The 57,671-nt window shown below is 51.3% G+C and carries 56 protein-coding genes (2 of these 56 only partly in view); 22 read left to right on the top strand and 34 right to left on the bottom strand.

Annotated elements, in window-relative coordinates; genetic code table 11:
* A protein-coding gene (slyA, locus tag LA337_12260; protein UBI13985.1) for a transcriptional regulator SlyA crosses the window boundary here: on the top strand, window positions 1–157 show its final stretch. It extends 284 nt beyond the left edge of the window; only the last 157 of its 441 coding nucleotides appear in the window; its start codon lies off the left edge, out of view; its stop codon occupies window positions 155–157.
* Between the two features lie 47 nt (window positions 158–204).
* Here slyA and slyB read toward each other — a convergent pair whose 3' ends face one another.
* On the bottom strand, window positions 205–672 hold the full coding sequence (slyB, locus tag LA337_12255; GenBank protein ID UBI13984.1) for an outer membrane lipoprotein SlyB: 468 nt from the start codon (window positions 670–672) through the stop codon (window positions 205–207).
* A gap of 274 nt (window positions 673–946) precedes the next feature.
* Here slyB and anmK point away from each other — a divergent pair, with 274 nt between their 5' ends.
* From anmK to pdxY, 5 genes are all read left to right on the top strand, one after another.
* Complete coding sequence (anmK, locus tag LA337_12250) at window positions 947–2,068, top strand: anhydro-N-acetylmuramic acid kinase (GenBank protein ID UBI13983.1); 1,122 nt, start codon at window positions 947–949, stop codon at window positions 2,066–2,068.
* A gap of 87 nt (window positions 2,069–2,155) precedes the next feature.
* The gene (gene mliC, locus LA337_12245; protein UBI13982.1) at window positions 2,156–2,485 is read left to right on the top strand and encodes a C-type lysozyme inhibitor; all 330 of its coding nucleotides are present in this window, start codon (window positions 2,156–2,158) and stop codon (window positions 2,483–2,485) included.
* Window positions 2,486–2,543: 58 nt separating this feature from the next.
* Entirely contained in the window at window positions 2,544–3,200 is a 657-nt protein-coding gene (gene pdxH / locus LA337_12240; protein UBI13981.1) for a pyridoxamine 5'-phosphate oxidase, read from the top strand.
* 126 nt (window positions 3,201–3,326) lie between these two features.
* Window positions 3,327–4,601 carry a tyrosine--tRNA ligase gene (gene tyrS, locus LA337_12235; protein ID UBI13980.1) on the top strand — a complete coding sequence of 425 codons (1,275 nt, stop codon included), beginning with the start codon at window positions 3,327–3,329 and terminating at the stop codon, window positions 4,599–4,601.
* A 64-nt stretch (window positions 4,602–4,665) separates the two neighbouring features.
* On the top strand, window positions 4,666–5,526 hold the full coding sequence (gene pdxY, locus LA337_12230) for a pyridoxal kinase PdxY (GenBank protein UBI13979.1): 861 nt from the start codon (window positions 4,666–4,668) through the stop codon (window positions 5,524–5,526).
* Window positions 5,527–5,633: 107 nt separating this feature from the next.
* On the opposite strand, the gene gstA is transcribed toward pdxY, so the two are convergent.
* The 12 genes from gstA to blr form a co-directional block, all read right to left on the bottom strand.
* Window positions 5,634–6,239, bottom strand: coding sequence for a glutathione transferase GstA (gstA, locus tag LA337_12225; GenBank protein UBI13978.1), 606 nt, complete (start codon window positions 6,237–6,239; stop codon window positions 5,634–5,636).
* A gap of 104 nt (window positions 6,240–6,343) precedes the next feature.
* Window positions 6,344–7,849, bottom strand: coding sequence for a dipeptide/tripeptide permease DtpA (gene dtpA, locus LA337_12220; GenBank protein ID UBI13977.1), 1,506 nt, complete (start codon window positions 7,847–7,849; stop codon window positions 6,344–6,346).
* 613 nt (window positions 7,850–8,462) lie between these two features.
* Window positions 8,463–9,098, bottom strand: a complete 636-nt coding sequence (gene nth, locus LA337_12215) for an endonuclease III (GenBank protein UBI13976.1) — start codon at window positions 9,096–9,098, stop codon at window positions 8,463–8,465.
* Window positions 9,098–9,790 carry an electron transport complex subunit E gene (locus tag LA337_12210; protein ID UBI13975.1) on the bottom strand — a complete coding sequence of 231 codons (693 nt, stop codon included), beginning with the start codon at window positions 9,788–9,790 and terminating at the stop codon, window positions 9,098–9,100. The genes nth and LA337_12210 overlap by 1 nt, the downstream gene beginning before the upstream one ends.
* 3 nt (window positions 9,791–9,793) lie before the next feature.
* Window positions 9,794–10,414 (bottom strand): electron transport complex subunit RsxG, encoded by a 621-nt coding sequence (gene rsxG / locus LA337_12205; GenBank protein UBI13974.1) that lies wholly within the window; start codon window positions 10,412–10,414, stop codon window positions 9,794–9,796.
* Window positions 10,415–10,423: 9 nt separating this feature from the next.
* Window positions 10,424–11,476, bottom strand: a complete 1,053-nt coding sequence (rsxD, locus tag LA337_12200) for an electron transport complex subunit RsxD (GenBank protein UBI13973.1) — start codon at window positions 11,474–11,476, stop codon at window positions 10,424–10,426.
* Window positions 11,477–13,594, bottom strand: a complete 2,118-nt coding sequence (rsxC, locus tag LA337_12195; GenBank protein UBI13972.1) for an electron transport complex subunit RsxC — start codon at window positions 13,592–13,594, stop codon at window positions 11,477–11,479. It lies immediately after the preceding gene.
* A complete protein-coding gene (rsxB, locus tag LA337_12190; protein ID UBI13971.1) occupies window positions 13,587–14,165 on the bottom strand; it encodes an electron transport complex subunit RsxB in 579 nt (192 codons plus the stop codon). The genes rsxC and rsxB overlap by 8 nt, the downstream gene beginning before the upstream one ends.
* A complete protein-coding gene (gene rsxA / locus LA337_12185; GenBank protein UBI13970.1) occupies window positions 14,165–14,746 on the bottom strand; it encodes an electron transport complex subunit RsxA in 582 nt (193 codons plus the stop codon). The genes rsxB and rsxA overlap by 1 nt, the downstream gene beginning before the upstream one ends.
* Before the next feature lie 76 nt (window positions 14,747–14,822).
* On the bottom strand, window positions 14,823–15,263 hold the full coding sequence (locus LA337_12180; protein ID UBI13969.1) for a DUF2569 domain-containing protein: 441 nt from the start codon (window positions 15,261–15,263) through the stop codon (window positions 14,823–14,825).
* 91 nt (window positions 15,264–15,354) lie between these two features.
* Window positions 15,355–15,570: a transcription modulator YdgT gene (gene ydgT, locus LA337_12175; GenBank protein ID UBI13968.1), complete on the bottom strand. Its 216-nt coding sequence runs from the start codon at window positions 15,568–15,570 to the stop codon at window positions 15,355–15,357.
* A gap of 291 nt (window positions 15,571–15,861) precedes the next feature.
* The gene (gene blr / locus LA337_12170; GenBank protein UBI18452.1) at window positions 15,862–15,987 is read right to left on the bottom strand and encodes a division septum protein Blr; all 126 of its coding nucleotides are present in this window, start codon (window positions 15,985–15,987) and stop codon (window positions 15,862–15,864) included.
* 241 nt (window positions 15,988–16,228) lie between these two features.
* Here blr and LA337_12165 point away from each other — a divergent pair, with 241 nt between their 5' ends.
* A complete protein-coding gene (locus tag LA337_12165; GenBank protein ID UBI13967.1) occupies window positions 16,229–17,269 on the top strand; it encodes an oxidoreductase in 1,041 nt (346 codons plus the stop codon).
* A gap of 45 nt (window positions 17,270–17,314) precedes the next feature.
* Here LA337_12165 and add read toward each other — a convergent pair whose 3' ends face one another.
* On the bottom strand, window positions 17,315–18,316 hold the full coding sequence (gene add / locus LA337_12160) for an adenosine deaminase (protein ID UBI13966.1): 1,002 nt from the start codon (window positions 18,314–18,316) through the stop codon (window positions 17,315–17,317).
* 95 nt (window positions 18,317–18,411) lie between these two features.
* Here add and LA337_12155 point away from each other — a divergent pair, with 95 nt between their 5' ends.
* Window positions 18,412–19,167 (top strand): hypothetical protein, encoded by a 756-nt coding sequence (locus LA337_12155; GenBank protein ID UBI13965.1) that lies wholly within the window; start codon window positions 18,412–18,414, stop codon window positions 19,165–19,167.
* 45 nt (window positions 19,168–19,212) lie between these two features.
* On the opposite strand, the gene LA337_12150 is transcribed toward LA337_12155, so the two are convergent.
* Window positions 19,213–20,385, bottom strand: coding sequence for a pyridoxal phosphate-dependent aminotransferase (locus LA337_12150; protein UBI13964.1), 1,173 nt, complete (start codon window positions 20,383–20,385; stop codon window positions 19,213–19,215).
* Window positions 20,386–20,395: 10 nt separating this feature from the next.
* Window positions 20,396–21,988, bottom strand: a complete 1,593-nt coding sequence (gene malX, locus LA337_12145) for a maltose/glucose-specific PTS transporter subunit IIBC (GenBank protein UBI13963.1) — start codon at window positions 21,986–21,988, stop codon at window positions 20,396–20,398.
* Between the two features lie 169 nt (window positions 21,989–22,157).
* Here malX and LA337_12140 point away from each other — a divergent pair, with 169 nt between their 5' ends.
* Complete coding sequence (locus LA337_12140; protein UBI13962.1) at window positions 22,158–23,186, top strand: Mal regulon transcriptional regulator MalI; 1,029 nt, start codon at window positions 22,158–22,160, stop codon at window positions 23,184–23,186.
* 47 nt (window positions 23,187–23,233) lie between these two features.
* Here the strand turns inward: LA337_12140 and LA337_12135 are convergent, their stop codons facing one another.
* Both LA337_12135 and manA read right to left on the bottom strand, forming a co-directional pair.
* Entirely contained in the window at window positions 23,234–24,742 is a 1,509-nt protein-coding gene (locus LA337_12135; protein UBI13961.1) for a YdgA family protein, read from the bottom strand.
* 106 nt (window positions 24,743–24,848) lie between these two features.
* Window positions 24,849–26,024, bottom strand: a complete 1,176-nt coding sequence (gene manA, locus LA337_12130) for a mannose-6-phosphate isomerase (GenBank protein ID UBI13960.1) — start codon at window positions 26,022–26,024, stop codon at window positions 24,849–24,851.
* Between the two features lie 262 nt (window positions 26,025–26,286).
* Between manA and fumB the strand changes: the two genes are divergently transcribed.
* Window positions 26,287–27,933 (top strand): class I fumarate hydratase, encoded by a 1,647-nt coding sequence (gene fumB / locus LA337_12125; GenBank protein UBI13959.1) that lies wholly within the window; start codon window positions 26,287–26,289, stop codon window positions 27,931–27,933.
* A gap of 141 nt (window positions 27,934–28,074) precedes the next feature.
* On the top strand, window positions 28,075–29,478 hold the full coding sequence (gene fumC / locus LA337_12120; GenBank protein ID UBI13958.1) for a class II fumarate hydratase: 1,404 nt from the start codon (window positions 28,075–28,077) through the stop codon (window positions 29,476–29,478).
* Here fumC and tus read toward each other — a convergent pair.
* Complete coding sequence (tus, locus tag LA337_12115; protein ID UBI13957.1) at window positions 29,475–30,404, bottom strand: DNA replication terminus site-binding protein; 930 nt, start codon at window positions 30,402–30,404, stop codon at window positions 29,475–29,477. The two genes, fumC and tus, sit on opposite strands and share 4 nt — an antisense overlap.
* A 73-nt stretch (window positions 30,405–30,477) precedes the next feature.
* Window positions 30,478–31,779: a two-component system sensor histidine kinase RstB gene (gene rstB / locus LA337_12110; GenBank protein ID UBI13956.1), complete on the bottom strand. Its 1,302-nt coding sequence runs from the start codon at window positions 31,777–31,779 to the stop codon at window positions 30,478–30,480.
* A 65-nt stretch (window positions 31,780–31,844) separates the two neighbouring features.
* Here rstB and LA337_12105 point away from each other — a divergent pair, with 65 nt between their 5' ends.
* Complete coding sequence (locus LA337_12105; protein ID UBI13955.1) at window positions 31,845–32,186, top strand: DUF1294 domain-containing protein; 342 nt, start codon at window positions 31,845–31,847, stop codon at window positions 32,184–32,186.
* Between the two features lie 29 nt (window positions 32,187–32,215).
* Here the strand turns inward: LA337_12105 and LA337_12100 are convergent, their stop codons facing one another.
* Window positions 32,216–33,007: an MBL fold metallo-hydrolase gene (locus tag LA337_12100; GenBank protein ID UBI13954.1), complete on the bottom strand. Its 792-nt coding sequence runs from the start codon at window positions 33,005–33,007 to the stop codon at window positions 32,216–32,218.
* 191 nt (window positions 33,008–33,198) lie between these two features.
* Between LA337_12100 and LA337_12095 the strand changes: the two genes are divergently transcribed.
* Both LA337_12095 and LA337_12090 read left to right on the top strand, forming a co-directional pair.
* Window positions 33,199–34,041 carry an APH(6) family putative aminoglycoside O-phosphotransferase gene (locus LA337_12095; GenBank protein UBI13953.1) on the top strand — a complete coding sequence of 281 codons (843 nt, stop codon included), beginning with the start codon at window positions 33,199–33,201 and terminating at the stop codon, window positions 34,039–34,041.
* Window positions 34,042–34,161: 120 nt separating this feature from the next.
* Window positions 34,162–35,190, top strand: coding sequence for a HoxN/HupN/NixA family nickel/cobalt transporter (locus LA337_12090; GenBank protein UBI13952.1), 1,029 nt, complete (start codon window positions 34,162–34,164; stop codon window positions 35,188–35,190).
* 54 nt (window positions 35,191–35,244) lie between these two features.
* Here LA337_12090 and LA337_12085 read toward each other — a convergent pair whose 3' ends face one another.
* The gene (locus tag LA337_12085) at window positions 35,245–36,585 is read right to left on the bottom strand and encodes an L-cystine transporter (protein UBI13951.1); all 1,341 of its coding nucleotides are present in this window, start codon (window positions 36,583–36,585) and stop codon (window positions 35,245–35,247) included.
* A gap of 246 nt (window positions 36,586–36,831) precedes the next feature.
* Window positions 36,832–37,575 (bottom strand): two-component system response regulator RstA, encoded by a 744-nt coding sequence (gene rstA / locus LA337_12080; protein ID UBI13950.1) that lies wholly within the window; start codon window positions 37,573–37,575, stop codon window positions 36,832–36,834.
* Window positions 37,576–37,692: 117 nt separating this feature from the next.
* Here rstA and LA337_12075 point away from each other — a divergent pair, with 117 nt between their 5' ends.
* Window positions 37,693–38,028, top strand: a complete 336-nt coding sequence (locus LA337_12075) for a GlpM family protein (protein ID UBI13949.1) — start codon at window positions 37,693–37,695, stop codon at window positions 38,026–38,028.
* Here the strand turns inward: LA337_12075 and folM are convergent.
* The 3 genes from folM to ydgH form a co-directional block, all read right to left on the bottom strand.
* The gene (folM, locus tag LA337_12070; protein ID UBI13948.1) at window positions 38,025–38,747 is read right to left on the bottom strand and encodes a dihydromonapterin reductase; all 723 of its coding nucleotides are present in this window, start codon (window positions 38,745–38,747) and stop codon (window positions 38,025–38,027) included. The two genes, LA337_12075 and folM, sit on opposite strands and share 4 nt — an antisense overlap.
* Window positions 38,748–38,783: 36 nt before the next feature.
* Window positions 38,784–40,166: an amino acid permease gene (locus LA337_12065; GenBank protein ID UBI13947.1), complete on the bottom strand. Its 1,383-nt coding sequence runs from the start codon at window positions 40,164–40,166 to the stop codon at window positions 38,784–38,786.
* Window positions 40,167–40,410: 244 nt separating this feature from the next.
* Window positions 40,411–41,355 (bottom strand): DUF1471 family protein YdgH, encoded by a 945-nt coding sequence (gene ydgH, locus LA337_12060; GenBank protein ID UBI13946.1) that lies wholly within the window; start codon window positions 41,353–41,355, stop codon window positions 40,411–40,413.
* 525 nt (window positions 41,356–41,880) lie between these two features.
* Here ydgH and pntA point away from each other — a divergent pair.
* The 3 genes from pntA (at window position 41,881) to LA337_12045 (ending at window position 46,166) form a co-directional block, all read left to right on the top strand.
* Window positions 41,881–43,410, top strand: a complete 1,530-nt coding sequence (gene pntA / locus LA337_12055; GenBank protein ID UBI13945.1) for a Re/Si-specific NAD(P)(+) transhydrogenase subunit alpha — start codon at window positions 41,881–41,883, stop codon at window positions 43,408–43,410.
* 10 nt (window positions 43,411–43,420) lie between these two features.
* Entirely contained in the window at window positions 43,421–44,809 is a 1,389-nt protein-coding gene (gene pntB, locus LA337_12050) for a Re/Si-specific NAD(P)(+) transhydrogenase subunit beta (protein UBI13944.1), read from the top strand.
* Between the two features lie 160 nt (window positions 44,810–44,969).
* Entirely contained in the window at window positions 44,970–46,166 is a 1,197-nt protein-coding gene (locus tag LA337_12045) for a multidrug effflux MFS transporter (GenBank protein ID UBI13943.1), read from the top strand.
* 30 nt (window positions 46,167–46,196) lie between these two features.
* On the opposite strand, the gene LA337_12040 is transcribed toward LA337_12045, so the two are convergent.
* A complete protein-coding gene (locus tag LA337_12040) occupies window positions 46,197–47,231 on the bottom strand; it encodes an AI-2E family transporter (GenBank protein UBI13942.1) in 1,035 nt (344 codons plus the stop codon).
* Between the two features lie 417 nt (window positions 47,232–47,648).
* Here LA337_12040 and mdtJ point away from each other — a divergent pair, with 417 nt between their 5' ends.
* Together mdtJ and mdtI are read left to right on the top strand one after the other, a co-directional pair.
* Window positions 47,649–48,014 (top strand): multidrug/spermidine efflux SMR transporter subunit MdtJ, encoded by a 366-nt coding sequence (gene mdtJ / locus LA337_12035; GenBank protein ID UBI18451.1) that lies wholly within the window; start codon window positions 47,649–47,651, stop codon window positions 48,012–48,014.
* The gene (gene mdtI, locus LA337_12030) at window positions 48,001–48,330 is read left to right on the top strand and encodes a multidrug/spermidine efflux SMR transporter subunit MdtI (GenBank protein UBI13941.1); all 330 of its coding nucleotides are present in this window, start codon (window positions 48,001–48,003) and stop codon (window positions 48,328–48,330) included. The genes mdtJ and mdtI overlap by 14 nt, the downstream gene beginning before the upstream one ends.
* 34 nt (window positions 48,331–48,364) lie before the next feature.
* Here the strand turns inward: mdtI and LA337_12025 are convergent, their stop codons facing one another.
* The 7 genes from LA337_12025 to msrP form a co-directional block, all read right to left on the bottom strand.
* Window positions 48,365–49,186: a serine protease gene (locus LA337_12025; GenBank protein UBI18361.1), complete on the bottom strand. Its 822-nt coding sequence runs from the start codon at window positions 49,184–49,186 to the stop codon at window positions 48,365–48,367.
* A gap of 270 nt (window positions 49,187–49,456) precedes the next feature.
* Entirely contained in the window at window positions 49,457–49,852 is a 396-nt protein-coding gene (asr, locus tag LA337_12020) for an acid resistance repetitive basic protein Asr (protein UBI18450.1), read from the bottom strand.
* Window positions 49,853–49,989: 137 nt separating this feature from the next.
* Complete coding sequence (locus tag LA337_12015) at window positions 49,990–51,477, bottom strand: carboxypeptidase M32 (protein ID UBI18360.1); 1,488 nt, start codon at window positions 51,475–51,477, stop codon at window positions 49,990–49,992.
* Between the two features lie 159 nt (window positions 51,478–51,636).
* Window positions 51,637–52,512 carry a formylglycine-generating enzyme family protein gene (locus LA337_12010; protein ID UBI18359.1) on the bottom strand — a complete coding sequence of 292 codons (876 nt, stop codon included), beginning with the start codon at window positions 52,510–52,512 and terminating at the stop codon, window positions 51,637–51,639.
* Window positions 52,505–53,536, bottom strand: a complete 1,032-nt coding sequence (locus LA337_12005; GenBank protein ID UBI18358.1) for a formylglycine-generating enzyme family protein — start codon at window positions 53,534–53,536, stop codon at window positions 52,505–52,507. Before LA337_12005 ends, LA337_12010 begins: the two co-directional genes overlap by 8 nt.
* A gap of 216 nt (window positions 53,537–53,752) precedes the next feature.
* Entirely contained in the window at window positions 53,753–54,379 is a 627-nt protein-coding gene (gene msrQ / locus LA337_12000) for a protein-methionine-sulfoxide reductase heme-binding subunit MsrQ (GenBank protein ID UBI18357.1), read from the bottom strand.
* The gene (gene msrP, locus LA337_11995) at window positions 54,380–55,384 is read right to left on the bottom strand and encodes a protein-methionine-sulfoxide reductase catalytic subunit MsrP (protein ID UBI18356.1); all 1,005 of its coding nucleotides are present in this window, start codon (window positions 55,382–55,384) and stop codon (window positions 54,380–54,382) included.
* A 189-nt stretch (window positions 55,385–55,573) separates the two neighbouring features.
* Here msrP and LA337_11990 point away from each other — a divergent pair, with 189 nt between their 5' ends.
* Together LA337_11990 and LA337_11985 are read left to right on the top strand one after the other, a co-directional pair.
* Window positions 55,574–56,296, top strand: coding sequence for a response regulator transcription factor (locus tag LA337_11990; protein UBI18355.1), 723 nt, complete (start codon window positions 55,574–55,576; stop codon window positions 56,294–56,296).
* Window positions 56,293–57,671, top strand: the 5' portion of a protein-coding gene (locus LA337_11985; GenBank protein UBI18354.1) for a two-component sensor histidine kinase. 112 nt of this gene lie beyond the right edge of the window; 1,379 of the gene's 1,491 nt are visible here — the first part of the coding sequence; the start codon lies at window positions 56,293–56,295; its stop codon lies off the right edge, out of view. Before LA337_11990 ends, LA337_11985 begins: the two co-directional genes overlap by 4 nt.

Genomic DNA, 57,671 nt, shown 5'->3' with positions numbered 1-57,671 from the left:
AGAAAAAGCAGAGCCGCTGATCGCTGATATGGAAGCGGTTATCAACAAGACGCGTGGAGAAATTTTGGAAGGGATTTCAGCTGAGGAAATTGATCTGCTGATTAAACTGGTCGCCAGACTGGAACACAATATTATTGAGCTGCAGTCACAGAGCTGAGGCGCAAAGATGACGTGTGGCCAGGGTCTGACCACACGTGAATTTGATTAGCGTGGAGACACGGTAACCTGGCTGCCGTTGTTAGCCATAACAACGCGCTGGCCGGCGGAGAACTTGGTCGCACCCTGTTTCTGAACCACCATGATGGTATTACCGTCGTCCTTACGGATTTCCAGTTCCACACCCTGGGTTTTATTCATTGCACCTTGTACACCTTGACCCGCTACGCCACCGGCAACTGCGCCAGCAGCCGTGGCTAATGAACGACCGGTACCGCCGCCGACGGTGTTACCAAGGAACCCGCCGAGTACCGCACCACCGATTGCGCCAATCACGTTTGCGTCATCGCCACCCTGGATTTGCACCGGACGAACATGAACAATCGTACCGTAGGTAACGTTCTGAACTTGTTTCGCTTCGGATGCAGTATATACGTCGCCTGAGAGGCTATCATTGTTAACGCAGCCCGCTAAAGATACGCCCATTAATGAAACAATCAGCACACGTTTAATCATTTACAAATCTCCTTTGTCACCACGAAACGCTAATTAAGCACTCTTCATGGCTAAATTATATGGCATTTGTGAGCCTAAGGTCACATGTTCTACTGGAACAATATGAAAATCTTAACCGAAATCGGATATACCGAGTATAAACGAATCATTCATATAATTGATGTAATAAAGCGTCCAGTGTAATGATTAGGCATTAAAAATCATTAAGGAAGCATGGCATTAGTCGGCACTTTATGGTTGAGTGTCAAGGCTAATTTGCTTAAAAGGATGACATATGAAATCGGGCCGTTTTATCGGTGTAATGTCTGGAACCAGCCTTGATGGCGTCGATGTTGTGCTGGCGACGATAGATGAAACGATGGTTGCGCAGCAGGCGAGTCTGACCTGGCCTATCCCCCTCCATGTAAAGCAGGCGATTCTGGATATCTGCCAGGGCCAGCAGCTTACGCTATCGCAGTTTGGCCAATTGGATGCGCAGCTCGGTTATCTGTTTGCCGAGGCGGTGAATGCGCTGCTGGCACAGGAAAAATTGAAGCCGCAGGAGATCGTCGCGATTGGCTGTCATGGGCAAACCGTGTGGCATGAACCCACGGGACGCGCACCGCACACGCTGCAAATTGGCGACAACAATCAGATCGTCGCGCGAACCGGCATCACCGTGGTTGGCGATTTTCGCCGTCGCGATATCGCCCTCGGCGGGCAGGGCGCGCCGCTGGTTCCCGCTTTTCATCAGGCGCTGTTGGCGCATCCAACGGAACGACGGATGGTGCTGAACATTGGCGGAATTGCCAATCTGTCTCTGCTTATTCCGCAGCAGCCCGTTCGCGGCTACGACACCGGGCCGGGTAATATGCTGATGGATGCCTGGATCTGGCGGCAATGCGGTCAACCCTACGACAAAGATGCGCAGTGGGCCAATTCGGGAACGGTGATCCTGCCTTTATTGCAAAATATGCTGAACGATCCGTATTTTTCTGCGCCTGCGCCGAAAAGCACGGGCCGCGAGTATTTTAATTATGGTTGGATAGAACGTCATCTGGCGCATTTCCCGGGAATAAGTCCGCGCGATGTGCAGGCGACGCTTGCCGAACTGACGGCGGTCACCATTTCCGAGCAAGTCCTGTTGAGCGGCGGTTGTGAACGGCTAATGGTATGCGGTGGTGGAAGCCGTAATCCGCTGCTGATGATGCGTCTGGCGGCATTATTGCCGGGTACAGAGGTCACCTCAACCGATGAGGCCGGGATTAGCGGTGATGATATGGAAGCGTTAGCCTTTGCCTGGCTGGCGTGGCGCACGCTGGCGGGATTACCGGGAAATTTACCTTCCGTGACCGGTGCATCAGAACCGAGCGTATTAGGGGCAATTTATCCTGCTAACCCGCGAACTCAGAGTTAACTGAAATTATTCAGCGCCATATGCCGGTAAACTCGGGATATTAGGGAGGGTGCCATTACCCTCCTGGACCAGGAAAGTCTTCAGGATATGGCTATGAAAAAACTGTTATTAGTGTGTCTGCCGGTACTGCTTAGCGGATGTAGCGTGTACAACCAATTTGTCGAGCGTATGCAAACGGATACGCTGGAATACCGCTGTGACGAAAAACCGCTTACCGTCAAGCTGAACAATACCCGCCAGGAGGCGAGTTTTGTTTATGATAATCAGCTATTGAACCTCAAACAGGGCGTGTCAGCATCAGGCGCGCGCTATACCGATGGTATTTACGTCTTCTGGTCTAAAGGCGACGAGGCAACGGTCTATAAACGAGACAGAATTGTGCTAAATAACTGTCAGTTACAGAACCCGAAGCGTTGAGATTTTCACCTGGGCGGCGCACAATAGCGTCACCCACTGACAATCCGTAGCCAACATCATGTCTGATAACGACGAATTGCAGCAAATCGCGCATCTGCGCCGTGAATACACGAAAGGCGGCCTTCGCCGCCGCGATCTTCCCGCCGAACCCCTTGCGCTGTTTGAGCGCTGGCTCGGGCAAGCCTGTGACGCCAAACTGGCCGATCCTACCGCAATGGTCGTTGCGACCGTTGATGAAAATGGCCAGCCTTATCAGCGTATCGTGTTGCTCAAACATTATGATGATAAAGGTCTGGTGTTCTATACCAATCTCGGCAGCCGCAAGGCGCACCAGATCGAGAAAAATCCCCGTATCAGCCTCTTATTCCCATGGCACATGCTGGAACGGCAGGTGATGGTTATCGGCAAGGCTGAGCGTCTTTCCACACTCGAAGTGGTGAAATACTTCCACAGTCGCCCACGCGACAGCCAGATTGGCGCCTGGGTATCTAAGCAATCCAGCCGAATCTCCGCTCGCGGTATTCTCGAAAGCAAATTCCTCGAACTGAAGCAGAAGTTCCAGCAAGGGGAAGTACCACTGCCCAGTTTCTGGGGCGGCTTTCGCGTGAGTATTGAGCAAATGGAATTCTGGCAGGGTGGTGAAAACCGTCTGCACGATCGTTTTTTATACCAACGCGAAGATAACGCGTGGAAAATTGATCGCCTTGCCCCCTAAAGATGCAAATTTCTTGTTTTAAGCGCTGGTGCTGAACAATCCGGCGCTTTATTCTATGTTTCTTTCGCATCAGGCGAAAAGTCGTGTACCGGCTAAGGTGCAGTCGTTTTATACATGGAGATTTTGATGGCAAGCAGTAACTTGATTAAACAATTGCAAGAGCGGGGGCTGGTGGCCCAGGTGACGGACGAGGAAGCGTTAGCAGAGCGACTGGCGCAAGGCCCGATCGCGCTCTATTGCGGCTTCGATCCTACCGCTGACAGCTTGCATTTGGGGCATCTGGTTCCATTGTTATGCCTGAAACGCTTCCAGCAGGCAGGCCATAAGCCTGTCGCACTGGTAGGTGGCGCAACGGGTTTGATTGGTGACCCGAGCTTTAAAGCCGCCGAGCGTAAACTGAATACCGAAGACACCGTGCAGGAGTGGGTGGATAAAATCCGCAAACAGGTTGCGCCGTTCCTCGATTTCGACTGTGGCGACAACTCGGCGATTGCTGCGAATAACTACGACTGGTTTGGCGGTATGAACGTACTGACTTTCCTGCGTGATATCGGCAAACACTTCTCCGTTAACCAGATGATCAACAAAGAAGCGGTTAAGCAGCGTCTGAACCGTGACGATCAGGGGATCTCCTTTACCGAGTTTTCTTACAACCTGCTGCAGGGTTATGACTTTGCCTGCCTGAATAAATTGCACGGCGTGGCGCTGCAGATTGGCGGTTCTGACCAATGGGGCAACATTACTTCCGGTATCGATTTGACCCGTCGTCTGCATCAGAACCAGGTGTTTGGTCTGACCGTTCCGCTGATTACTAAAGCTGACGGCACCAAATTCGGTAAGACTGAAGGCGGCGCTGTGTGGCTGGATCCGAAGAAAACCAGTCCGTATAAATTCTACCAGTTCTGGATCAACACCGCCGATGCGGACGTTTATCGCTTCCTGAAATTCTTTACTTTCATGGACATTGAAGAGATCAATGCGCTGGAAGAAGAAGATAAAAACAGCGGTAAAGCACCGCGCGCCCAGTATGTACTGGCCGAGCAGGTAACGCGTCTGGTTCACGGTGAAGAAGGTCTGGTAGCGGCAAAACGCATTACCGAAAGCTTGTTCAACGGCAATCTGAGCGATTTGAGCGAAGCGGATTTCGAACAGCTGGCGCAGGATGGCGTGCCGATGATCGAGATGGACAAAGGTGCCGATCTGATGCAAGCGCTGGTGGACTCCGAGTTGCAGCCTTCTCGCGGTCAGGCACGTAAGACTATTGCGTCAAACGCGGTAACCATCAACGGTGAGAAGCAATCCGATCCGGAATATTTCTTCCAGGAGAGTGATATCCTGTTTGGGCGCTACACCTTACTGCGCCGTGGCAAGAAGAACTATTGTCTGATTTGCTGGAAGTAAGATTTAGTTAGCAGGGGCGTGGGAAACTACGCCCCTTTATTTTTTCAGGGTTGTGGTAAGTAAAATGAAGAATATCCTCGCCATCCAGTCCCACGTTGTTTTTGGTCATGCGGGTAATAGTGCTGCAGAGTTTCCAATGCGTCGTCTTGGCGCAAATGTCTGGCCGCTGAATACCGTTCAGTTTTCTAACCACACACAGTACGGCAAATGGACCGGTTGCGTGATGCCGCCGAGCCATCTGACCGAAATCGTCCAGGGTATTGCCGATATCGATAAACTTCAGACCTGTGACGCCGTATTGAGTGGCTATCTTGGCTCGGCTGAACAGGGCGAGCATATTCTGGGCATTGTTCGCCAGGTTAAAGCGGCCAACCCGCGGGCGAAATACTTTTGCGATCCGGTGATGGGCCATCCGGAAAAAGGGTGTATTGTCGCGCCGGGCGTGGCGGAGTTTCATGTACGCCACGCGCTTCCGGCCAGCGATATTATCGCCCCAAACCTGGTTGAGCTCGAAATTCTGTGCGAGCATGCGGTGAGTAATGTCAATGAGGCAGTGGCGGCAGCGCGTGAGCTTATCGCTCAGGGACCAGAAATTGTGCTGGTGAAGCATCTGGCCCGCGCGGGTATCAGCACCGATCGTTTCGAGATGCTGCTGGTCACGGCTGAACGGGCGTGGCACATCAGCCGACCGTTAGTTGATTTTGGCGCTCGCCAGCCGGTTGGCGTGGGTGATGTTACCAGTGGCTTATTACTGGTGAAACTGCTGCAGGGCGCGTCTTTACAGCAGGCGCTTGAGCATGTGACGGCGGCGGTATACGAAGTGATGATTACCACCAAAGAAATGCACGAGTATGAGCTGCAGGTCGTGGCCGCACAGGATCGTATCGCGAAGCCTGAGCACTACTTCAGCGCGACGCAGCTGTAATCAATGCCCGATAGCGTTCACGCTTATCGGGCCTACGTTTGGCCGTCGGTCGGACAAGTAAGTAGGCCGGATAAGGCGCCTGGCGCCGCCATCCGGCACATTAGTGATTAGCTCAATCCTTCTGCTTTGAGCGCTGCGGCAACCGCCGGGCGTTCAGCCATACGGGCCATATACGCGTCGATATGGCTTAATCCTGCCATATTCAGCTTAACCGCATAAGCCCAACGCAGCACGGTGAACAGATAGGCATCGGCGATGCTAAAGCGCGGGCCGCAGATCCATTGATCGTCTTTCAGCGACTCGTTTACGTACTGCATTTTTTTCTCCAGCTGCGCGCGAACGGTTGGCTTGAAGTCTTCCGGCGTATCGGGACGGAACAGAGGCGTAAAGCCTTTATGCAGTTCTGTCGCAATGTAGTTAAGCCATTCGATGGTTTTGTAACGGGAGAGGCTGCTGGTTGGGGCAAGGAGCTGACGGTCTGGTACGGTGTCCGCCAGATATTGCATGATGGCGACGCCTTCGGTCAATAGCGTACCGTCATCCAGCAGCAGCGCGGGAACTTGACCTTTTGGGTTTACCGCGAAAAAATCATCGCCGTTTTCCAGACGTTTCTTCATCAGATCAACACCATCCAGCGTGAAATCTTTACCACTCTCCCGAAGGGTGATGTGGGAAGCGAGAGAACAAGCGCCCGGTTTGTAGAACAGTTTCATCGGTAACTCCTTTTGGCTGAGGTATATCGTATGGTAGTGCTAGCTCAGGCAAAAAAAAAGCCGCTAACATCAGTTAGCGGCCTGAAAATGAGTTTCCCTGAGAATTACGCTGTCGCGGCCTTAGAGGCTTTCTCATTGACGTCATCGTCCTGAGTCATACGATTCAGTTTTGGCGCCGTCAGCAGCATCAGAACAGCGATAACCGCCGTTGCAACACCAATCTGCAGGAACACACGACCGTAGACTTCAAGGGACATCAGCGGGTCAGTCACGTTCTCTGGTACAGCCATCATGTTAGCGACGTAACCACCGATGATGTTTGCACCGGCAGTGGTCAGGAACCAGCTACCCATGATGAAGCCCATCAGGCGTTGCGGTACCAACTGAGCCACCATTGCCAGACCCAGACCGGAGATCATCAGTTCACCGATACTTTGCAGACCATAGCAGATGATCAGCCAGTTAACGGATACGATGCCCGCGTCGGTAGCGAATTTCGCGCCCAGCGGCAGGATCAGGAACGCACCGGAACACAGCACCATACCAATCGCAAACTTAGTCGGCATTGGCAGGGTATCGCCCATCTTGTTATAGATAGCGGCGAGGATTGGGCTACCAATGATGATCCAGAACGGGTTCAGCGCCTGATACTGCTCAGGTTCGAAAGCAATACCAAGAATAGAGTGCTCAACGTTACGAATCGCGAAGAAGTTCAGTGAGGTCGGCATCTGGCTGTACAGTACGAAGAAGATAATCGCTTCAAGCATCAGAATGAAGGCGACGATCATTTTACGACGTGCAGCACCGTGCATGGTGAAGGCTTCTTTACCGAAGATAAATACGATACCCAGCGCAATGACGCCCAGAACCATACGTGCGATCTGCTGGTTGTGCAGCAACCAGGTTGCAATGGCGATCAGTACCACAACGCCAGCAATAGTCAGCAGCAGGTTACGGAAGTTGATCGGCTCAAAGTCAGGTTTAGAACCGTACTGTTTAACCCAGCGCTGGCAGAATGCGAAGTTAACAACGGTAATCAGCATACCTACGACGCTCAGGGCGAACGCGGTGCTCCAGCCGTAACGCGCAGCTAACCACGGCGTTGCCAGCATAGAGAAGAATGAACCGATGTTGACGGACATGTAGTACATAGTAAATGCACCATCAAGACGCGGGTCATCTTTGGCATAGCAGGTAGAGAGCAGGGAGGATGGGTTTGCTTTAAACAGGCCGTTACCGACCGCGATGGCCGCCATGCCCATATAAACGATACCCGCATCATGACCGGACCATGCAACCAGTGCATAACCGATGGCCAGGACAATTGCGCCGAGCATAATGACGCGTTTTGTTCCCAGAACTTTATCACCTAACCAGCCGCCAATGGCAACCAGACCGTACACCAGGGCGCTAAAGGACGAGAAAAGGGTGATGGAATCCGCTTCTGACATACCCAGCTGTTTAACCAGGTAGACGGCCATAATCCCTTGCAGGCCGTAATAACCAAAACGTTCCCACAGCTCAATAGAGAAAATGAGATAGAACGCTTTTGGTTGTTTGAAGGCGTTTAAACTCACGCTTTCTGTTGGTTTATTGTTTGCAGTAGACACTTTTACCTCTTTTTTTACATCCCATATCAACGGGGGTGTTCAGGTACGTGATGAGTCAAGTTCATCCGTCCGATTGTTATAGTGGGAGGGGAAACGGCAAGTAATGTTCACTATCTTGACCCTTCAGACAAGTGCTTTGTAATAATCTGTTACATATATCATGACTGGTGAAATCGTCGGGGCTGCGAAATGTTATCTAGCGTTAAATTTCTTCATTTGAAAAATGGCAGATTTTTACACTGTTTAATCAGGCCAGAAACCGCAATGTGGCGATATGTTCTGCTATTTAAGGTTGAATCCAGTGATATAGGCCATTATCTGAAAAATAGCCAGTGTAATGTTTTGTTTAGAAACTGTTCAGTTAGGTCATCTGATTGTCACTTTAACTGAAAAATAAAAAATTATTAACATTGTGTTATCTGGGTGATCTGGATCACGTATAGATAGAAATTTCTTTTGCTAAAAAAACGATTAACCTGCTCAGGTGATAATTCACAAGAATATTACATTAGATATGAGCGCCAGAGCGGCATCATTGTCGGCAAAAGAAACTCAGGGGAGTGCATAACTAATCGTTATGTGTGCGAGGGGCAAACAGGATGCCCCGGCAGCATCAGATATCGACTTTCTCTTTGAATTCGCAGAGATCTTCGATAATACAGGAACCGCAGCGCGGCTTTCGGGCTATGCAGGTGTAGCGGCCATGAAGAATTAACCAGTGATGGCAATCGACTTTAAATTCACTGGGTACAACCTTCAGCAGTTTCTCTTCAACCTGCTCAACGTTTTTACCCGGAGCGAATTGCGTACGATTACAGACGCGAAAAATATGCGTATCTACGGCGATAGTGGGCCAGCCAAAGGCGGTATTTAACACTACATTTGCAGTTTTTCGTCCAACTCCGGGCAGGGCTTCTAATGCGGCACGGTCTTCAGGCACTTCACCATTATGTTGTTCCAGCAGAATGCGGCAGGTTTTAATCACATTCTCCGCTTTGCTGTTAAACAAACCAATTGTCTTGATGTAGGACTTAACACCTTCAACGCCGAGCTCCAGCATCGCGGCAGGGGTATTAGCGACGGGGTACAGCTTAGCCGTCGCTTTATTGACGCTGACATCGGTGGCCTGCGCGGAGAGCAAGACCGAAATCAGCAGTTCAAACGGCGATGTAAAATTAAGCTCGGTTGTCGGATGCGGATTGTTATCACGCAGGCGCGTCAGTATTTCCAGACGTTTTGCTTTGTTCATTACACATTCCCTGTTTCACCCACGGGACTGTCCGCGACAGCCGCCTCGGCACGACGTTTCTTCATTTTCTCATCAATCAGATACTTCACCGCCAGCATCAGACCCAGGCCTATAAACGCGCCCGGTGGCAGCATGGCCAGCAGAAACGGCGTATCAGTATGGAAGATCTCAACGCGCAAGACTTTGGCCCAACTACCCAACAAACCGTCTGCGCCATCAAATAGTGTACCGTTACCAATTATTTCACGCAGCGAGCCCAGAACAAACATGGCACCTGTTGCGCCCATGCCGATGGAGAAACCATCGAGTGCGGATAAAGCAGGTCCCTTTTTGGCGGCGAAGGCTTCCGCACGACCAACAACAATACAGTTGGTCACAATCAGCGGGATAAAGATGCCCAGAGACTGATACAGTCCAAAAGCGTAGGCATTGATCAACATCTGCACCGCGCTCACCACGGAGGCGATGATCATGACATAAATCGGAATACGAATTTCTGGCGGTGTCCAGCGACGAAGGGCTGAAATCGTCAGGTTCGTCAACGTCAGGACGAGCGTAGTCGCGAGTCCCAGACCCAGCGCATTAGTGGCAGTAGAGGTGACGGCCAACAGCGGACACATCCCGAGTAGCTGCACAAGCGCGGAGTTATTTTTCCATAACCCCTGGACAATAACGTCTTTAATTTCGCTCATGGTTTATTCTCCACAGGCGCTAAGTTGAGGAAGTTGCGCGGGTAGCGTCTGCGCATACAAACCGGCGCGTTTTACTGCATTCACTACCGCACGCGGTGTAATGGTGGCACCTGTAAACTGGTCAAAGTCTCCGCCGTCTTTTTTCACCGCCCAGTGGGAATCATTACCCGCCGCGATCGTTTTGCCGCTAAAGTGGGTTATCCAATCGGACAGTCGCAGTTCGATTTTATCGCCCAGTCCTGGCGTTTCATGATGCTCGGTCACCCGCGTACCCAACACGGTACCGGTAAAATCGACGCCAACCAGCAGTTGAATAGCCCCGGAATAACCATCTGGCGCCGTAGCTTCAAGAACTGCTGCAACGGGGCGATCGTCCTGGCGGGCAATATACACCCGGTGACTGCCTTTGCCCAACGCTGGCGCATCGACCAGATAACAACTCTCAGACAAGTTATTATTGTAGCGATCGCCAGGCAGAACTTGATCGAACAGCGCTTTTTGCTGCAGCGCGGCCTGTTCATCAATAGTGGACTTAGTTAATTGATTGATTGCCGCGGTTAACCCCGTCGAGCCCGCAGCAAATAGCGCCAGTGTAATACCGTGTTTACGAATCGTTTTCAGCATAGGGAATCCTTAGCGATGTCCGTACACGCGAGGGCGAGTGTAATAATCAATCAGCGGAACCGTGATATTTGCCAGTAAAACGGCAAAAGCGACGCCATCAGGATAACCGCCAAAACTGCGAATCAACCACACGAGCAGGCCTGCAAGCGCGCCAAAAATCAGACGGCCACGGTTGGTGGTTGATGCTGTAACGGGGTCGGTAAGAATAAAAAATGCACCTAACATGGTCGCGCCGGAAAGGAGGTGCAACTGAGGTGAGGCCAGCGATTCTGGCGAGAAAATCCAGCCTAAAGTTGCGCAAACCGCAAGCGACAGCAGGAAGCTAACCGGGATATGCCAGCGAATCGCTTTCTGCCATAACAGTATGACACCGCCGACCAGCCAGGCAAGGTTAACCCACTGCCAGCCAGCGCCTGCAAGCATGCCGCTGTAGATTGGGTATTGCATCACCTGCTCAACAGTATGTCCCGCATGCAGCGAAGTCTTAAAGGTGTCGAGAGGCGTTGCCTGACTGATACCATCAATGCCCATACGCAACGTGTTCATATCCCCGCCGCTGGCGGTATGTCCACTAAAGATAACGTTAAGGGCGTCAAAGAACCCAGGCACAGTAGCCGCAATTTCATGCGGCGGCAGCCAACTGGTCATCTGTACCGGAAATGAGATAAGCAGTACGACGTAACCAATCATGGCAGGGTTAAACGGGTTCTGGCCGAGGCCGCCATACAGTTGCTTAGCGATGATAACGGCGAATACCGTGCCTAAAACCACCATCCACCAGGGGGCGAGCGGGGGAATACTCACCGCCAGTAGCAGCCCGGTGAGTAAAGCAGAGTTGTCTTTTAATACCGTGACAATAGGCTGTTTACGCAGTTTAAGTACGCCCGCTTCGGCAGCGATAGCGCTGACGGCTGCCAGAACTATCTGGAACAACGTTCCCCAGCCAAAAAACCACAGCTGAGCGGCGATCCCCGGCAATGCAGCAAGTAACACCAGTATCATGATGCGCGATGTCTGGCGCTGGTTATGGGTATAAGGGGAGCTTGCTATTCTGAATACCATTTATTCCTCGTTTACAACCTGCTGCTGTGCGGCTTTCTTTGCCTGAGCGCGTGCGATAGCGGCCGCGACGGCGGCTTTACGCGGATCAACTGGCTCGGCTGTTTCCGTTACTGCCTGCTGCTCAAGCTTGCGGGCTTTAGCGCGGGCGATAGCCGCTTCCACGGCGGCTTTACGCGGATCAACTGGCTCGGCTGTTTCCGTTACTGCCTGCTGCTCAAGCTTGCGGGCTTTAGCGCGGGCGATAGCCGCTTCCACGGCGGCTTTGCGCGGATCAACCGGTTCGACGGTTTCCGTTTCCGGTTGCTGCTCAAGCTTGCGGGCTTTGGCACGGGCGATAGCCGCTTCCACGGCGGCTTTGCGCGGATCCACCGGTTCGACGGTTTCCGTTTCCGGTTGCTGCTCAAGCTTGCGGGCTTTGGCGCGTGCAATAGCCGCTTCCACGGCGGCTTTACGCGGATCTGTACCCGCACTGTTGCCTTCAATTTGTGGTGGATTTTCAGTCCGGGCCGCGCGAGCTTGTGCCTTACGCGCCTCGCGTGCGGCAATCACGGCGCTATTGTCAGGTTTTTCGCCAGCCTGAATGACTACCGGCTGCATTGCCTGGGCCTGCTTTTCTTTTACGCGAGCCAGCGCGGCGGCAATGGCATCATGATCTTTAGCTGCAGGCTGAGCGGCGGCGCTTTTGTGGCGTTCAAGACGTGCAGCTTTTTCTCGTTCAAGGCGTGCCTGTCGGGCTTCGAATCGTGCTTTTGCTTCGGCGGCACGTTTTTCTTCCTGACTAATGGCGTAAATCTCGGCTTTTTCCTGGCGGAAATACTGCACCAGTGGAATGTTGCTAGGGCATACCCAGGCGCAGGCACCGCATTCAATACAGTCGGCGATATTGTGAGCCGTTGCTTTGTCGTGCTGTTGCCCTTTACTGAACCAATAAAGCTGCTGCGGCAGGAGATCGGCTGGGCAGGCATCGGCGCAAGCGCTACAGCGAATGCAGCCTTTCTCTTCCGGCGTTTCCCCCATTTCACTGGCAGAGGGCGCCAGAAGACAGTTGGTAATCTTTACCACGGGTACATCCAGCCACGGCAGCGTAAAGCCCATCAGCGGTCCGCCCATAATGACCATCTGGTCGGCGGAAGGGCAGAAGCCCGCGTCGTTGAGCAGATGACGAACCGGCGTGCCTAAACGCGCCCAGACGTTGCCCGGACGGCTGACGGCTTCACCAGTGAGCGTCACGACACGCTCGGTGATCGGTTCACCATCAATCACCGCGCGTTTGATGGCATAAGCGGTTCCGACGTTTTGCATCAGTACGCCGATATCTGAGGAACGTCCGCCGTGGGGAACCTGCTTGCCAGTCAGGATTTGTGTTAATTGCTTGGCCCCGCCTGAAGGATACTTAGTGGGGATCACACGTAAGCTAATATCGTGTGAATCAGCCATCACTGCGCGCAGCATAGAAATTGCCTGCGGTTTGTTATCTTCGATGCCCACCAAAATTTCGCGTGGCTGAAGAATATGCGCAAGGATACGGATACCTTCGACGACCTGCGCCGCGCAGTCCTGCATCAGGCGGTCATCAGCCGTAATGTATGGCTCGCATTCAGCGGCGTTGATGATCAGCGTTTCAATTTTATCTCCGCCGCCCTGTAGTTTGACGCCGGTGGGGAAACCTGCGCCACCCAGTCCGGCAACGCCGAACTGGTGAATACGCGCGATCAGCTCTTCCCGGCTGCGGGAGCGGTAATCGGTCCAGCCATCCCGCTCAATCCAGCGATCTTCGCCATCGGCGTCTATGATAACGCTCAACTCAGCCAGTGCCGATGGGTGTGCCGTAGAGTGCGGGGCAATGGCAACAACGGTGCCTGACGTTGGTGCATGGACCGGAAGCATTTTGCCTCGCCCGAGGGTTAACGCCTGACCTCGCAGTACGGTATCACCCACGTTTACGCACAGCTCACCTTCCGCGCCAATATGTTGCTTCAGCGGAATAACAAAGCGTGGCGCCAGCGGAACCTGCCGCAACGGCGTGCCGTTTGACTGGGTTTTCATTTCTGGTGGATGAATGCCGCCATCAAAGTCCCAGATTTTGTTTTTTCTGAATGCAGAGAATAACTTAAACATGTTGTTCCACGGGAATGATGCGCACAGGAATGGTGTTTAAATCCCATTTCCAGCTATCTGGTGTTTCGGCTACCGGACGTAATTCGATACATTGCGTTGGGCACGGATCAACGCACAGGTTGCACCCGGTGCAGAGATCGCTCATCACCGTATGCATGGCGCGCGTCGCACCCACAATCGCATCAACCGGGCAGGCCTGAATGCACTTTGTGCAACCGATACAGTTATTTTCATCAATGACCGCCAGCATACGCACGGGCGTAACGTCTTGTTCATCACCATCAATCGGCTGCGGATCGACGTTCAGCAGGGCGGCAATTTTTAACATCACCGCTTCGCCACCGGGAGCGCAACGGTTAATTTTTTCACCCTGAGCGCCGATCGCTTCAGCATAAGGATGACAGCCCGGATAGCCACATTGTCCACACTGGCTTTGCGGGAGAATTTCATCAATTTTCTCCACAACCGGATCATCTTCAACGGCGAAACGTCGTGAGGCATAACCCAAAATAGCGCCGAACGCCAGACCCAGTAGACTCACTGCGGCAACGGCAATCCAGATAGCATTCATTACAACTTCACCAAACCACTAAAGCCCATAAAGGCTAATGACATTAAACCGGCGGTAATCAGCGCAATCGCATTCCCGCGAAATGGCGCAGGGACGTCCGCCACGGCGAGACGTTCGCGAATTGCCGCGAACAGTACCATCACCAGCGAGAAGCCGACTGCGGCAGAAAAACCGTATAGCGCCGACTGTAAAAAGTTATGACCGAGGTTGATGTTCAGTAGCGCTACACCCAATACCGCGCAGTTAGTGGTGATCAACGGAAGGAAGATCCCCAGCAGGCGGTAAAGTGCAGGGCTGGTTTTGCGTACAACCATCTCGGTAAATTGCACCACGACGGCGATAACCAGAATAAAAGCCAGCGTGCGCAGATAGATGAGATTGAGCGGGATTAGGATCCAGGTATCAATCAGCCATGCGCAAATGGATGCCAGTGTCATGACAAACGTCGTGGCAAGGCCCATACCCATTGCGGTTTCCAGTTTTTTGGAAACACCCATAAACGGGCAAAGGCCCAGAAACTTGACCAGTACAAAGTTATTGACCAGTACAGTTCCGACAAACAGCAGCAGGTAATCAGTCATTTTTCGGCCTGAAATAAAAAAGCCGCCTATTATCTGACAATCTACAACAGGCGACAACAGGTTAACTGTAGGGTTATTACGGGTTCACAAACGTCGATTTAACGCGCTGCGATCGTTTGAAGTAGGGCACCAGCAGTGCTGCAGCCAACAATGGGAACAGCAGTTGGCGCACGGCAAAGGCGTCCGGGACCGGTGAAAACGCAAACGCTTTAATCGCCAGCAACACGGAGATCAGCAGCCACAGAATATAATGTTTAGGTACACAGGCTCTGCGTTTGAAAAACGCAATCGTCAGCCACAGCGTGTAATACCACATGGCGATCGCGGTAATAAAGGAAACGCCCCATAACAGCAAATTGACCGTACTTTGTTCACCCAGCATTTTGAAGGTTTGCGGTGTAGCCAGCGCAGTGACATAAAGTAGTAACGCCAGCGAAGCGCTCAACAACGCGACTAACAGCCAGGCCAGTGGCCCAAGGAGCCAGCCTCCGATACGTTGTGCCGGTGTGGTAGTCATCTCTTCTCCAGGTTTACGCGCGCAATCAATCATGCCATTCATTTTGGGGCAATTATTATAAAGCTTTTAACGTTGAGCGCTACTTTCTTCTCTATTGCACGTAATGCCAGACTGATTTAGGTACCTGACCGACATCAAACAGACGACCTCCCGAGATAAGCTCCGCACGGCGATGGTCTGCGGCACGGTACATATTGATAATGTCGCTATCGTCAGTGAGCGTGTAGTTAAGATGGTCGAACAGTTTTTCCAGACTATCGAGTGAACTGATTTTGCGGAATTTTAATAAGTAATCCTGAACAGTCATAAATGCAGATCCATATAAATAAAATAATACCAACGGAGTAGAAAATATAAAAATAAACAACGTGCACAGGTAAAAGCGGATTTACGTGCAAGTGTAAGAAGAGTGTTCATACCTGTGAAAAAGCAGGCGCTATACGCACCTGCAGCAAGGGTAACCCGCTTCGCCACAGCAGGCAATATGCGGCGGAGCGGGATGCGGCCTAATTCGCTTTTTTTGACAGAATTCGATCTTTTGCAGCCAAACCTTGCAGCTACTACATGTGAATTGCCGGGAATAAACGACTACCGACGCTTATTTCTTCTGCACAGCAGCAACGGGCTCCGGTGGCTGGTAATTGTCAATATGATTGGCAACACCCAGCAGGATTACGGAGACGGCGAGAACAATCCAACCTGTTAATTCAATAAGACGATTCATTACTGATGACATTTGCTTTGATTTATCCTTAAACACAGGCTGCAAATGTTACTAATCTCTCATTAATACAGCAAGATGATTGGGAACGATTTCTACCTCTTTTTCGCTGCAAGTTAAGCGTAAGTGGCATATGTTTGACTTAAGTTAAGAAACGACCTTTGTAGCGCAAAGGTTATTAAACTATTGAGACGTTGCAAGGTATGGTGTGAAATAGGTCTGTTTTGAATTGAGAGGCAATAACATGAGTGACAACATCCGCGTTGGGCTAATTGGCTATGGTTATGCCAGCAAAACCTTCCATGCCCCCCTGATTGTGGGTACACCGGGCCTGGAACTGGCTGCGGTTTCCAGTAGTGATGAAGCAAAAGTGAAGGCAGACTGGCCTACGGTGGCGGTTGTTGCCGAGCCTAAACATCTTTTTAACGATCCCAATATCGACCTGATAGTGATCCCCACGCCTAATGACACGCACTTCCCGTTAGCGAAGGCCGCGCTGGAAGCGGGCAAACATGTGGTTGTTGATAAGCCTTTCACCGTGACACTGTCACAAGCTCGTGAGCTGGATGCGCTGGCGCGCAGCCTCGGGCGCGTATTATCTGTGTTCCATAACCGTCGCTGGGACAGTGATTTCCTGACGCTGAAAGCCTTGTTGGCGGATGGCGTTTTGGGGGAGGTTGCGTATTTTGAATCTCATTTCGATCGTTTTCGCCCGCAGGTTCGTGACCGCTGGCGTGAACAGGGCGGCCCGGGAAGCGGCATCTGGTACGATTTAGCACCGCATCTTTTGGATCAGGCGATTAATCTGTTTGGTTTGCCCGTCAGCCTGACGGTAGACCTCGCCCAACTGCGCCCCGGTGCGCAGGCGACGGATTACTTTCATGCCATCCTGACGTATCCGCAGCGGCGAGTGATTCTACACGGTACCATGCTCGCTGCCGCAGAATCGGCCCGTTATATTGTGCACGGATCGCGCGGCAGCTATGTGAAGTATGGTCTTGACCCGCAGGAAGAGCGTTTGAAAAATGGCGAGCGGTTGCCTCAGGAAGACTGGGGTTATGACATGCGCGATGGCGTATTGACGCGAATAGAAGGTGAAGAGCAGGTTGAAGAAACCTGGCTTACCGTACCGGGTAACTATCCGGCGTACTATGCTGGCATTCGTGATGCGCTAAACGGTAACGGTGAGAACCCGGTCCCGGCAAGACAGGCTATCCAAATTATGGAGCTGATTGAGCTGGGTATCGAATCCGCAAAACATCGTTCGACGCTTTGCCTTGCCTGATTGAACTAATGCCGGATAAGCGTTACGCCATCCGGCACTTTATCGTTACGCTGCGGCGACTTTCTCACGCAAGGCACGTTTTTCTTCGTTACTCAGGAATGCCATTTCCAGACCGTTGATTTGCGCCTGGCGGATCTGTTCGCGCGTAAGGCCTACTGCTGGTGCGGCAATGGTGTACTCGTGAATAATATCCACCCCCTGAACAGCCGGGTCGTCCGTATTCAAACTGGCTAACACCCCATGCTCGAGGAACGTTTTCAGCGGATGGGCCGCCAGAGAGGCAACGGTGCTGGTCTGAATATTTGATGTCAGGCAGGATTCGATGCCGATACGGTGCTCGGCGAGATAATCCATCAACGCACGATCTTCTACGGCTTTAACGCCGTGACCAATACGTTCAGCGCCCAGCTCTTTAATGGCCTGCCAGATGCTTTCGGGGCCCGCAGCTTCGCCCGCATGCACGGTAATACGCCAGCCGGCGTCGCGTGCCTGGTTGAAGTGTGACAGGAACAGACTGCCCGGGAACCCCAGTTCGTCACCAGCCAGATCCAGTGCCGTAATATGGTCGCGGTGGGCTAACAGCGCATCCAGTTCCTGCAGGCAGGCAGCTTCGCCGAAGGTACGACTCATAATGCCAATTAAGCGTGCTTCAACGCCAAAGGTCTTGCAACCCTCGCGTACGCCGGCAATGACGGCTTCAACCACGCCCGCGACGGGAAGCTGATGCGCCATCGCCATATAGCCTGGAGAAAAACGTAATTCTACATAGTGCAGACCGTTACGTGCCGCATCCTCAATATTCTCAAATGCCACGCGGCGACAGGCATCCAGCGAGGCCAGAACCTTCACGCCCCAATCGAGCTTGGATAAAAAGCTCACTAAATCCGGCTCAGTTGATGTGACTTGCACATGAGGGATCAGCGTTTCCAGCGTTTGCGCCGGAAGCGTCAAGTTGAACTGACGACCCAGATCCAGGATCGTTTGGGCACGGATGTTACCATCAAGGTGGCGATGGACGTCGGTCAGGGGGAGAGAAGTATCAATCATGGTTGCACTCGTGTTTTTAGGTAAAGTGCAGGGCATTATACAACAGAAAAATGTTCCTCTAAAAACTTTAAAAAAAACAGTGCAGAGTTCGGGGTGTGAGGGAAGCAAGTGGTGCAAAATTGCTCGCCATGCTGCCAACGCACCAACAGAATGGGGTTCCGGCAGATCGTACCAGGATGCTTTTGCCTGGCGGTGGTAAGACAGGTGTAAAGTTAGCAATAACGCATTTTCTACAGCATGTGTTTAATGGCGGATTTTTTCTTTTTTTAAGATTATTTCCCTCGATTTTATTTAATCACTGCCTTTCAGTGTTAATTTATTCAGATATTAATTGGATAACATTGCTAATAGCGAAAAATGGACACTTTCCCATTTATGAATGCACAGCGAGGTATGTTATAAAAAACACAATAATGACTGAGGGTATTAATAAAGTGAAAAGTGTAAAGCTAATTATCAGTACAATGTTCTGTGGAAGTTTGCTTTTGGCAACTGTACCTGCGCATGCGGCGTATAAAGCGGATGAAACGCATGTGATCCAGTTTAAAAAAGGCACCAGCGGGGCAGATATCAAGGGTACAATTACGGGTGATAAAACAAAAGATTATACGTTTGTCGCCAAAAAAGGGCAGACCCTGCAAGCAGTTCTGAAAAGCGCCTGGCCTCATCCTTTCATGAGTATTATTGCACCGGGCGATCAATTCATTTTTGATGGCATGATGAGCGGTGATACTTATAAAAATACGCTGCCTGCCAGCGGTAAGTATACTATCAGAATATATCAAAAAGGCGCGGCGAAAGATGAAGGGAAAACCAACGCATTCCAGCTGCATATGAAAATTACCAACTAATAATGAGTAAAAGATCGCCCAAGTGGCGATCTTTTACTTTGCTATTTAACGTATTGTGCGGATGGCGTTAATCAAACCCTGAACGCCTTTTTCAAGCTTGGAGCGCGGGCATCCGGCATTGAGGCGTACAAAACCGCGGCCTTCTTCTCCGTAAGTATATCCCGGCATGATGGCGACTTTCTGCTGGTGGATGAGCGCATCCTGCAGCGCGTGGTCATCAATATTGAGCGGGCGCAGGTCAATCCATGCCAGATAGGTGGATTGCGGAACCTGCCAGTTTAGCTCAGGGAATGCACTATTTAGCTCACGGGCAACAAAGTGCAGATTACTGGCAAGGTAATCGCGTAGCGCATCAAGCCAGCTAGCGCCTTGCTGGTAGGCTGCAATATGTGCAGTAAGCGCCAACACCGCAGGCGAGGAAAGGCCATCGCGGCCTTTTAACGCGCTGAGATAATCGTTACGGCTTTGCGCATCCTCAATGATTCCGTAAGCCCCGGTTAATGCCGGAATATTGAAACTCTTTGAACCGGAGGTGAACAGCGCCCAGCTGTCGCGCGCGACGTTGCTCCACGGGATGTGCGGCTGGTCTGCCCATACCATATCCATATGGATCTCATCAGAGATGACTTTTACACCGTGGCGCTGACACAGTTCCGCCATGGTTTCCAGTTCGTCGCGCGTCCATACCTTACCGGTTGGATTGTGCGGGCTGCAAAGCAGGAGAATTTTGCTTTCAGGTAGGGACAGGGCTTGCTCCAACGCAGCCATGTCGCAAAACCAACCGTCAGCGCGTTTTTCCAGTCCGACAGCGCGCACCTGGCGCTGATTACCTTCAATCGCTTTGTAAAACGCGTCGTAAGCTGGCGTATGAATGACCACCGCATCGCCTGCTGAGGACCACTGGCGGATCAGCTCCGACACCATATAGATGACCGAGGGGCCATAAACCAGCGATTGAGGATCAATTTGGGTATTATGACGCGAGAGAAACCAGTGGCTAATCGCCGCCAGAAATTCATCATTTTTCCAGCGGCTGTAACCCAACACGCCATGTGACAGGCGCTGAGTCAGCGCCTCCAGAATGCAAGGTGCGGTGGCAAAATCCATATCGGAAATGGTGAACGGCAGCAGGTCTGCTGAACCAAAACGGTCGGCAACGTAATCCCACTGGGTACACCAGGTACCGTGTCTGTCCACAACCTTTGAAAAATCAAACATAATGTTGTCCTTACGCCTGTACGGTATTCATCAGAACCGCGATCTCGTCTTTTACCGACTGGACCTGTGGGCCGATAACCACCTGGAGGTTATGCTGATTGAGTTGTACTACGCCAATGGCTCGATTGTCCTTCAGAGCCTGTACGTTAACAAGCGACATATCTTTTACTGACAAGCGCAGACGGGTGATGCAGTTATCCAGGCTGACTATGTTTTCCGCGCCGCCGAGCGCCGCCAGAATGGCGGGGACGTTGTAACCCGATTTACCCGGCGCTCCAGCCATGACTTTTTCGATATTGCTGGCAATTTCGACTTCACGACCCGGTGTTTTGAGATTAAAGCGCGTGATAGCGAAGCGGAAGATAACGTAATACACCGCGAACCAAATAGCCGCCACAACAGGAACCAGGTACCACTTGGTGGACAGTCCGTGCAGGATACCGAACACCACGAAGTCAATCAGGTTACCGTCCGTGTTACCGATTGTGACGCCAAGCACCGCCATCACGGTGAAGCCAAGACCGGTAAGCAGGGCGTGGATCACATACAGTACCGGGGCGACGAACAGGAATAAGAACTCGAGGGGTTCAGTGGTACCGCCAATGACACAGGCGATCAAACCAGAGATTAATAACCCTTTAATCTTATGACGATTCTCAGGACGTGCGCAGTGGTACATGGCTAATGCCGCGCCCGGTAAACCACCGAGGAACGCCGGCATTTTACCCTGGGACAGGAAGCGAGTGGCGCTTTCAGAGAACCCCTGGGTTGTTGGGCAGCTCAGTTGAGCCTGAAAAATAGTCAGTGCGCCGCTTACGCTGTGACCACAGACTTCCTGCGTGCCGCCAGCTTCGGTGAAGCGAATCAATGCCACCAGAATATGATGCAGGCCGAAAGGCAGCAGCAGGCGTTCGCCGGTACCAAACAGCATAGGACCAAATTCTCCCGCGCTATTGATGATGTGGCCGAGTCCGGTAATGCCCATGGCGAAAACCGGCCAAATCAGGGGAATGACCAGGCCGACCAGACCCATCACCACTGAAGAGATAATAGGCACAAAACGGGTACCGCCGAAGAAGGCCAGCGCGTCCGGCAGACGAATGTTGTGGAAGCGTTCATGCAGCATCCAAACGATGATCCCGGCAATAACCGCGCCGAGGATCCCCGTGTCGATCGACTGGATCCCCAAAATGTTTTGCACGTTGTTGGCTTTGAGGATCGCCGCATCTGTGGTGGGTAAGATACCTTTGGCAGTTAACCAGAAGTTGACGGCAAGGTTCATGACCGCATAACCGACAAAACCGGCAAACGCAGCAACACCTTTGTTCTCGCGGGCCAGGCCCAGAGGAATGGCAATACAGAACATGACCGGCAGGAAGCTAAACGCAAACGAGCCAACTTTGCTCATCCAGGTGAAGATGGCCTGAAGCACAGGGTTTCCCAACGCCGGGATCAGCGTCAGGACATCATGGCTGCTTAACGAGCTGCCGATCCCCAACATGATCCCGCAAAATGAGAGCAGTGCTACGGGCAACATAAAGGTTTTGCCCAACTGCTGGAAAAATTCCCATAACGTTATTTTTGGTGTGGTTCTCGTCGTCATCAAACGACTCCTTGTAAAAGCTGGCTGACTAATGATGGCGAGAAGATAAAACGTTTTACCTAATTTTAGTGCGGTATAAATCACATTATCGAACGATAATAGGGCGTATAAATATAAGTGATTGATAAAACGTTTTATCCGTCACGTTATCAGGGAGTTTTCTGTTTTTATGGCTATAGCCAAAAAAATAACCATCCATGATGTTGCGCTGGCTGCAGGGGTTTCGGTCAGTACCGTCTCATTAGTGCTCAGTGGAAAAGGGCGAATTTCATCAGCCACCGGCGAACGAGTTAATGCTGCTATTGAGCAACTGGGGTTTGTGCGTAACCGCCAGGCATCAGCGCTGCGTGGCGGGCAAAGCGGGGTAATTGGTCTGATTGTGCGCGATCTGTCTACGCCGTTTTACGCAGAGCTGACGGCGGGGCTGACGGAAGCGTTAGAAGCGCAGGGGCGCATGGTCTTTTTACTGCATGGTGGTAAAGATGGCGAACAGCTGGCGCAGCGTTTCGCGATGTTGCTCAATCAAGGGGTGGATGGCGTGGTCATTGCCGGAGCTGCCGGCAGCAGTGACGCGCTGCAACAACTGGCCGCTGACAAAGGGATCCCGGTAGTATTTGCATCACGCGCCAGCTACATGGATGAGGTTGACACCGTCAGACCCGATAACATGCAGGCTGCCCAGTTATTAGTTGAACATCTTATCCGCCACGGGCACCAGCGTATTGCCTGGCTGGGGGGGCAGAGTTCTTCATTGACCCGCGCAGAGCGCGTCGGCGGCTATTGCGCCACGTTGCTAAAATATGGTTTACCGTTTCATAGCGACTGGGTGCTGGAGTGTTCATCCAGCCAGAAGCAGGCCGCTGAAGAGGTGACAGCGCTGTTGCGTCGCAATCCGACAATCAGCGCGGTAGTGTGCTACAACGAAATAATCGCCATAGGCGCCTGGTTCGGCCTGATGAGAGCTGGACGTCAGAGTGGTGAAATTGGCGTAGATCGTTATTTCGAACAGCAAATATCGTTGGCCGGATTCGCCGATGTGGCAGAAAACGCGCTGGACGATATCCCTATTATTTGGGCCTGTACGCCCGCTCGTGAAATGGGATATACCCTTGCTGAACGCATGCTCCAACGCATTGGCCACGATGAAGGCCATTCACGCAATCTGACACTTTCCGCTCGGCTGGTGGCAGCGAAATAAAAAAAAGCCCGATAAGCAATGCTATCGGGCCAGTCATAAAACAGTGATTACTGTTGCGGGATGGCAGGAACGTCCGGCTGTGTAAGAGAAGGCATACCGAACATGCCAACAAACTCATCCAGCGGCATTTTTTGTCCGTTCAGCGTTACCTGGCCGTTTGCATATTGCAGGCTGGAGCCGATAACGTTGTCCTGCAGCGTCGTAATACGGAACATCTGACCCATCGCCGCCAGGCCATTAACCTGTTGCTTCGCCAGACCTGCTGCTTCTTCCTGCTGATATCCTTCCAGTTTGGCAATCTGCGTCATGAACTCAGTCGCCATATCGACAGGAATTGTCAGTTTAGCGTCCAGTGATTTGACGGAGCGATCCACTTCCTGCGCCAGCGTTTGCGGCTCCACGGAGTTTGCAGTCGGATCTTTTAGCAGCAGGGACAGATTAAATGCGGTTTCACCTTTTGCGTTCTTCCAGCTCAGCGGGGCAATAGTAATGACCGGCTCGCCTTTCATCAGAATTGGCAGTGCATTGAAGAAGGCTTCGGTGACTTTCTGCTGATAAAGCTCAGGATTTTGCACCACGTCAATCTGTGACATCAGCGCTTTGGTTTGGGCGCTATACTGCTGGCTGAACTGGTGCAGCGCTTCACCGTCTATCTGGCCCACTTTCAGCGTCAGTTTACCGCTTCCCATATCCTGGCCCTGAAGTTTAAGACTGTTCAGGGTGTAATCCAGCTGGCTGTTTACGGTTTTGCCATCGTTGATCAGATCGGATTTGCCATCGATACCCATACCTTCCAGTACCGCCAGCTCTTTACCCTCGACTGAAATCGACAGTTTTTCGAGTGACAATTTCTGGTCGCCGATGCGCTCACCAAAGCTGGCGATACTGCTGGAACCTTCAGTTTTCAGGTTATTAAAAGTAACCTGTACTTTCTGATCGTACTCATTGACCGCATTAACCAGGCCACTTTGCGCTTCGCCAGTCAGCGACACAGCATTGCCGTCTTTGTCAGCCGTAAACTGGAACTCGCCGCCGCTAAAGGCCACTTTTTCATCGCCTTTCTCATAGTTCAGTGGCTTGAGAGAGAGAGCGGAACGGGTATCGCCACTGTAGCTAATACGGGAGTTAATGATGAATGGCGTCTCACCTTTGGCAATATCAAACAACGGTTTGGTAACGTCGTTATTGACCAGCGTCGTTTTCACGGAGGCCATTGCCGGAACCAGATTCAGTGATTTCAACTGAGCCAGCGGGAAAGGACCGTGATCCACGGTTTCATTCAGGACGATGCTTTGTCCCGGTTTCAGCCAGGAATCAGCCTGTCCGGCGATAGGTTTTACCACCAACTGCAGTTGGCTATTGAACACGCCGCGCTGGTAGTTTTGATAACTCAGTTCAATGCCCGCCTCAGGGGAGTAGCGTTTTAACTGTTCGTTTGCCTGCGTCACCATCTCGGCGAGATGCGTTTCGAGTTTCTTTCCTGTGTACCAGGCTCCGCCCGTCCAGACGATACCCAGTGCAACCACCACACCCGCAGCTACCAGCGATTTTTTCATTTTGATATCCATAAAATAAAACCAGGCGTTTGAAGACGCCTGGAGGAGTGACATGTCTTTAACTCACTACAGCTTAGCAAGAGTTGTTAAAAATATCAGTATCTTGCTACAGCTTGTTATAAACCCGAGCTAAACGACCCTTGCCGCTGACGTTTATCGGCGATTCATTCGCGCTAATAAAGGCCGATTCACCCGGCAGCAGGACCAGACGCTGCTCGCCTTTACTCAGCACGGCTTCCCCCTCGATGCAGAACAAAATAGCCGCACTTTGCTGACTGATTTCTGTGCCATCGGCGGTCAGTTCATGCAGGGAGAAGGCGAAATCGTCGACCGGAATAGGGAAGTCCAGTTCGCCATCGGTCTTAACCGGTGTGGTCAGCAGCTGGTTTGCAGGTTTGGCGACAAACTTAACGTTGGCGACCAGCTCCGGGATATCAATGTATTTTGGTGTCAGTCCGGCGCGAAGCACGTTGTCCGAGTTAGCCATTACCTCAAGCGCCACACCTTGCAGGTAGGCATGTGGGGTTTCGGCAAACAGGAACATCGCCTCGCCTGGATTGAGCTTCACCACATTGAGCAGCAACGGGGAGAAGAGCCCGCTGTCGTTCGGGTAGAAGTCGGCTACCAGGCGAATGGTTTGCCAGGGTTCACCCTGCTGGCTGTTCAGCGCTGATTTCAGGATTGCCAGCGCATGGGATTTCTCCTCATCCTGCATATTCAGTAAGCTGGCGAAAAGATAGCTCAGACGTTCTGCGCTCGGTTCCTGCAGGAAATGCGCAATAGCCGGGTGCGCTGCACTAACCGGTTGTAACAGTGCAACAATGTCTGAGAACTCGCGAAATGCGTTCATCGCCAGAAATGGCGTTAAAGCAAAAACCAGTTCCGGCTTGTGGTTAGGATCTTTGTAGTTGCGCTCGGCGGCATCCATCGGGATCCCCGCCGCGTTTTCTTTGGCAAATCCGATTTCAGAATTGCGCTTGTTAGGATGAACCTGAATCGAAAGAGGTTGCGCGGCGCAGAGCACTTTAAACAGGAAAGGCAGTTCACCAAAGCGTTTGGCAACGGCATCGCCTAACAGTGCGGATTTATCGTGTTCGATGACATCGCGCAGAGCGACCTTCTGGCCGTCAGCGCCCAGAACCTGCGAGCTGCTTTTCGGATGCGCGCCCATCCACAACTCAGCCATCGGTTGCTGAGTGGGGTTGGCAATCCCATAAAGTTCCGTTAACGCAGTTTTACTTCCCCAGGCGTAGTTCTGCACTGAGTTGATGAGTTTTTGCATTCTCAAGCCCTGTTTCAATGTGGAATTTTCTGCGGCTATTAAACCAAGAAACCCCGAGGGAAGTAACCTGCACATGTAAAAAGTCGTACTTGTCTCAGTTTTTGTTAAAAAATTGTGTAGGATATGGTGACTCGCTTTTAATACCCTGAGCAATTCCGGTTGCAGAAAGCCCTTACTTCTACAATCCGACCTGCGGCAGGGAAGCAGGGCAATGGAACATCTGCCCAGAGAATAACCAGACCGAGCAGTAAGTGAGAGCACAATGTCAAACAAACCCTTTCATTATCAGCATCCTTTCCCCCTCAAAAAGGATGATACCGAATACTATCTGCTGACCAGCGATCATGTCTCCGTTGCCGAATTTGAAGGGCAGGAGATTGTTAAAATAGCACCGCAAGCCTTAACCCTGCTGGCTCGTCAGGCCTTTCATGATGCGTCGTTTATGCTGCGTCCTGCGCATCAACAGCAGGTGGCCGATATTCTGCGTGACCCCGAAGCCAGTGAAAACGACAAATATGTGGCCCTGCAATTCCTGCGCAATTCCGATATCGCGGCTAAAGGTATTTTGCCTACCTGTCAGGACACCGGAACCGCGATTATCGTAGGTAAAAAAGGTCAGCGCGTCTGGACCGGTGGCGGCGATGAAGCTGCGCTGGCGCGGGGGGTGTATAACACCTACATCGAAGACAACCTGCGCTATTCGCAAAACGCCGCGCTGGATATGTATAAAGAGGTAAACACCGGTACCAACCTGCCTGCACAGATAGATTTGTATACCGTCGACGGCGACGAATACAAATTCCTGTGTATTGCCAAAGGCGGTGGTTCGGCGAACAAAACCTATCTGTACCAGGAAACCAAAGCGCTGCTGACGCCAGGCAAATTAAAAGATTACCTGGTTGAGAAGATGCGAACGCTGGGAACTGCGGCTTGCCCGCCGTATCACATTGCGTTTGTTATTGGTGGTACGTCAGCGGAGGCCACGCTGAAAACGGTGAAACTGGCCTCGGCTAAATATTACGATGAGCTGCCGACCGAAGGTAACGAACACGGCCAGGCATTCCGCGATGTCGATCTGGAAAAAGAGCTGCTGATTGAGGCGCAGAATTTGGGACTGGGCGCGCAGTTTGGCGGGAAGTACTTCGCACATGACATCCGCGTGATCCGTCTGCCGCGTCACGGCGCGTCGTGTCCGGTTGGTATGGGTGTTTCTTGCTCAGCCGATAGAAATATCAAAGCTAAGATCAACCGCGAAGGTATCTGGATCGAAAAACTGGAGCATAATCCTGGCAAATATATACCAGAAGAGCTGCGCCAGGCGGGAGAGGGGGAAGCGGTGCACGTTGACCTCAATCGCCCGATGAAAGAGATCCTGGCCCAGTTGTCGCAGTACCCGGTATCTACGCGTCTGTCGCTTAACGGTACAATCATTGTTGGCCGTGATATTGCGCATGCGAAACTGAAAGAACGGCTGGATAACGGCGAAAGTTTGCCGCAGTATGTTAAGGATCATCCGATCTACTACGCCGGTCCGGCAAAAACGCCGGAAGGCTATGCCTCTGGTTCGCTTGGTCCAACCACTGCCGGGCGTATGGACTCGTATGTTGACCAGCTCCAGGGCGCTGGTGGGAGTATGATCATGCTGGCGAAAGGCAACCGTAGCCAGCAGGTGACCGACGCTTGCCATAAGCATGGCGGTTTCTACTTAGGCAGTATTGGCGGCCCCGCTGCGGTACTGGCCCAGGGCAGCATCAAGAGTCTGGAGTGTGTGGAATACCCTGAACTCGGGATGGAAGCTATCTGGAAAATTGAAGTGGAAGATTTCCCGGCGTTTATCCTGGTGGATGACAAAGGCAACGATTTCTTCAAGCAAATTCAGACGTCGCAGTGCGCACGCTGCGTTAAGTAACGTCAGCCGCCCTTCGGGGCGGTTTTTTTTACCGCACGAACCACCAAACGACAGATTAATCCTCGTTAATACTCATAAGACCAATGCAAATGGGCAATGTCGAAACATAACCTAATCAATTGTTAATGTAAGGAGCAGGTAATGGTAACGGTACGCCGCGAGAATGATTCAATGGGGGCAATTGATGTCCCTGCCGATAAGCTTTGGGGGGCGCAAACCCAACGTTCGCTGGAGCATTTTCGTATCTCTACGGAGAAAATGCCGGTCTCGCTGATCCATGCGCTGGCGCTGACGAAACGCGCCGCTGCAAAGGTTAACCAGGATCTCGGGCTGTTGGCGGAGGATAAAGCCAGGGCTATTATGCAGGCCGCAGATGAGGTGTTGGCGGATAAACATCGTGATGAGTTTCCGCTGGCCATCTGGCAAACCGGCTCTGGTACACAAAGCAATATGAACATGAACGAGGTGCTGGCAAACCGGGCCAGCGAATTACTGGGCGGCGTACGAGGGATGGAACGCAAGGTACACCCCAATGATGATGTTAATAAGAGCCAAAGCTCGAATGATGTCTTTCCAACCGCAATGCACGTTGCCGCACTGCTTGCGCTACGTAACGCTCTGATCCCGCAATTAAATGTGTTGACCAAAACGCTCAGTGATAAGTCCCACGCTTTCGCCGATATCGTCAAAATTGGTCGTACACATCTACAAGATGCAACCCCACTTACGCTTGGCCAGGAGATTTCCGGTTGGGTGGCAATGCTCGAACATAATCTCAGACACATTGAAAACAGTTTACCGCACGTGGCAGAACTGGCGCTGGGGGGAACTGCGGTAGGGACCGGACTGAACACACATCCTGAATATGCTCGTCGGGTCGCGGATGAACTGCGGGTTATCACCTGTGCGCCGTTCGTTACCGCACCGAATAAATTTGAAGCGCTGGCCACGTGCGATGCCCTGGTTCACGCTCACGGCGCGCTAAAAGGGCTGGCGGCGTCGCTGATGAAAATCGCCAACGATGTACGCTGGCTGGCATCCGGTCCACGCTGCGGTATCGGTGAGATTTCGATTCCGGAAAATGAACCGGGCAGCTCGATCATGCCGGGCAAGGTCAATCCCACCCAGTGTGAAGCGCTGACCATGCTTTGCTGTCAGGTAATGGGCAACGATGTCGCCATCAATATGGGCGGGGCGTCAGGTAACTTTGAGCTCAACGTTTACCGACCGATGGTCATCCACAACTTCCTGCAGTCGGTACGTCTGCTGGCTGACGGTATGGAAAGCTTTAACCAGCACTGCGCGACGGGGATCGAGCCCAATCGTGAGCGAATCGATCAACTGCTCAACGAGTCGCTGATGCTGGTGACGGCGCTCAACACCCATATCGGTTATGATAAAGCCGCTGAAATTGCCAAAAAGGCGCACAAAGAGGGTCTGACGCTAAAAGCCTCCGCTCTGGCGCTGGGATATCTGACCGAAGCGGAGTTTGACAGTTGGGTACGTCCGGAGCTGATGGTTGGCAGCATGCGGCCAGGCAGCTAATCAGCAACGTACAGGTGCAGTCGGGGAATTATCAATTTCAACGGCTGTGCCTGAGGTTTAAAACGATGCTGAACATTGTCGGCATCGTAATTCAGTAGCTCGCCGATATCCGGTACGGTCATACCGTTTTCGTTGTTAATTAGCGCGATCAATGGCGTCGGGCAGGCATATTGCACCTGCTTTTGCTCCCCTTTGTACCAGACGCGAGCGATGGGCTGCACTTTTACCGGTCGTTTGATTTTCAGACGAGCATGCTGCCCCAGGGCCGCGACATCCTGATATTCCCGCTCAAGCTTCGCCTGCCACTCTTCACGCGTCCAGGGGGGTACGCTACGCGGTGACGTCAGGCTTTTTTCCAGTAGCTGCAGAACTTCATCGCGTTTCAGATTTTTAATAATGTGCTTATTGGCCCAGCCGAATCGCAGGGTAGCAGGCTCTCTGACAAGTGTAAGTGTGCGATAGGCATTCAGCGTAATCAGTCCCGGCAGGTGGCGATGCACCCATTCGAAACGTGCTGCCGGCGCCAGCCCGGATTCCACCGTGACAATACGCTCGAATGTCGTTTTTAGCTGGTTAATACGCTGTATTTGCTCTTCCAGAGCACGCTGGGCAGCGCTATCTACCTGATAACACAGCACTCCTGGCAGGCGGACGGCCGCTTTGCTGCTACGATTCTCGGATTGTTGCTGGATAAACAGGTGACGATAGTGGCCTAGCGCCAGCGTTTCAGCCTCTTTGCCTAAATGCTGCTTAACATCAATGCTTTGCAATGGGGCATGCTCTGCCTCCTTGACCACTTCCGGTAACGAAAAGACGCGCGCAATCAGCAGCGTCTGCTGCAACAGGTTTGCGTTCAGAAGCGCCAGCTCTTGTTCCATCTGGCGGAAGGTGCCGTTCAGGCGGTCGACGAGATCGTAACGGGCCATAAATTCACCATTTTAGTTACAACATACTTTTTTATAGCATAACATCTGCCACCTGACCACCGAGCAATGTGGGTCAGGCAGCTGAAAATTCAGGAATGTTATGCCATACGGGCCAACTGAACGTAAAACGGGCGCCGCCGAGTTCACCTTCATCACAGACGACCGTACCGCCCATTGCCAAAGCAATTGAGTGGACGATGGCTAACCCAAGTCCGCAACCACCGGTCGCCCGGTCGCGGCTGGGGTCAAGGCGAACAAACGGTTCAAAAATCTGTTCACGAGCATCGGGTGCAATACCGGGACCATCGTCTTCCACAACCAGCATCGCCTGACTGCCGTGCAATAACAGGCTCGCTTGCACCGTAGACTGGCAATAACGCAGGGCGTTATTCAGTAGATTATCCAGTACACGCTCCATCAGGCGCATATCCAGTGCACCGTAGTCGCCACTCTTGAGATGACGTAAACGTACTGCACGCTGGGGATTCACGCTTTGCACATCCTCCAGATGGGTTGTCAGCCAAACAGGGAGGTCCGGTACGCTGAGCTTTAGTTCATTTTGCGGACGGTCCAGCCGGGCGTAGGTCAGTAACTCTTCGATCAACGACTCCAGTTGGCCGATATCACGATTCAGTGCCTGAGATTCCTGCAGGGTGAGGTTATCACTCATTTCCAGCCGATAACGTAAGCGAACCAGTGGGGTACGAAGTTCATGGGCAATACCATCGATAAGCTGTTTCTTACTGGCGATAAGCGCGTTGATGTTGTCCGCCATCTGGTTAAACGCCACCCCCAGCCGCTCAAAGCTGGAACCGCTATCAAAATGGAGGCGTTCGCTCAGATGTCCCTCCCCAAAGCGTTGTGCAGCGGCTTCCAGTCGGAGCATTTCCTGCCAGTGTGGGCGCATCCAGATCAGTACCGGGAAGGCCAGCGAGATGGCAATGAACGCCATCAGCGCGACGTCCAGCAAGCGCATTTGATGGAGAAAATAGAGATAGGGGACCGGGCCGACGGCCAGTACATAATGGCTGCGGGGGATCCGTTGAATAAACGTGTACTGATCGTCAAGCGCAACGATATCGCCTTCGCGCAAACGCTGCATGGTAGGCGCGTCCAGCGTGTACTTATTCAGCGGTTCAACGCGCAGGTCAAAAGAGAGGTTTAAATCCATCTCCTTCAGCGTTTTCCCCCAGTCGCGTGGTGGGATCTCGCGCAGCTCACTGCGCATCAGGTACAACGAGCTTTTCATTAAATCGTCGAGCGACTGCCTGCCCGCGCGTTCTGCGGTGAATTTATATACCAGGCCGACCAACAGGGTCATCACCAGAAAGCAGACAAACAGCAGGAGATAAAACTGCACAAACAGCTTCTTCATATAAAATCACCGAATACACAATATAATGCCTACTGATACTCTCAAAATTGCTGTGATATAAAAATATGAATTTCAATCGCTGTTGTTATTTGCTACTCATTTTCGCGGCGACAGGCTGCATTTTCACCTCGTATCCCCTGATTATATGGTTTTTGATCGCCAACATACTGACGTTGGCGATGTACGGCGCGGACAAAATGGCGGCGCGCAGGGCCTGGCGGCGGGTGCCGGAATCCACCTTGCTGTTGTTTGGCGTTGTGGGTGGTTGGCCTGGCGCGATAGCGGGTCAACAAATCTTTCGCCATAAAACACAAAAACAGCCATTCAAAACCTACTTCATTATCAGTGTGATAGTGAATGTATCTGTCATTGGAGCAGTCTATCATTTCTATCCCATATCATCCTGATGAGCGCCAATGACAGACAAACGGTCTGCTTATTTGAGACAGGAAACATACTTTTCACCTGAACGCTGCACGATTTCATCGGCATTTTGCGTGATGTCTTTTCCTTCAAACGCGCCGTAAAGCTGTTTAAATCTCACCGTGCTCAGGCGGTGGGTAATGTCGCTGACCGTTGCGGCCGGCAACGGAAGCATATTGGGATAACTCCACATAAAGGAGACGGCATGCGCGCCAGGAGTAACCTGAACGATATCGCCGGAAAGCACCACGCCTTCATCTCGAGCCCAGTGCAATACGCAGCCGCCAGCAAAGTGTCCGCCCAGACGTATCACACTAACGTCTCGTGTCAGTTCCAGGGTATCGCCATCCCAAAATCTAATCCACGGGCTGTTGCGCATTACCCACTTGCGGTCATTGGCATGAAGGTAAATCGGAGCGTTAAATTCTTCAGCCCAGTCCTGCATGGTGGTGTAGTAATGTGGATGCGATATCGCGATGGCCTTAAGCCCGCCCAGGGATGTTAGTAGCATTTTTGTTGCATCGTCGAGCGTGGCAATGCAGTCCCATAAAATATTGCCTTCCGGGGTACGCAGAATAAACGCCCGTTGATCAATTGCAAAATCGGGAACGGTGCGGATACTGAAGAGAGCGCTATCATGTTGCCGCCACTTATTTGTGTGCGAAGCACAAAGGGCGGCAAAATCGACCCATTCCTGCCCGGTTGCGGGGACATACTGACGTTCATCTTGGCAGATATCGCAATGTTCGGGATAGGCGTCAGCAACGTCATAGGATGTTCCACAGGTTTTGCATATCGTGATCATCGGGCCTTCCTCATTGAAAAAAACACAGTCAGCATGGCACACCAATACGCAAGGGTGTGCTCGTTAGTGCTCTACCAGGTAAACCAATGATGTTGACAGTGGGGGGTGTGGCTCAACCAAAAGAAAACAGGAATAATGCTGAACCGGCATTTTTCGGTGGTTATCATCCGGCGAAAAAAAGAGGATATTGTTTGGAAAAGAGTCTGTTCAACACCTGGCTCAACCGTTGGGGACTGACTCCTGATGGCGAACCCTTTGAGACGCACACATCACAGCTTTTGCCCGTGGTGGCTATCAAAGAGGGTCAGAAAGCCATACTTAAACTCACCGACGATGACAGTGAACGGAGCGGCTGCGAACTCATGGTCTGGTGGAACGGGAATGGCGCAGCGAAAGTGCTTGCTCATGCAACAGGGGCGATCCTGTTGGAACGTGCGACAGGGACGGGGTCTTTAGCGGACATGTCCTGGACTGGTAACGATGCGCAGGCGTGTCGCATTATTTGCCATGCATCCAGTCGACTTCATCTTCCCCGGAATGCGTCAACGCCTGAGTTAACACCGCTGCATCATTGGTTTCGCGATCTCGCTCCTGCAGCGAAAAAGTATGGCGGTATCCTGACGCGTTGCACAGAGGTGGCAGACGTGCTGCTCTCATCTCCCCTGAATGAAGTTGTATTACATGGCGACCTACACCACGGCAATATTCTGGATTTCGGAGCGAAAGGATGGCTGGCTATCGATCCTAAAGGGCTGGTGGGCGAACGTGGCTTTGATTATGCCAATATTTTTACCAACCCTGATCTTGCCGACCCCTCCAGACCTGTCGCCATTGAGCCAGAAAGATTCACCCAACGGGTCAACATCGTGTCTGAAACCGCCCGCATTGAACGGCAACGTTTGCTGATGTGGATTATTGCCTGGTGTGGGTTGTCGTCTGCCTGGTTCTTGCAAGAAGGGGACTGCGCCTCTGTACCCCAGCGCATCGCGGAGTTAGCGATGGCGGAGCTCGCTTCAGGTGGTAATCAACTTTGATCTACGACACTGGGCTGGTAATTCTTAAGAGTTATCATTAGCCGGGTAAACGTTTTATTAATCAATCAGTGAATGGCGGTGTGGAGTGTTGTTTAGCGCAAATTTGACAGGGTGGAAACAATGAAGGCATTGTTTTCATTATTAAAAAAACGCCCGAACATTCTTTTGTTGATGGTCTTACTCATCGGGGCAAACATCGTAGCGTGGCTGTGGGCTTTCAGCGCGTTTAGCAACAACACGTCGTTACTGGCGCTGAGTCTGATCGCGTGGTGCTATGGTTTGCGCCATGCCGTTGATGCCGATCATATCGCCGCGATAGATAGCGCTACGCGCAAACTCATGCAGCAGAAAAAACGCGCCCTGACGACGGGAGCCTGGTTTTCCCTCGGCCACTCCACCATCGTGGTGCTGGCCAGCATTGGCATTGCGTTGACCACCAGCGCGTTTAAGCAACACATGGCATGGTTTCAGAATATCGGCGGCCTGATTGGGACCACGGTTTCTGCCGTGTTTTTGCTGATTCTGGCTACTCTTAATCTCATTATTTTCTGCCATGTCTGGAAGGCCTTTCGCCATCTAAAGCGCACCGGAACTTACGATGGCACCACGGAAGACATTACGGTTTCAGGTCCACTGAGCTGGCTTTTCCGCTCGGCGTTTCGGTTGGTAGGCAAAGACTGGCATATGTATTTTGTCGGTTTTCTGTTTGGTCTGGGTTTTGATACCGCCACTGAAATTTCTCTGTTGGGAATTTCCGCTTCAAGCGCGTCCAGTGGTATGTCGTTATGGTCCATTCTCGTGTTCCCTGCGTTGTTTACCTGCGGTATGGCGTTAATTGATTGTCTCGACAGTATTCTGATGGTTGAGGCCTACGGATGGGCATTCAATAAGCCGCAACGTAAGCTCTATTACAATATGACCATTACCGGGACTTCGGTGATTGTCGCGCTATTTATTGGTGGACTGGAGGCGTTGGGGCTTCTCTCTGACGCGTTTTCGCTCCAGGGTGGTTTGTGGGATACCGTCAGCGATTTAAGTGACCATATGGGGAATGTCGGATTTGCGATTATTGGCGTCTTTATCGGCTGCTGGATTATCTCCGCAGTAAACTATCGTTGGAGAAAATACGACGGACTGACGTTTAGTTGACGCAAAATAAAGCCTTCCGTGAACAGGAAGGCTTGTTTCTTACTAGAGGACAGGCTAATTCGCATTCACGCGTTGTGGTTCTTCAGCACTCTTTTTCAGGATCCTGTTAGCCAACACGCCCGACATCATCGAACCGTTCACGTTTAATGCCGTTCTGGCCATATCAACGACAGGCTCGATGGCAATGAAAATTCCGACCAGTGCAACCGGGAAGTTCAGCGTTGAAAGGACGATCAGCGCAGCAAATGTTCCGCCGCCGCCTACGCCCGCAACCCCGATAGAGCCGAGCGCAATTGCAGGCAGCATGGCGAGCAAAAAATGCACCGATAATGGATCAATTCCAATTGTTGGCGCAATCATCGCTACCATAATGGCCGGATAGATCCCGGCGCAGCCGTTTTGACCCATGCTGGAGCCAAATGAGGCCGCGATATTGGCAATGGTGTTTTGCACGCCAAACTTTTCCTGTGCGGAAATAGCCAGTGGAATAGATGCCGCACTACTGCGGGAAACAAATGCAAAGGTTAATACTGGCCAGACAGTTTTAAAATAGTGAACGGGATTATTGCCACTCAGCACCAGGATTAGCGCGTGGACGATAAACATCATCAGAATCGCAATGTAACAAGCGCCAATAAAGCCTAACAGACTGGCAAATTGTTCGAAGCGATACGCAGAAAATACGCCTGCCATTAATGCCATCACGCCATAAGGGGTGAGGGCAATAACGATGCGCACCATCTTCATCACCCAGAACTGGATGGCATTAATGCCTGCGCTTAACTTTTCACCTTCTTGCGGAGCATCTTGTTTGACTTTTAATAATGCCACGCCGGCAAGTAGGGTGAAGATAACAATGCCAATGACGGAAACGCTTCTGGCTCCAGTGAGATCGAGGAAGATATTCGTAGGGATTAGAGATGTAACCAGTTTAGGCAGTGAAATGGCAGCCGTTTTGCTCACATCGTCAGCCGTCAGCGTGGACTGCATATGAACAAATGCGCTGGCGTCCAGACCTAATACATGTGCAGTCAGCAACCCAACAAACCCGGCAATCATCACCAGACAGAGCATGCACCCGACGATGGTTAACGACATTTTCCCAATGCCAGCGCTATTTTCGAGTTTGTTAATAGCTGAGAGTATAGAAATGAAAATCAGCGGAACCGCGACCAGCTTCAGTAAATTTACATAGCCGTTGCCGATAATATTATACCAATCGATAACCGTTTTACTGTCGTCAGCAGCAATAAGATGCAGGGATAAGCCGATAACAGCACCCAAAAATATAGCGATGAAGACACTTTTTGACAGGGAGTGACTTTTTTGGTTGATTCTGAAAATTGCCCATGAACAAACCAAAAAGAATGCGATATACGCAAGCGTAACGAACATATTGTAGCCTCTTGCCTCATTCAGCACCTGAAATGCCGGAAAGAGTTTTGTTATTGCGAAATAAACCTATGAACCATAAGGGTTCAGGACCGCCACGGATTATAGGGAGGGGGGAGACCAACAGCCACACAAAAAATGTGGAACGTATCCGGATGGCGTTTGTATGCCTGTTCTGTAGACAATTTTACGTGACGGTGTAACGTATTGTGAGTAATCCAGCCGATCAATGAGATCGGCCCAGTGGCATTACTTCTGCGGCTCGTCGTCCCAGGCGTGGGGTGCAAAGAGATAACCTTTGTTGCGCACTGTTTTAATTCGATAAGGTTCAGTCGCGTTATCGAGCAGCTTTTTGCGTAACCGGGAAATCGCGACATCGACGCTGCGGTCCATGCCGTCATAACTTACGCCACGCAGGTTCTTCAGCAACGCATCGCGGTCCATAATCTGCCCTGCATGGGTTGCCAGCTCCCACAGTAATTCAAAATCAGCGGTGGAAAGAGAGACTTGCTCGCCGCCGAGTAGAACGGAGCGGTTGGTGGGGTCGATAGTGAGTGTGCCAAAGCGCAGCGTTGTGTGTGGAGTGATCGTTGCCGCCTGAATGCCTTTAGACTGGGTTGAATGTTCACTCTGGCGCAGATGCAGGCGCAGACGAGCCAGCAGCACTGCGGGTGGCGTTGTCTTCAGGATATAGTCACAGGCACCCATTTCCAGCGCCAGAATATGGTTCATGTCGCTGTCCAGCGAGGTGAGCAGGACAATCGGGCCCTGCCAGCGTCCACGTAAATCGCGGCAGATAGTCATCCCGTCTTTGCCCGGCAGCATGATATCCAATAACACCAGGTCGGGTTGAACTTGCAGGATTTTCTCCTCGGCCAGATCACCACGAGGTTCAAGGATAACCTCAATATCATGCCGGGCAAGGTAGGCCGCAATCAGTGAGCCAACTTCGGGATCATCTTCAACAAATACGATGGTGTTCATATCATTCATTTTGAATATAAAACGCCAACATACACCGCCCTGGTTTTTCCTTCCATTAATCTTTTCTAAACAAGAACGCTTCCGTTATGCTAGAGGCTGATGTTATTGATGTGTTAAGGCAGGGTGATGGGACTCGTTATAAAAGCGGCGCTCGGTGCGCTGGTGGTGGTGTTGATTGGTTTGCTGGCGAAAACAAAGAACTACTATATTGCCGGATTAATTCCGTTGTTCCCGACCTTTGCGTTGATTGCCCATTATATCGTGGCCAGTGAACGTGGGATCGAGGCGTTACGTACAACCATTGTCTTCAGCATGTGGTCGATTATTCCTTATTTTGTCTACCTCGTTTCGCTGTGGTATTTCACCGGATTTATGCGCTTACCCGTTGCGCTCGGCAGTTCAGTAGTATGCTGGGGCCTGAGCGCGTGGTTGCTGATTTTTTGTTGGATTAAACTGCACTAACGTAGATGACGCCCACCATCCAGGGCAAAACTACGTCCGGTGACAAAACAGCTAGTTAACAGATAGTCAATTAGATCAATGACCTCTTTTTCACCCGGTGCTGTTTTCATCAGTGATTTGTTCAATGCCTGCTGACGATATTCTGCATCGTCACCCTCGTTAAACAGGATTAACGAGGGGGCAATCGCGTTGACTTTCACTTCCGGCGCCAGTTTGCGGGCGAACGAGCGGGTCATATTGTCCAGCGCCGCTTTGCTGGCAGCATAAGCAATGTGCTTATCGCTGCCTCGCTCCACCACGTAATCTGTAAAATGGATAATATCGCTGGCAGCGTGTCCGTGACCGCGCAACAATCCTTCCAGTGCGTGGTTGAGCAGGTAGGGGGTATTGACGTGAATTTGCATCATGGCTGACAGCACTTCGGTCAGCGGAGTACCGGGCTTTTCTGCAAGCCAGGCACTGGCATTATGCACAATGCCGCGCAGGCCATCTGTATGTGTTTTAACTTCATCAGCAAAAGCCAGCACGCCTTCATCGCTGGAAAAATCAGCCTGGATACACAGCGCACCGGCATCTCGCAGGCCGTCAATGGCCGGATAATGCGTGCGGTAGCTGACGATAACCGGCTGTTTTTGATTTATAAAATGCCATGCGACGGCGAGGCCGATACGTCGACCTCCTCCGGTGATAAGAATTGGCAAAGGGTTTTTTTTACCCATCGTAATCTCCATGTGTCGCGAACGATGGGGACAATGTTACCCCATCAACATCCAGGTCGCCGGAACAGCAGCAACAAGCAGCAGGCCGATCAGCGCCATCTCCTGACGTTTTAATACATTTTCATGCGCGTGCGTTTTACGGGCATAAAGGAAAACCAGCAGTCCTGGCGCATACAGCACCACGGACAGCAGCAGGTGCATCGGACCTGAGGCATACAATAACCATATGCCATAAATACTCGCTCCGATACCAACAGCCTTATGAATTGGACGGGTGGCAATTTTCAGTAGAAAGGCGCCGACCAGCAAATAGGGCACCAGAATCATCTCTGAGGCGATGGTCAATAACGTATTGTAGTCCGAACCGGTGAGCCAGATCAGCACCAGGCAGATCTGAACGCAGATGTTGGTCAGCCAAAGAGATGCTGACGGCGCGCCTTGCGCGTTCTGGCGCGCAAAAATGCGTGGAAACGCTTTGTGCGTCGAGGCGAGGAACGGTACTTCCGCCGCCATAATGGTCCAGCTTAAATAGGCACCGCACACTGAGACAATCAGGCCTGCGGCAATAATAATTTCACCCCATGGCCCCATCATTTCCACCATCAGGCCTGCCATTGACGGGTTGCGGATCTCCGCCAGTTCGGGACGCGCGACAACGCCCAGAGACAGCAGGGTAACCAGCAGGTAGACGCCCAGCGCGGCGAGTACCGCCAGCAGGGTAGCGCGTCCAACATCGCGTTTATTTCTGGCACGGGCAGAAACCACCACCGCGCCCTCCACACCGATGAAAACCCATAGGGTGATGAGCATGGTATTTTTAACCTGCTCCCAGACGGGAACGCCCAATGCAACGCCAGTAAAATCGAGGGTAAAGGTGTCGAGCTTAAACAGCATGAACGCCAGGACGATAAACAGGCCAAGCGGCAATAATTTTGCCAGCGTCGCGGCCAGGTTAATACTGGCAGCCGTTTGCACACCACGCAGTACCAGAAAATGGACTACCCACAACAGCACCGATGCGCCAACAATCGACTGCCAGGTATTACCGTCGCCAAACAGACGTAACTCTGGTGTATCGGTGAAGAAGCTGAACGCAGAGAAAACGATCACCAGATACGAAACGTTAGCGATAACAGCACACAGCCAGTACCCCCATGCGGAGCAGAAGCCAATCAGCTCACCGAAACCTTCACGTGCATAGGTAAAGATGCCGCCATCGAGTTCAGGACGGATACGCGTCAGGATCAGCATGGCAAAGGCGAGCAAAAGGATACCTGCACCGGTAATCGCCCAACCAATCAGTAATGCAGCCGGGCTCGCTACCGCCGCCATATTTTGTGGCAGGCTGAAAACGCCAGCGCCGAGCATTGAGCTTAAAACCAGCGCGGTGAGTGCGCTCAGACCCAATTTCTTTTCCATTTGTATCCAGTGACAAAAACGAGAGTGAGAGAATAATTATTTTGGCAAACCGCATAAAAATGGTGAAAGCCACTAAGGCGCGGGATTTTACGGAGAGAAGAGAACGCATGCAATGGGGATAGAGAGATTTGTGACTAATAGTGTGAAAAGTTGTCTTAATACTGCTGTTTTTGTTTTACCGGAAGACTGGGGGGCGGGAAATTATCAGGCCTACAGGGTTGTAGACCTGATAAGGCATTGGGTATTACTTATACAGGTCAGCGCTGATGGTCATGTTATTACCACGTTCAGACCACTGGCGGGTGATGTGATAGTACTTAGCGCCTTTCTTCGCTGCGCGTTTAGCTACCTGGTAAGAGATTTCGGTCATGTTGCCATAGTTACCGGTGAACTTGATGCTGTCGAATGGCACCATCATCGCGGCAGTTGCTTTGTTCAGTTCTTCAACTTTGGTTCCATCCGGAAGCGTGACAGTGTAACGTCCGCCTTTGGTGGATTGCGTTTCGAAGAAACGACCAACTTCAGCGCTCGGAGACGCGGTAGTCGCAACACCTGGGATCTCAACTTTCTTCGCGGCTTCGCCACCTGCAGCTAATGCGGCACGACCGGCATCGGAATCTGCTGGGATCGCATCAGGGCTTTGTACTACGCGTTTTTTCGCATCAGCTTTATAGATGAATGCAGTAATACGCTGGTTGCCACCCTGGTTAGCATCGACCTGGCGCACGATATAGAAGGAGTAGGCGCCTTTCTCTTTCGCTGCTTTGGTGATGGCATCGTTCACTTCAGGCTGGCTGCGGTAGAAACCCTGCACCGTAACGGTATCGAATGGTTCTAACAGAACGGCCTGATCTTTCGGTAATTCCATAACGCCGTTAATGACACGGTTTTTGGATGCTTCCGCTTTTTCAGCGTCGGCTTTATAGATGTCGGCTACAACGCGCCAGTTACCGCCGCTGCCAAAATCTGAGGTATCAACAACATAAAAGGAGGCTGCACCGTCTTTATCTGCACGGCGTGATACGGCGGTCACCGCATCACCGATAGCATTAAAACGACCGGTAACCACAATGCGGTCATAGGGTTTCAGTGCAGCCGCTTGCTCCGGCGTCAATTCTGTCGCTGCATTTACAGAAAAAGCAGTCGCAGAAATAAGTGCGGACGCCAGGAGAGTGTTCTTAAGCTTCATAAAAATAATCCTTCGCCTTGCGCAAACCAGGTACTGGTATTGTTATTGACTAGAAACGTCGCTGATTATTGCATTTAAATTGTGTCAGTGTCTGCGTCAATTTTCACTCATCGTGCCACCTGACGTAACAACATCGATAACATTTTGTGATATGTCGAAAATTTCGGCGTTTGGCGAGCAAAACTGATAAAGCAGTTGAATTTCATAAGTTAATTTAATGTTAATTAATTGTTTTTGGCAGGCACGTAATCATGTTTTGCCGCTTCGCTTGAGCGAATTATCGGCCTTTGTGGGCTATTTTTAGGGCATTTTATCTGCCTGCCGTTCGATTCATCTCTATTTTGCGAATTTCATAATAAATACTGTTTTTTGGCGCTAGATCACAAGCGTCATTTTCAGTAGGTTATACAGAGTTTGTTACTGTTTTATTTTATTGAGGTAACACTGACCTCTTTCGAGAGTGCGCGCATGCCTCGTGCGAACATTGATAAACCATCATCATAAATACAGATGGAAGGGAACATTATGCGAATTGGCATACCAAGAGAACGGTTAACCAATGAAACCCGCGTAGCAGCCACGCCGAAAACGGTTGAGCAGCTGCTTAAGTTGGGTTTCAGCGTCGCGGTTGAAAGCGGCGCAGGTCAACTGGCGAGTTTTGACGATAAGGCGTTTGTTCAGGCAGGCGCAGAAATTGTTGACGGAAATACCGTCTGGCAGTCAGAGATTATCCTGAAGGTCAACGCACCGGAAGAGACGGAAATTTCGTTACTCAATCCGGGCACAACGCTGGTGAGTTTTCTTTGGCCCGCGCAAAACCCTGAGCTGTTGCAAAAGCTTGCTGAGCGCAACGTGACGGTGATGGCGATGGACTCCGTGCCGCGTATTTCGCGCGCGCAGTCGCTGGATGCCTTAAGCTCGATGGCGAATATCGCCGGGTATCGCGCTATTGTTGAAGCTGCACATGAATTTGGTCGTTTCTTTACCGGCCAGATTACCGCCGCGGGCAAGGTTCCACCGGCCAAGGTGATGGTAATCGGTGCAGGTGTTGCAGGTCTGGCGGCTATTGGTGCGGCAAACAGCCTGGGCGCTATCGTTCGTGCTTTTGACACCCGTCCGGAAGTGAAAGAACAAGTTCAGAGTATGGGCGCTGAGTTCCTTGAACTGGACTTCAAAGAAGAGGCGGGCAGCGGCGACGGTTACGCTAAGGTAATGTCCGAGGCGTTCATCAAAGCCGAAATGGAACTCTTCGCTGCACAGGCGAAAGATGTCGACATTATCGTTACCACCGCGCTGATCCCGGGCAAACCTGCTCCGAAACTGATCACCCGTGAAATGGTTGATTCGATGAAGGCTGGCAGCGTGATTGTCGATCTCGCCGCGCAAAACGGCGGTAACTGCGAATACACGGTCCCTAACCAGGTAACCACCACCGAAAACGGGGTGAAGGTTATTGGTTATACCGATCTGCCAGGCCGTCTGCCGACGCAATCTTCCCAACTGTACGGCACGAACCTCGTCAACCTGCTCAAACTGTTGTGCAAAGAGAAGGACGGCAATATCACCGTCGATTTTGACGACGTGGTAGTACGTGGTGTCACGGTGGTACGCGAGGGTGAAATCACCTGGCCTGCGCCGCCTATCCAGGTATCTGCTCAGCCGCAGGCTGCGCCGAAAGCCGCGCCAGCGCCGAAAGAAGAGAAAAAGCCAGTCTCACCGTGGCGCAAATATGCGGTGATGGCGCTGGTGGTCATTTTGTTTGGCTGGCTCGCCGACGTTGCGCCGAAAGAGTTTCTTGGCCACTTTACGGTGTTCGCGCTGTCCTGCGTGGTGGGTTACTACGTGGTCTGGAATGTGTCGCACGCGCTGCATACTCCGTTGATGTCCGTGACCAACGCCATCTCCGGGATCATCGTTGTCGGGGCGTTATTGCAAATTGGCCAGGGTGGCTGGGTGAGTTTCCTGAGCTTTATCGCGGTGCTTATTGCCAGCATTAATATTTTCGGTGGCTTCACCGTGACTCAGCGCATGCTGAAAATGTTCCGGAAAAACTAAGGGGTAACATATGTCTGGAGGATTAGTTACAGCTGCATACATTGTTGCCGCGATCCTGTTTATTTTCAGCCTGGCGGGGCTTTCGAAACACGAAACCTCTCAGCAGGGTAACAACTACGGTATCGCCGGGATGGCGATTGCGCTGATTGCAACGATTTTTGGCCCGGATACCGGCAACGTTGCGTGGATCCTGGTGGCGATGATCATCGGCGGCGCGATTGGTATTCGTCTGGCGAAGAAAGTTGAGATGACCGAGATGCCGGAGCTGGTGGCAATTCTGCACAGCTTCGTCGGTCTGGCTGCAGTTCTGGTGGGTTTCAACAGCTACCTGTATCACGACACGGGCCTGGAACCGATTCTGGTGAACATTCACCTGACGGAAGTGTTCCTGGGTATCTTCATCGGTGCGGTGACCTTTACCGGTTCCGTGGTGGCGTTTGGCAAATTGCGCGGCAAGATCTCCTCTAAACCGCTGATGTTGCCGAATCGTCATAAAATGAACCTGGCGGCGCTGGTTGTTTCTTTCCTGTTGCTGGTGGTGTTTGTTCGTACCGAAAGCGTGGGCCTGCAGGTCCTGGCGCTGCTGGTGATGACCATTATTGCTCTGGCTTTTGGCTGGCATCTGGTGGCGTCTATCGGCGGTGCGGATATGCCAGTCGTCGTTTCAATGCTCAACTCCTATTCAGGATGGGCGGCAGCGGCGGCGGGCTTTATGCTGAGCAACGATCTGCTGATCGTTACCGGTGCGCTGGTCGGTTCTTCTGGTGCGATCCTGTCTTACATCATGTGTAAGGCGATGAACCGTTCATTTTTCAGCGTTATTGCAGGTGGCTTTGGTTCTGACGGTTCTTCTACCGGGTCTGATGAAGAAGTCGGTGAACATCGTGAGATTACTGCGGAAGACACGGCAGAAATGCTGAAGAACTCGCACTCCGTGATAATCACCCCGGGCTATGGCATGGCAGTGGCACAGGCGCAGTACCCGGTAGCGGAAATTACCGAGAAACTGCGCGCGCGCGGCATCAAAGTGCGCTTCGGTATTCACCCGGTAGCAGGGCGCTTGCCAGGTCATATGAACGTATTGTTGGCGGAAGCCAAAGTACCTTATGACATCGTGCTGGAAATGGATGAGATCAACGATGATTTCGCCGATACCGATACCGTGCTGGTGATTGGCGCCAACGATACGGTAAACCCGGCGGCGCAGGACGATCCACACAGCCCAATCGCCGGAATGCCGGTGCTGGAAGTATGGAAAGCGCAGAACGTTATTGTGTTCAAACGTTCGATGAACACCGGCTATGCTGGTGTGCAGAACCCGCTGTTCTTTAAAGAAAACACCCATATGCTGTTTGGCGACGCCAAAGCCAGCGTGGATGCAATCCTGAAAGCGCTGTAATCGTTAGCGAAAACCAAGACGGCCTCTGCGGAGGCCGTTTTTATTAATATGCCGTTATTGATGATTGCAGTTCATAAACCCATGCGGTTTTAGCTGTCTAATCACCATAATACGTCGTGTATATACTGCTGCCTGACTTTTTAGAACATGACAGGACGCTATGCGTACACGTGAACATGCTTCGCCGGTAGTTTCCGCAAGCCAGACCGGGCTTACTTTTATTCTGATCCTCAGCGGCCTGATGGCCTTTACCTCGCTTTCCACCGACATTTATCTTCCGGCAATGCCGACCATGGCCGAGGATTTACAGGGCAATGTGGAACTGACCGTCACCGGTTTTTTGATAGGTTTTGCCATTGCACAGTTGATTTGGGGGCCGATAAGCGATCATCTGGGAAGGCGTAAACCGCTGTTTATTGGCATGGTGTTTTTTATCATCGGCTCTGCAGGATGCGCGATGTCTACGAGTATCACGCAAATTGTATTCTGGCGGGTTTTTCAGGCCCTTGGTGCCTGTACCGGACCTATGCTGGCGCGGGCGATGATCCGCGATCTGTTTGCGCGCACTCGCGCGGCGCAAATGCTTTCAACTCTGGTGCTGGTAATGGCGATTGCGCCAATAGCGGGACCGTTGATTGGCGGACAAATAATTCGCCTGAGTACCTGGCACTCTGTTTTTTGGCTACTGGTGGTGATCGGCGCGCTGATGTTTATCTCTTTGAACTGGTTGCCGGAAACATTCCCGGAAGAGAAACGGGTGAAAGCCTCTTTGGCTGGCGCATTTCGTCATTACCGGTCGTTATTAGCCAATGGCCATTTTATGCGCTACACCCTGAGTCTGACGTGTTATTACGTTGCAGCGTACGCGTTTATTACTGGTTCGCCGTTTGTTTATATTAGCTATTACCATGTTGACCCACAGCATTACGGCTGGCTGTTTGCGCTCAATATTGTCGGGGTCATGGCCATGAGCGTGGTAAACCGTCGTCTGGTGCAACGCCACGCTCTGGAACAACTACTAAAGTATGCGACGATGTTGGCGGCGCTGGCCGCAGTGGCGCTTGCGCTGCTGGTTAAACTGGAGTCAGGTGGCGTTGTTGCCATTATCGTCACCGTTTTTTTGTTTTTCTCGATGAATGGCATCATCGCTGCGACTTCAACCGCTGCCGCGCTGGATGCGGTACCGAACATTGCCGGTTCAGCCTCGGCGCTGATTGGTGCGTTACAATACGGTAGTGGCATTATCTCGTCGTTGTTGCTAACCGCCTTCAGCGACGGAACGCCATGGACAATGGCATGGATAATTGCGTTATTTACCTTGTTAAGCGCCATACTGGCGCTGCGCGCAAAACGATAAACAGATGCCCCGCGATGTCGGGGCAATCGTTCATTCTTTGTTGAGATCGCTGAGCAACACGGCAATGCTTTGACCGCCGTTGGTTTGTTCGAGAGCGATTTTCACGATGATGGTCAGCGGTACAGAAAGCAGCATCCCGACTGGCCCCAACAACCAGCCCCAGAAGATCAACGACAGAAACACCACCAGTGTAGATAACCCAAGCCCACGCCCCATGATCCGCGGTTCGAGGATATTTCCAAACACCAAATTAATGACCAGATAACCCGCCAATACGACCAGGGCATCGTAAAGGCCGCTAAATACCAGCACCTGAGCAATAGGCGGAATGGCTGCCAGCACCGAACCGATATTAGGAATATAGTTGAGAGCAAAGGCCAGCAATCCCCAGACAAAGGCGAAACGCACGTCGAGTGCTGAGAGCATGCCCCAGGCTACCAGCCCGGTCACAATGCTGATCGCCGTTTTTAGCACCAGATAGTGGGATACACTGTCGATAGCGCGTTGAATCGCCGCCATTCCCTCAATGGGACGACTCATCATTTGCTTGAGCTTGTTGGGTAGCTGCGGAACTTCCAGCAGCATAAACACTACCGTCAGCAGCAGCAAAAATATTGACGACATGGCATTAGACAGCTGCGTCAGTAAATTGGTCACCAGCGTCATTGCCGCGTTCGGATCGATATATTTGACGAGTTCGTCCACGGAAACGCCGATCCCTGCGCGCTGTAGCCACGGTTCGAGATTTTTAAGCGGGATAACCAGGGAAGAACGATACTGTGGCAGCGTACGCGCAAGCTCATTTAAGGATGTACCTAAATACGCTAACAGCAGCACCATTAGCATCACAATAATAACGATGAGCAATGACACCGCGAATACGCGCGGTATGCGAAGTTTGACCATCCGCTGCACCACGGGGTTTAGCACAACGGCAATAAATAACGCCAAAATAAAGGGGACGATGATATCTGCGGCAAAGCGGATGCCGCTCAGGATGATAACCAGCATGCCCAGCATAATGACTATTTTTAGGCCGTTAAGCGTGATGATCGGTTTCGCCATAGGTATTCCTGCGTTTTTCATTTTTGAATCTGAATAATAGTGTGATTTGCGTCGAGCCGTTATAACAAAAATCAAACGGGGCAGGTAAAGAAGTGAAAAGACTTTGAGTTCGTCTTGCAGCTATGATACAAATCATCTGTGTTTAACTACCGAGGACAATTATCATCCGCGATGATGAGAAGCAACACTGCGGATAATTGTAATATTATGGACAATATGTTCAGGATGTTTTTGCGTTTACCTACACTTCTTCGTACCTCCTCCACTTTCTTGCTTGCGGGTGAGCAACACTGGCGCAACGCGCTTTAGTCCCTTCTTCTGCCTGAGCTGGCGCTGTGCGCTGAGCTAACTAATTTTATTTTTTTGGTTTACTGCATGCAGTAGGCCCAAAGGACTATATTCTCAAGCAGGAGAAGCATCATGTTTTACTGGATATTATTAGGTCTGGCCATCGCGGCTGAAATTACTGGTACGCTGTCAATGAAATGGGCAAGCGTCGGTCATGGTAATTCGGGCTTTATTTTAATGCTGGTAATGATCGCCTTATCGTATATTTTTCTCAGTTTTGCCGTTAAAAAAATTGCCCTTGGTGTGGCCTATGCCTTGTGGGAAGGTATCGGTATTTTATTTATTACGCTATTTAGTGTGCTGTTATTTGATGAAACCTTGTCCACAATGAAGGTGGCAGGTCTGGTCTCGCTGGTGTTAGGTATTGTACTGATTAAATCAGGTACACGAAAACCGACAAAAGCGGGTAGAGAGGTGACCCATGCAGCAGTTTGAGTGGGTTCACGGCGCATGGCTTGGTATGGCCATCGTGCTGGAAATTGTCGCTAACGTCTTTCTGAAGTTTTCTGATGGATTTCGCCGCAAGATTTATGGCGTATTGTCGCTGGCTGCCGTGCTCGCGGCCTTTAGCGCGTTGTCGCAGGCGGTAAAAGGTATCGACCTTTCAGTAGCCTACGCCCTGTGGGGCGGATTCGGGATTGCCGCGACGTTAGCGGCAGGCTGGGTGTTGTTTGGTCAACGCCTGAATAATAAAGGCTGGATCGGCGTGGCGTTGTTGCTTGCCGGGATGATAATGATAAAACTTGCCTGATATCCGTGCTGCCCGTTAATGCGGGCAGCATGTGTTATTCCTTCGCCAACTCTTCCAGCTTATCGCGAAAACCGGTTACGGATATAGCGCGATTATCGGCCCGCCAGCGATCTTTCGCCGCCGGAGCAGAGCTTTGTACTCCAATCAACTGCCAGCCTGAATCAGTCTTCAACATCAATGGTGAACCGCTGTCGCCCGGGAGCGTGTCGCACTGGTGTGACAGAACGGTATTTTGCGCCCAGCCGGTCACTACGCAATCCTGATGCGTGTATAAGTCGTCAAGATGATCTTCCGGATAGCCCGACTGCGTAACTTTACGATCTGCGGTTTTCAGCGCTGCGGTTAATGCTGCTTTATCACCTTCAAATAATGGCAGCGGTGTGATCCCAGAAGGTGGGTAACGCAGCACCACCAGACCAAAATCCCACGGGGCCGCGGAAGGCGGTACTATCCAGCCATCACCATCGGCTTTTAAACGTTTTCCGAGCGAAGGATCAACCCGGCCTTCGATTCCATGAATTTCATAGCGCCAGACACCCTTTTTCGACACGAAGCGTAACACCACGGCTTTATCCGGCTTGCCTTTCGGCGGGGTGAGTAAGCAGTGTCCGGCCGTCAGTGCCAGACGTGGTGAAATGAGCGTGGCGGTACACAAGTTACCACTGGCGGTTTCCAGTTGCCCGATAGCGTCCCACGGAGATTGCGTTGGGTCGGTCACCTTGGTGCGATCGTCATGACCAAAAAATAACGTTTTTATGTTTTCTGCTTCAGCGCTGGCTGTTGCAGGCTGGTCCGCATGCGCAACGACAGGAAGTAAACAAATTGAACCCAGTAACACAGCAATGGTTTTATGCATATCACACTCTGGTGGGGAATTATGATTTTTAACAGCAAACCCTCAGTTAATACTATAGACGGGACGGCGGGAAAGTGGGAGTAAAATCAGATAACTACACTCAGGAAAGATAAAAATGCATGGCAATGAAGGCGCAAATTATTAAGGTAATAAGAATGAACTCAAAGCGGTAATGTGACACCATTTTACCCTCCGAAAGGCGGCGCTAAATCAGATCGATTTAGCGCCGTATGCTATGGCGTGGGGGACGCCATAGTGACTACAAATGTGTTATGCAGCAGGTTGAGCTGCTGGTTTAGCGGTGTCGTGTTTTACTGCTTTTTTGGTGTGTTTTTTAGCGGCCTGAGCTTTTTGCTCTGGTGCTTTTTGTTCTGCTACTGGTTTGGTTGCTGCTTTTTTGGTGTGTTTTTTAGCGGCCTGAGCTTTCTGCTCTGGTGCTTTTTGTTCTACAGCCGGTTTTGTGGTGGATTTTTTAGCGTGTTTCTTGGCAGCCTGAGCTTTCTGCGGCGCTGCTTTGTGCTGTTTTTTATGATGCGTGGTTTTTGCCGGCGCAGCTTTAGTGGTTGCAGCAGCAGCCGGAGCGGTTGTAGCAGTTGTTTCAGCAGCAAATGCAGCAGAAGACAGACCCATAGCAGCGGCAACAACCAGAGCTAATACTTTTTTCATTCTCATACCCTCGATTTGGTTTTTCATTCAACCCCACTGCGGGGCCGTTGAAATAACTATATCGCTGTAATCACAGGGCTTCCGTGAGTCATTGGTATCGACGTGTAACGATATGTACAATGACTCACGGTATGAGATTACAAATAGCGGGCTTCCAGGTGGGCGCGGAAATAACGGCTGCTAAGCGGCTCTCCGGTGGCCTGGGTAATAAGTTGTTCAGTGGTGAAACGGCTGCCATGCTGCCAGATGTTCTGACGTAACCAGTCAAACAGGGGACCAAACTCACCTTGCGCAATAGACTGATTCAAGTCAGGCAGTGCGCGGTTTGCGGCACTGAACAACTGCGCCGCATACATGGCGCCCAAGGTATAGGAAGGGAAGTAGCCAAAGCCGCCGTCGGTCCAGTGAATATCCTGCATACAACCGTTACGATAGTTTCCGATCGTTGACAGCCCCAGCCAGGCCTGCATTTTCTCATTCCACAATGCCGGGATATCATCCACTTCAATATCGCCATTGATGAGCGCGCGTTCGATTTCATAACGCAGGATCACGTGAGCGGGATAGCTCACCTCGTCGGCATCAACACGAATAAACCCGGGTTTAACCTGCTGGTTCCAGGCGATGAAATTGCTTTCTTCAAATGCAGCCTGATCGCCAAAGTGGCGCGTTACAGCAGGAATTAACCGTGTCAGAAAGGCTTTACTGCGTCCCAGTTGCATCTCGAAGAACAGACTCTGGGACTCATGAATGGCGGTTGAACGTGCCAGAGCGATAGGTTGCCCTAACCAGTTACGTGGCAAATTTTGCTCATAGCGGGCATGACCGGTTTCATGAATCACGCCAAACAGTGCGCTGAGCAATTCATTTTCATCATAGCGAGTGGTAATACGAACGTCTTCAGGCACGCCGCCACAGAAGGGGTGTGCGCTGATATCCAGTCGGCCAGCCGTAAAGTCAAATCCCAACTGCGCCATCGTTTCAAGCCCCAACTCTCGCTGGATAGCGGTTGGGAAGGGGCCAACCGGGGGGATGAGCGACTGCTGAGACTGTTTTGCCACCACCTTGTTTAGCAGATCGGGCAGCCAGCTTTTTACATCTGCAAACAGGACATCCAGTTGGGCGCTGGTCATTCCGGGCTCAAAGATGTCCAGTAGCGCGTCATAAGGCGAACAGCCTTTTGCGTCTGCGCGAAGTCGGGCTTCTTCGCGGCTGTACTGCACGACTTCTTTCAGGTTTTCGGCAAATCCTTCCCAGTCATTCGCGGGTCGCTGACTACGCCAGGCATGCTCGCAGCGGCTTCCCGCAAGAGATTTTGCTTCTACCAACGATTCGGGCAATAGGGATGCCTGATGATGTAGCCGCGACATTTCGCGAAGGTTCGCTTGCTCAACATCGTTGAGATCTTCCTGTTGCGCTGCGGCGATCCACGTTGCCACCTTCGGGTCGGTTAACAGCTGATGCTCAAGCACGCTCAGCTCGGCAAGCGCTTCGCCGCGAGCTTTGCTGCCGCCTGATGGCATCATGGTAAACATGTCCCAACTGGCTATTGCCGAGAGGTGGGAGAAGCGAGAGAGCCGCAGGAACGTGCGGGTGAGCTGATGGTAATTATCATTGTTACTCATTTTTTGTTCTCGTTCTGCTTAGGTGTAGTGAGAAGTTTACCGTGATTTATACACGATTTATGCACCCATCTTAGCGGCTACAGAAAAGAAGGCTACCTGTGGAGAAAAAACAGTACGCTTAGTTTTCTTGTTCATTCAGTCATCTGTTTTGCATCGCGCTTAAGGTTCCATGACACACCGTGCCGTGTTCCTGGCTTGCTTGTCGTCATAACTGCGTGAAACTGTTGGTGCCCCCCCGTGTGCACTCATGGACTGGGAGCGTACCACTCTGTCGTTCTTATATTTATCGTTATCAGCCCAATAACCTGTCTCCTGATAAATATCACGCGTCCACTCATCTCCGTTGCTGGCTAGATCATAGAGCCCAAGTGGGTTTGGAGGAAACTTCCCCACGGACATCAGTTTATATTGCAACACCGAATAGTCTGTTCGCTCTTTGTCAGTTTCCAATGGTACATTCTTTCCGGGTTCTACGATGCCGGTGTCCGTGGGGTAGAGAATAAACTGGCCTCGGCTACGGGCAGCATATTCCCACTGTTTTTCGGTAGGTAGATCCATTGTCTTCCCAGTTGTTTTGCCCAACCAGTGACAATAATCCCGCGCTTCTTGCCAGGTGAGTAAAACCGGGACACGGTCCTCTTTCAGTTCTTTTTGATTTGGATCGGTGACCTCTACAGGATCTTTGCCGTTGACTTGCGTGTAGATAGCATAATCCCCGTAAGTAACCTGATATTTTGTCATTGAAAAATTATCAATGGTAACTTCTCTCAGTTCTAAAGGGTAATTGAACCGCAGTTCGGCATAACGTTGTTTGCCATATTCAGTATCAAACTTACCAAAGTAAAATGAGCCACCCTTAATCTCGATCATATCGGCCTGGGTTTGCCTGACCAGGCCGTTGGTATCGTTGGTTGAAAATATTGAGCCAACACGGGCGAACAGTCGGCTGACGTTATCGTGCAAAGCATCAGAAAATAACAGCCATGGCAACAACGCGGCGATAAGAAATGAAATCCATAAATATTTTTTACTCATGAGTCGCTATCCTTTGCGAATGATTAATAACGCAGCGGGCCGTGTAAGAACTGGCGGAGTCAACAGAAGCAGAAACGGCAGCATAATAACGATCGTGCACAGTCACGCCAAAACCTGATGAATCAGCATTGGGTTGATAAGGGCGTAAGACTTTCGCAGGGCCTTCACTGTCTAAATACCCTATTGCCGGTCCTTTGGGGTCAATGAAAGGACCGGTGCCGGCAGGTTTGTCTCTCGAATACCAGTCATTAACCCACTCGAGGCCATTGCCGGAGAGATCGTATAATCCAAGTGGCGAAGGTGGAAATTGTCCAACAGGAGTGAGAAAGCCGTCCTTGATTGCTTGCCTCATTTCGAAAGAAGAAACATTAACTCCGGGTTCTATTGTATTATTGTCGGTCATAAACCCAACGTACTGACCACGATTTCTTGCGGCATATTCCCACTGTGCTTCGGTGGGTAACGCAACAGGCAAATCCGTTAACTTCCCTAACCACTGACAATAATCATTAGCCATATTCCAATTCAGGATGGCAGGAAGATTGCCATGTTGATGAATTTTCTCCCAGCGTTCAGAATCAAAACGGTCATGATGCGGATTGATAAATTGATCATTATCAGCCTGAAAAGTATCAAAATCACGGTTGGTGATTTTAAACTTTAACAGTGAATAATTACTTAACTTGACCTGATAGACAGGAGCTCCAGCGCACTGAGAAAGCGTTGGCGCATAATTATCACAGTTATCCGGACCCATAGTAAATTCGCCGCCCTCAATAAAAATGGCGTCATTCGTGATGCTTTGCTTAATAAGTGATTTGTTCTTTTCGACAGTTTCCGGCGTCATCAAGGCGGTGACAGATGAGGAGGGGCCTTGTGTGTGCTTCCGATAAAGCCCGTCAAGCCAAATAGCGCTTTTATATAAGCCGTTGCTGTAGAACATTTGCGTCAAAAAAACGAAGAATAATAAGAATATAATACCGCACCTCTTAAGAATGCGGCTAAAACTGAGCCTTTTCATCATGAAATCCTTTTCCTGGTTCATCTGATCAAGCTCAGGATAACATACTCAAGACACGACGAATTCCGAAAGTAGGTTGCGAAATGCCTTCTTGTCCGCCGCTGTTAGTTTTTCAGGATGGTGAACCTGTTGAATGTCTGAGAAAGCTGATGGTAATTATCATTGTTACTCATTTTTTGTTCTCGTTCTGCTTAGGTGTAGTAAGAAGTTTACCGTGATTCATTCACTTTTCATAAACACACCTTTATACCTGGTTTTCCGTAACAGCTTTTTATAGCGAAAAGCCAGCAACACGACAAAACAAATGGCGTAGATAATGGGGAGCGGTGATAACACTTTTACCGACCACAGGTAATGCAGCGGTAGCAAAATGGCGGCCAGGTAGACGTAGTTGTGCAACGTTTGCCAGCGTTTGCCCATTTTACGTTGCGCGGCTTGCGTGGAGGTCAGCGTCAGCAGGAGTAAGATAATCCAACCCGTCATGCCCAGCGTTAGCCATGGGCGTGAAACCAGTTCATGTCCTAGCAATCCCAGATTTTGCATACCCAACTCCAGCAGCGCATAGCTGAGCATATGCAACGTAGCCCATGCAAAGCACCACAAGCCTAACAACCGTCGGGTGCGAAATAACAAAGGCTGCTTTGCGTATCGTGCGAGCGGTGATACCAGCAGGGTAGCCAGCAAAAACTTCAGTGCGGTGATGCCTGTAAAGTGCTGGATATCTTTTCCCGGGTCGGCCCCCAATCCGCCATGCTGTGTGGCCCAGAAGAGCCACAGCAGGGGTAAAAAACCGGCGAGATGCAGCAGTACTTTCAGGCCGGTTATCTGTTTTGCGGTTAGCCTCACTTAAAAGTACTCCCGTAGATCCATACCCTGATATAAAGAGGCCACCTCATCTGCATAACCATTGAAAGGCAATGTGGGCTGTCGCTGTACATCGAGAATGCCACCCGAACCGATAAAACGCTCTGTGGCCTGAGACCAGCGAGGGTGATCGACCTGCGGATTTACATTGGCGTAAAAACCGTATTCGTTCGGCGCTGACATATTCCAGGTGGTCGGCGGCTGCTCGCGCGTGAGCTTAATACTGACTATCGATTTAATGCCCTTGAAGCCGTACTTCCAGGGTACGGTCAGGCGTATCGGCGCCCCGTTTTGCGGCGGCAACGCTTTGCCATACACGCCCACGGTCAGCAGTGTCAGTGGGTGCATAGCCTCATCCAAACGCAGACCTTCAACATAGGGATATTTCAACCCACCACCAATGAAGCGATCTTTCTGGCCGGGCATTTCATCAGGAGCGTAGCGAGTTTCAAAGGCGACGTATTTGGCGTGGCTGTTTGGCTCAACCAGCGCCAATAATTTATGCAAAGGAAAACCGACCCATGGCACAACCATCGACCATGCCTCAACGCAACGCATCCGGTAAATACGCTCCTCTAATGGAAAACGAGTGGTCAGCGCATCATGATCCAACGTTAACGGTTTGTTCACTTCACCGCTGATGGTCAACGTCCAGGGATCGGTTTTCAGGCTACCGGCATTAGCGGCAGGATCGGCTTTATCCAGACCAAACTCGTAGAAATTGTTGTAGCCCGTCACTTTGTCTTCCGGCGTCAGGGGCAGACTGTTTTGCCAAAGCTCGGGTTTTGTAAACCCGAGTGGTTTGCCCGCCGGTGCAGGCGGACGATCGTTGCCTTTAAACCAATTTAACAAACTGGCTTGTGTCGGGGCAGACAACGACGCCGCCGCCGCGCCTATCCCAAGTGCTTTGAGGATCTGTCGTCGTTGCATAAAAAATACTGACTCGGCTGTAACATCAGCTTCCCGAAGTGGACGTTTTTTCAGCATAACGTTTCCTTTTTATTTTCATAGTAGGGAAAACAAAGCGACGTTTCCCTGTTGATGTCTGGCGTGTCGATAACGACATACTGTGCGCCTGCGTATCCCAGGATCCTCACGAAAAGTTAAAAATTTTGTGATAACTTCCGCCCCTTGCCTGAGGTAAGCTTTCAGCATGATGAGAGGGGGATGACACTGATGGCTGGCGCAAAAAAGATATTTTTGGTGGAAGATGACAGCGATATTGCCGCACTTTTGCAACTGAGCCTGAAGGATGAAGGGTACGAAATTATTCATGAGGCTGATGGGGCACGAGCGCTTGAGCAACTTGAGAAGCATGTCTGGGATGCCGTTATCCTCGATTTGATGCTGCCGGGCGTGGACGGTCTGGAGATTTGTCGTCGGATCCGTCAAATGAGCTTCTATCTTCCGGTCATCATTATCAGCGCTCGTACCAGTGAAACTCATCGCGTATTGGGACTGGAAATGGGGGCTGATGATTATCTGGCCAAACCTTTCTCGGTGCTCGAGTTGATGGCCCGAGTGAAAGCACTGTTTCGCCGTCAGGAGGCTATGAGTCAGAACCTGCGTATGGAAGCGGGGATTATCACCCTCCATGGCGTAGAGATTGATCCATTAGCCCGGGAAGTCCGCCAGCACGGTAAATCGCTTGATTTAACGCCGCGTGAATTCGATCTGCTCTATTTTTTCGCTCGTCATCCAGGGGAGGTCTTTTCGCGTCAGGCGCTGTTAGATCAGGTGTGGGGCTATCAGCACGAAGGATATGAGCATACGGTGAACAGTCATATCAATCGCCTGCGGACCAAAATTGAAAAAGATGCTGCGGAGCCGGAAATTATTCTCACGGTTTGGGGACGGGGCTATAAGCTTGCTGCGGTTAACACGGAGCATCAGCCATGATTTATCGCCTGTCGCTAAGCCAGCGCCTGACCCTTGTCTTTACCGCCATTATGCTGATTTGCGCTGTTACCGTCAGCGTTGTCCAGATCCGCAGCAGTAAACAGTATGGCGACGCCATGGTGCAGAGACTTTCACTGGAGCTGGCGAGCAAAATTGTCAAAAGTGAGTCGCTTATTGATGCCAGTGGTCAGGTTAATCGCCAGATCTTAAAAGGACTTTTTAATCACCTGATGACGCTCAACCCAAGCGTGGAGCTGTATCTGGTCTCTCCGTCAGGTGAAATACTCGCCGATGCCGCCCCGCCCGGGCATATTCAGCGACAGAAAATTAGCGTACAGCCGATTCAGGTTTTCCTTAATTCGGATGAACTGCCCGTATACGGCAACGATCCGCGCAGCAGCCAACAAAAAGTATTCAGCGCCGCGCCAGTTTTATTGAACGGTGAGCTGCATGGCTATTTGTACATTATTTTGCAGGGCGAAGACCTGAATACGCTGGCGAATACCGCCTGGCAAAAAACGCTCTGGAATACCGTGGCCTGGACGTTAATACTGGTTTTATTAGCCGGCGCAATCGCTGGATTCCTGGTGTGGCGATGGGTGACGAACCCGGTGAAAAGACTGACAGGACAGGTGGTTAAACTGGAGCAAGACAGCATTAGCGTCATCAAACAGCTGGCGCAAAAAGATCCCGAACCGGCACCGGCGAATGAAATAGCATTGCTGAACAATGCGTTTATCGAATTAGCGCAGAAAATTGCCCTGCAATGGGATTTATTAGCGGATAGCGATCGTCAGCGCAGAGAATTTATAGCCAATATTTCGCACGATTTACGTACGCCGCTGACTTCCCTGCTGGGATATCTGGAAATGCTGTCGCTGAAAGCCGATACCATGACGCCGGAGGAAAATCGGCATTATCTTAGCATCGCGCTGCGCCAGGGACATAAGGTTCGCCATCTGTCACAACAGCTGTTTGAACTGGCGAGGCTTGAGCATGGCGGTATAAAACCGCAGCGTGAACGATTTGCTATTGGCGAGCTGATCCAGGATGTGGCGCAGAAGTTTGATCTCCCTGTTGCTACGCGTCATTTGCAGTTGCATCTTGAGGTAATGGGACCGCTACCGCTGGTGAATGCAGATTTGTCGATGATGGAAAGAGTCGTGACGAATTTGCTGGATAACGCTATCCGTCATACGCCTGATGGGGGTGAGGTGCGGTTGAAAGTCTGGCGTGATGCAGACCGCCTATTAGCAGAAGTGCAGGACAGTGGGCCAGGAGTAGAAGAGGCTGTACGAGAAGTATTATTTCAACGCCCGACCGCGTTAATTCCCCGTGAGCAGCGGGCAGAGCGCGGCGGACTGGGTTTACTGAT

The organism is Citrobacter europaeus, from assembly GCA_020099315.1.
Classification (GTDB): domain Bacteria; phylum Pseudomonadota; class Gammaproteobacteria; order Enterobacterales; family Enterobacteriaceae; genus Citrobacter; species Citrobacter europaeus.
This window is presented reverse-complemented; position numbering and strand designations above follow the sequence as displayed.

What these genes read in the sequence shown, in the direction of transcription:
- msrP (UBI18356.1), bottom strand. Translation starts at nt 55,384, where the DNA reads ATGCTGAAAAAACGTCCACTTCGGGAAGCTGATGTTACAGCCGAGTCA.
- pntA (UBI13945.1), top strand. Translation starts at nt 41,881, where the DNA reads ATGCGAATTGGCATACCAAGAGAACGGTTAACCAATGAAACCCGCGTA.
- LA337_12150 (UBI13964.1), bottom strand. Translation starts at nt 20,385, where the DNA reads ATGTTTGATTTTTCAAAGGTTGTGGACAGACACGGTACCTGGTGTACC.
- LA337_12165 (UBI13967.1), top strand. Translation starts at nt 16,229, where the DNA reads ATGAGTGACAACATCCGCGTTGGGCTAATTGGCTATGGTTATGCCAGC.
- ydgH (UBI13946.1), bottom strand. Translation starts at nt 41,355, where the DNA reads ATGAAGCTTAAGAACACTCTCCTGGCGTCCGCACTTATTTCTGCGACT.
- LA337_12040 (UBI13942.1), bottom strand. Translation starts at nt 47,231, where the DNA reads ATGGCGAAACCGATCATCACGCTTAACGGCCTAAAAATAGTCATTATG.
- pntB (UBI13944.1), top strand. Translation starts at nt 43,421, where the DNA reads ATGTCTGGAGGATTAGTTACAGCTGCATACATTGTTGCCGCGATCCTG.
- LA337_12135 (UBI13961.1), bottom strand. Translation starts at nt 24,742, where the DNA reads ATGAAAAAATCGCTGGTAGCTGCGGGTGTGGTGGTTGCACTGGGTATC.
- gstA (UBI13978.1), bottom strand. Translation starts at nt 6,239, where the DNA reads ATGAAACTGTTCTACAAACCGGGCGCTTGTTCTCTCGCTTCCCACATC.
- nth (UBI13976.1), bottom strand. Translation starts at nt 9,098, where the DNA reads ATGAACAAAGCAAAACGTCTGGAAATACTGACGCGCCTGCGTGATAAC.
- pdxH (UBI13981.1), top strand. Translation starts at nt 2,544, where the DNA reads ATGTCTGATAACGACGAATTGCAGCAAATCGCGCATCTGCGCCGTGAA.
- rstA (UBI13950.1), bottom strand. Translation starts at nt 37,575, where the DNA reads ATGAATGATATGAACACCATCGTATTTGTTGAAGATGATCCCGAAGTT.
- add (UBI13966.1), bottom strand. Translation starts at nt 18,316, where the DNA reads ATGATTGATACTTCTCTCCCCCTGACCGACGTCCATCGCCACCTTGAT.
- ydgT (UBI13968.1), bottom strand. Translation starts at nt 15,570, where the DNA reads ATGACTGTTCAGGATTACTTATTAAAATTCCGCAAAATCAGTTCACTC.
- rsxC (UBI13972.1), bottom strand. Translation starts at nt 13,594, where the DNA reads ATGTTTAAGTTATTCTCTGCATTCAGAAAAAACAAAATCTGGGACTTT.
- tyrS (UBI13980.1), top strand. Translation starts at nt 3,327, where the DNA reads ATGGCAAGCAGTAACTTGATTAAACAATTGCAAGAGCGGGGGCTGGTG.
- malX (UBI13963.1), bottom strand. Translation starts at nt 21,988, where the DNA reads ATGACGACGAGAACCACACCAAAAATAACGTTATGGGAATTTTTCCAG.
- LA337_12045 (UBI13943.1), top strand. Translation starts at nt 44,970, where the DNA reads ATGCGTACACGTGAACATGCTTCGCCGGTAGTTTCCGCAAGCCAGACC.
- mliC (UBI13982.1), top strand. Translation starts at nt 2,156, where the DNA reads ATGGCTATGAAAAAACTGTTATTAGTGTGTCTGCCGGTACTGCTTAGC.
- tus (UBI13957.1), bottom strand. Translation starts at nt 30,404, where the DNA reads ATGGCCCGTTACGATCTCGTCGACCGCCTGAACGGCACCTTCCGCCAG.
- slyB (UBI13984.1), bottom strand. Translation starts at nt 672, where the DNA reads ATGATTAAACGTGTGCTGATTGTTTCATTAATGGGCGTATCTTTAGCG.
- mdtI (UBI13941.1), top strand. Translation starts at nt 48,001, where the DNA reads ATGCAGCAGTTTGAGTGGGTTCACGGCGCATGGCTTGGTATGGCCATC.
- anmK (UBI13983.1), top strand. Translation starts at nt 947, where the DNA reads ATGAAATCGGGCCGTTTTATCGGTGTAATGTCTGGAACCAGCCTTGAT.
- LA337_12085 (UBI13951.1), bottom strand. Translation starts at nt 36,585, where the DNA reads ATGTTCGTTACGCTTGCGTATATCGCATTCTTTTTGGTTTGTTCATGG.
- LA337_12100 (UBI13954.1), bottom strand. Translation starts at nt 33,007, where the DNA reads ATGATCACGATATGCAAAACCTGTGGAACATCCTATGACGTTGCTGAC.
- LA337_12105 (UBI13955.1), top strand. Translation starts at nt 31,845, where the DNA reads ATGAATTTCAATCGCTGTTGTTATTTGCTACTCATTTTCGCGGCGACA.
- rsxA (UBI13970.1), bottom strand. Translation starts at nt 14,746, where the DNA reads ATGACTGATTACCTGCTGCTGTTTGTCGGAACTGTACTGGTCAATAAC.
- fumB (UBI13959.1), top strand. Translation starts at nt 26,287, where the DNA reads ATGTCAAACAAACCCTTTCATTATCAGCATCCTTTCCCCCTCAAAAAG.
- rsxG (UBI13974.1), bottom strand. Translation starts at nt 10,414, where the DNA reads ATGCTGAAAACGATTCGTAAACACGGTATTACACTGGCGCTATTTGCT.
- fumC (UBI13958.1), top strand. Translation starts at nt 28,075, where the DNA reads ATGGTAACGGTACGCCGCGAGAATGATTCAATGGGGGCAATTGATGTC.
- LA337_12090 (UBI13952.1), top strand. Translation starts at nt 34,162, where the DNA reads ATGAAGGCATTGTTTTCATTATTAAAAAAACGCCCGAACATTCTTTTG.
- LA337_12075 (UBI13949.1), top strand. Translation starts at nt 37,693, where the DNA reads ATGGGACTCGTTATAAAAGCGGCGCTCGGTGCGCTGGTGGTGGTGTTG.
- asr (UBI18450.1), bottom strand. Translation starts at nt 49,852, where the DNA reads ATGAAAAAAGTATTAGCTCTGGTTGTTGCCGCTGCTATGGGTCTGTCT.
- LA337_12140 (UBI13962.1), top strand. Translation starts at nt 22,158, where the DNA reads ATGGCTATAGCCAAAAAAATAACCATCCATGATGTTGCGCTGGCTGCA.
- rsxD (UBI13973.1), bottom strand. Translation starts at nt 11,476, where the DNA reads ATGGTATTCAGAATAGCAAGCTCCCCTTATACCCATAACCAGCGCCAG.
- manA (UBI13960.1), bottom strand. Translation starts at nt 26,024, where the DNA reads ATGCAAAAACTCATCAACTCAGTGCAGAACTACGCCTGGGGAAGTAAA.
- LA337_12010 (UBI18359.1), bottom strand. Translation starts at nt 52,512, where the DNA reads ATGAGTAAAAAATATTTATGGATTTCATTTCTTATCGCCGCGTTGTTG.
- LA337_12210 (UBI13975.1), bottom strand. Translation starts at nt 9,790, where the DNA reads ATGAGCGAAATTAAAGACGTTATTGTCCAGGGGTTATGGAAAAATAAC.
- LA337_12180 (UBI13969.1), bottom strand. Translation starts at nt 15,263, where the DNA reads ATGACTACCACACCGGCACAACGTATCGGAGGCTGGCTCCTTGGGCCA.
- rsxB (UBI13971.1), bottom strand. Translation starts at nt 14,165, where the DNA reads ATGAATGCTATCTGGATTGCCGTTGCCGCAGTGAGTCTACTGGGTCTG.
- LA337_12015 (UBI18360.1), bottom strand. Translation starts at nt 51,477, where the DNA reads ATGAGTAACAATGATAATTACCATCAGCTCACCCGCACGTTCCTGCGG.
- blr (UBI18452.1), bottom strand. Translation starts at nt 15,987, where the DNA reads ATGAATCGTCTTATTGAATTAACAGGTTGGATTGTTCTCGCCGTCTCC.
- rstB (UBI13956.1), bottom strand. Translation starts at nt 31,779, where the DNA reads ATGAAGAAGCTGTTTGTGCAGTTTTATCTCCTGCTGTTTGTCTGCTTT.
- folM (UBI13948.1), bottom strand. Translation starts at nt 38,747, where the DNA reads ATGGGTAAAAAAAACCCTTTGCCAATTCTTATCACCGGAGGAGGTCGA.
- LA337_12065 (UBI13947.1), bottom strand. Translation starts at nt 40,166, where the DNA reads ATGGAAAAGAAATTGGGTCTGAGCGCACTCACCGCGCTGGTTTTAAGC.
- LA337_12005 (UBI18358.1), bottom strand. Translation starts at nt 53,536, where the DNA reads ATGATGAAAAGGCTCAGTTTTAGCCGCATTCTTAAGAGGTGCGGTATT.
- LA337_11990 (UBI18355.1), top strand. Translation starts at nt 55,574, where the DNA reads ATGGCTGGCGCAAAAAAGATATTTTTGGTGGAAGATGACAGCGATATT.
- pdxY (UBI13979.1), top strand. Translation starts at nt 4,666, where the DNA reads ATGAAGAATATCCTCGCCATCCAGTCCCACGTTGTTTTTGGTCATGCG.
- LA337_12025 (UBI18361.1), bottom strand. Translation starts at nt 49,186, where the DNA reads ATGCATAAAACCATTGCTGTGTTACTGGGTTCAATTTGTTTACTTCCT.